Raw genomic sequence first — 56770 nt, forward strand, 5'->3', positions numbered from 1 at the left:
GGGCGGTGCAATCAGGGCAATGCCGATCAGCCGGTCGTTGACGAACAGGCCGATGGCCGGGAGTTTCTGGAAAAAATGCTGCTTGACCAGTTCGCGCACAGTGGCACGTACTCGCTGTTCATAGCCCGCCCGCTCGGCTTCGAAGATGTAGGCAAAGGTCGGCTCATGGCGATACGCCTGGTACAGCAGGGATCGCGCTTCACGGGAGTAGCCGCTATTGAGCAGGCGGATTTCGGCAGTGGCCGTCGAAGTGTCTGGCATAACAGTCAATCTCCCTGGGCGCCACTCAAACATGGCGTTCTTATGGGTACGAACCTGCACAGCTCCAGTCGTTCCCAGACATTAGCAGCGCATTCATCCTGCCGCCACGCTGGCCCCCATCCGACTTGTCGGCTAGCATCGCCCTTTTGCCAGACTGGACTGCCGACCATGAAAATCGTCTCCTTCAATATCAACGGGCTGCGTGCTCGCCCTCATCAGTTGGCGGCGCTGATTGAAAAGCATCAACCGGACGTGATCGGTTTGCAGGAAACCAAGGTCCACGATGATCAGTTCCCGTTGGCCGAAGTGCAGGCCCTGGGTTATCACGTGTACTACCACGGGCAGAAAGGCCACTACGGCGTGGCCCTGCTCTCGCGCAAAGAAGCGTTGAGCGTGCACAAAGGCTTTGCCAGCGATGAAGAAGACGCCCAGCGCCGGTTTATCTGGGGCACCTTCGCCGACGAAAACGGCCACCCAGTGACCATCATGAACGGCTACTTCCCCCAAGGCGAAAGCCGCGACCACCCAACCAAGTTCCCGGCCAAGCAGCGCTTCTATGAAGACTTGCAGCAATTGCTGGAAAGCCAGTTCAGCAATGACCAGGCGCTGGTGGTGATGGGCGACGTGAACATTTCCCCAGAGGACTGCGACATCGGCATCGGCGCCGACAACGCCAAGCGCTGGCTGAAAACCGGCAAGTGCAGCTTTCTGCCGGAAGAACGCGAGTGGATGGCACGCTTGAAGAACTGGGGCCTGGTGGACAGCTTCCGCCACCTCAACCCGGATGTGACCGACCGCTTCAGCTGGTTCGATTACCGCAGCCGTGGCTTTGAGGACGAGCCCAAGCGCGGGCTGCGCATCGACGTGATCTTGGCGTCCACCGGGTTGGTGCCTCGGGTCAAGGACGCGGGGGTGGACTATGATTTGCGTGGGCTGGAGAAACCGTCGGACCATGCGCCGATCTGGTTGGAACTGAGCTGATTGTAGGAGCGAGCTTGCTCGCGAAGAACTTGAGGGCGCCGCGTTTATTCAGGAAGCCCGCGTTATCGTTGACGTTTTTCGCGAGCAAGCTCGCTCCTACAGGAGATCAGGGGTGCCAGCCCCGTGTCGGTCATATGGCTGCAATCCGACTGACTTAATCTTCCGGCACTCCCTTTGGCCTAAGAAGGTGCCGGCATGATGCTGCGCGTTCTGTTCCTGTGTTTTGCAATCGCATTCCCCGCCGTGGCGGCCCCTCTGTCCATTCCCGACCAAGGCCCGGCCCTGCGCATCCAGGGCTCCAACACCATCGGCGCGGCACTCGGACCGGCGCTGGTCAAAGGCTTGATGGAGTATCAGGGCTTGCAGGATGTGCGTGCTGAACCGGGTGCCGGGGTGAATGAGCAGCGCGTGGTCGGCAAGACACGCCAAGGCCAGACGGTCACCATCGAGGTGGCGGCCCACGGTTCCAGCACCGGCTTTGCGGCGCTGAAAAACAATCGCGCCGACCTCTCCGCAGCGTCCCGCCCGATCAAAGACAGCGAGCTGGTGGACCTCGCCCCCCTGGGGGACTTGAAAACCCCAGGCGCCGAGCATGTGATCGCCATTGATGGCCTGGCAATCATCGTCAACCCGCGCAACCCGCTCAATAGCCTCAACACCGAGCAATTGGCGCAAATCTTCAACGGCGAGGTCAGCACCTGGGAGGCACTGGGAGGTACAGGCGGGACCATTCATTTATATGCCCGGGATGATCAATCCGGCACCTTCGACACCTTCCGGGAACTGGTGCTGAGCCGCCGCGGCCAACCGCTCGCGCCGTCGGCCAAGCGCTTTGAATCCAGCGAACAGCTTTCCGATGCGGTGAGCCAGGACCCCCAGGGCGTCGGTTTTATCGGCCTGCCCTCTGTGCGCCAGGCCAAGGCGGTGGCGATTGTCGACGGCGACTCGCAACCGATGTTGCCGCTGACCAGCCTGATCGCCACCGAGGATTACCCGCTGTCACGTCGGCTGTTCTTCTACTTGCCGCCCTCTTCCCGCAACCCATGGGCCAAGGCGTTGGTGGAGTTTTCCCAAGGCAGCAAGGGCCAGGCGATTGTGGCTGCCAATGGCTTCATCGCCCAGCAGGTGCAAGCGATCGGTGTGGCGCCGCGCCCGTCGATGCCCGACGATTACCAGGCCATCGCCCGAGACGCTCAGCGCCTGACGGTGAATTTTCGCTTCGACGAGGGCAGCGCCAGCCTCGACAATAAGGCGCGCCAGGATGTGCAGCGGGTGGTCGCCTATATCAGAAGTCACGGCAAGCTGAATAAGCAGGTGACGCTGGTGGGGTTTGGCGACACCAAGAATGATCCGCAACGTGCGGCGCTGCTATCGAAGTTGCGGGCGATGGCAGTGCGCCGAGAGCTGGTCAAGAGCGGCGTGGTGCTCAAGGATATTCGCGGGTTTGGCGCGCAGATGCCGGTGGCGGCCAATACTGCGGATGAAGGCCGGATCAAGAATCGGCGAGTGGAGGTTTGGGTGTACTGAAGATCGTTGAAGATCGTTCCCACGCTCAGCGTGGGAATGCCGCTCTGGACGCTCCGCGTCCGCTCTTGAAAGGGTGACGCAGAGCGTCACGGGAGGCGTTCCCACGCAGAGCGTGGGAACGATCGCAGAGCGTGGGAACGATCATCAGTGTTACTGCCCGCCGCGCATCAATTCCCGAGGCACATATTTGCCAATCTCGAACTTGCCAATCGCCGCACGGTGCACTTCGTCCGGGCCGTCGGCCAGGCGCAGGGTGCGTTGCATGGCGTACATATAGGCCAGCGGGAAGTCATTGGACACCCCGGCACCGCCGTGCATCTGGATCGCGCGGTCGATGACTTTCAAGGCCACATTCGGTGCCACCACCTTGATCTGGGCGATTTCGCTTTTCGCCACTTTGTTACCCACGGTGTCCATCATGTACGCCGCTTTCAAGGTCAGCAGGCGGGCCATGTCAATTTCCATGCGTGAGTCGGCGATCTTGTCGATATTGCCGCCCAACCGCGCCAAAGGCTTGCCGAAGGCAGTGCGGCTGACCGAGCGTTTGCACATCAACTCCAATGCGCGTTCGGCCATGCCGACCGAACGCATGCAGTGGTGGATACGGCCAGGGCCAAGGCGCCCCTGGGCGATCTCGAAGCCACGGCCTTCGCCCAGCAACACGTTTTCATAAGGCACACGCACATTGTCGAACAGCACTTCGGCATGGCCGTGGGGCGCATCGTCGTAGCCGAATACCGGCAGCGGCCGCAGGATTTTCACGCCTGGGGTATCGACCGGCACCAGGATCATCGAGTGCTGCTGGTGACGCGGCGCATCGGGGTTGCTCAGGCCCATGAAGATCAGGATCTTGCAGCGCGGGTCGCAGGCGCCGGAGGTCCACCACTTCTTGCCGTTGATCACCCACTCGTCGCCCTGGCGTTCGGCGCGGGCGGCCATGTTGGTGGCGTCCGAGGACGCCACATCCGGTTCGGTCATGGCAAAGGCGGAACGAATCTCGCCGCGCAGCAAGGGTTCGAGCCAGCGCTGTTTCTGTTCTTCGTTGGCGTAGCGCACCAGCACTTCCATATTGCCGGTGTCGGGAGCGGAGCAGTTGAATGGCTCCGGGCCCAGCAACGAGCGGCCCATGATTTCCGCCAAGGGTGCGTATTCAAGGTTGGTCAGGCCAGCGCCCAGTTCGGATTCCGGCAGAAACAGGTTCCACAAGCCCTCGGCCTTCGCCTTGGCCTTGAGTTCTTCCATGATCGCCGTGGGCTGCCAGCGATCACCTTCGCTGACTTGGCGTTCGAACACCGGTTCGGCCGGGTAGACATAAGCGTCCATGAACGCAGTGACGCGTTCACGCAGTTCCTGAACCTTGGGCGAATAGGCGAAATCCATGAGCAGCTCCCTTCTTTGAGAGGTTGTTTAGGTCATGCATTCGATGCTAGAACAGCGCTGATAATTTACCTAGCCTATTCTCGCCGTGTATTAACATTCATCACCGATATATGATCGGCGTATGAGCACCTCACAATAAGAGCGCAACGAAATGAATCTGAGCAAGGTCGATCTCAACCTCTTCATCGTCTTTGATGCGATCTACACCGAAGCCAACCTGACCCGCGCCGGCCAGATCGTCGGTATCACCCAGCCGGCGGTGTCCAACGCCCTGGCACGGTTGCGCGAGACCTTCAACGACCCGCTGTTCGTGCGTACCGCCCAAGGCATGGTGCCCACGCCCATGGCGCAGAACATCATCGGCCCGGTGCGCAATGCGTTGTCGTTGCTGCGCGTGTCCGTGCAGGAAAGCCGCATCTTCAACCCGCAGCAGGCGGCCAAGACCTACCGTATCAGCATGACCGACCTGACCGAGGCCGTGATCCTGCCGCTGCTGTTCCAGCGCCTGCGTCGCCTGGCGCCTACCGTGATGATCGAGAGTTTCCTGTCCAAACGTCGCGAAACCACCAAGGAACTGGCCGCCGGGCGCCTGGATTTTGCCGTGGATGCGCCGCTCAACACCGACCCGCAGGTGCGTCACGTCAAGCTGATGGAAGACCGCTACGTGTGCGCCATGCGCAAGGGCCACCCGATGGCGGGCAAGGATAAATTCACCCTGGATGATTACCTGTCGCTGACCCATATCCATATCTCCAGCCGCCGCAACGGTTTGGGCTATGTGGACCTGGCCTTGGGCAAGATGGGCATTCAACGCAAGATCGCCCTGCGTTCCCAGCACTACCTGATGGCCTATCAGGTGTTGCAACAGACCGACATGGTGATGACCGTGCCCGAGCGTTTCGCCCGTCGTCATGAACTGCACTGGTTCCAACTGCCAGTCAACAGCGTGCCGCCGCTGGAAACCCATTTGTACTGGCACGAAAGCACCGACCAGGACCCGGCGAACCGCTGGATGCGTGAACAGATGATCGAGTTGTGCCAGCAGGTGACGGCCCAGGAAAAGAAAGCCCAGCAGCCTTGACGTTTACGTCAACCTGCAATTAGCTTAGCGCCAAGACTTCCTTGAGCACCGCCATGAGCACCACCTACAGCATCTCCGACCTCGCCCGCGAGCTCGACATCACCACCCGCGCCATTCGTTTCTATGAAGAACAAGGCCTGCTGGCCCCCGAACGTCGGGGCCAGGAGCGCATTTACTCGGCGCGGGACAAGGTCAGCCTCAAGCTGATCCTGCGTGGCAAGCGCATCGGCTTCTCCCTGGCCGAATGCCGCGAACTGATCGAACTCTACGACCCCACCGGCGGCAACCAGATCCAACTCAACAGCATGCTGGCCAAGATCGCCGAACGCCGTGAACAGTTGGAACAGCAACTGCTGGATATCGAACAGATGAAGCTGGAACTGGACACCGCTGAAGAGCGTTGCACCCAGGCCCTGGCGCAGACCATCAGCCAAGCCGGCCATTGACCAGAAGGTAACTGCCATGTCCCTCCCCTCCCACGTACGCCTGGTTGAAGTCGGCCCGCGCGACGGTTTGCAGAACGAAGCCCAGCCCATCAGCGTGGCGGATAAAGTCCGATTGGTAGACGCCTTGAGCGCCGCTGGCTTGAGCTATATCGAAGTCGGTAGTTTTGTCTCGCCCAAATGGGTGCCGCAAATGGCAGGTTCAGCCGAAGTGTTTGCGCAGATCCAGCGCAAGCCCGGCGTGACCTATGGCGCACTGGCACCGAACCTGCGCGGGTTCGAGGATGCGCTGGCGGCCGGGGTCAAGGAAGTCGCGGTGTTCGCGGCGGCGTCCGAGGCGTTCTCCCAGCGCAATATCAATTGTTCCATCAGCGAGAGCCTGGAGCGCTTCGCACCGATCATGGCCGCCGCCAAGCAGCACGGCGTCAGCGTGCGCGGCTATGTGTCCTGTGTACTGGGTTGCCCCTATGAAGGCGATATCGCCCCGGAGCAAGTGGCGGCGGTCGCCCGCGAGCTGTATGCCATGGGCTGCTATGAAGTGTCCCTGGGCGACACGATCGGTACCGGCACGGCGGGCGCTACCCGGCGCCTGTTCGAAGTGGTCGGCGCGCAAGTGCCACGGGACAAGCTGGCCGGGCACTTCCACGACACCTACGGGCAGGCCATCGCCAACATCTATGCCAGCCTGCTGGAGGGCATCACGGTGTTCGACAGCTCTATCGCAGGCCTGGGCGGCTGCCCCTACGCCAAGGGCGCCAGCGGTAACGTCGCCACCGAGGACGTGCTGTACCTGCTCAACGGCCTGGGTATCGACACGGGTATCGACCTGGAACGCTTGATTGGCGCCGGCCAGCAGATCAGCCAGGTGCTGGGACGGCCTACGGGTTCCCGCGTGGCGAAGGTGCGTAACGCAGGTGAGTAGCACAGCTGTGACAATGTGTTACCGCACACCGGCATAACGTGTAACGCGGGAACAAAATCCGCCGTGCAAACTGAAAGAAAATACTGAAAAAAAACCAACTCGTTGATTTTAAAGGCTTTTAAAAAGTTGGCACGCCTTCTGCTATCTCTATGGCATAACAAGAATAAAAAGCGCCAAACCTAATAAAAATAAGACGAAACGACTCTGACATAACAAAAACAACACGGCAGAGACGCAGCTAACAGATTTTTTTGGAGAAGATGTGCTTCCCAGGGTACGGCATGCCGCAACCCGCAACCGGATAGAGAAAAATAAAACTACCTTAGGTAGCTACCCACTGGTTGGATCGTTTACGAAGAAGCAGGTCAGCGTTCAAAAAAATACGTTTGCTCTTGACCCCGGATGGGGGTCGCCAAAAAAGCGGTACGGGCCACGGCTACCAAAAACAACAACAGGCCGTCCCTCAATAATAAGAAAAGAGCACGCAACGACAAATTAAAGGGGACCTTCGGGTCCCCTTTGTGCTTTCTGGGTTTCACTATTTTGGTGGCACAGCAGGTTCGCGGGGTATCAGGTAGATGTGGGCCGGCAGCCAGGCCGCCATCGCAGGCAAGCCAGCTCCCACAGGGGTTTGACGTTGTCAGCGCGCTTGCAGCTCCTGGATGGAAATCTCGCGCATGCGAAACTTCTGGATCTTGCCCGTGACTGTCATCGGAAACTCATCCACGAATTTGAAATGCCTGGGCGTCTTGAAATGGGCGATGCGGTCCTTGCACCAGCTCAACAACTCCAGCTCGTTGGCCACTTGACCGGGATGGAACTTGATCCAGGCAACAATCTCTTCGCCATAACGTTCATCCGGGATGCCAACGATCTGCACGTCCGCCACGGCCGGATGAGTAAAGAAAAACTCTTCCAGCTCCCGCGGGTAAACGTTCTCGCCACCGCGAATGATCATGTCCTTGTTACGCCCGGCGATGCACACGTAACCCTGCTCATCCATGGTCGCCAGGTCGCCGGTGTGCATCCAGCCGGCCTCATCGATGGACTCGCGAGTGCCGTCGGGGTTGTTCCAGTAACCGAGCATCACGCTGTAGCCGCGTGTACACAGTTCACCGATCACGCCCCGGGCCACGGTGTTACCGGCCTCGTCGACAATCTTGGTTTCCAGTTGCGGTTGGGTGCGGCCCACCGTGGTAACACGCCGCTCGATATCGTCATCTGCGCCGGTCTGTAGCGACACCGGGCTGGTTTCAGTCATGCCATAGGCAATCTGCACCTCTCCCATGTGCAGCTCATGGATGACCCGACGCATCACCTCGATCGGGCATGTCGCCCCGGCCATGATCCCGGTGCGCAGGCTGGACAAGTCGAACTCGGCTCGGCGTGGGTGATCGAGCAGCGCGATAAACATGGTCGGCACGCCATATAAGCCGGTGGCTTGTTCTTCGGCGACGGCGTTCAGCGTCAGCAACGGGTCGAAGCCGTCATTGGGGTAGATCATGGTGGTGCCGTGGGTGATACAACCGAGGTTCCCCATGACCATGCCGAAGCAGTGATACAGCGGCACCGGGATCACCAGGCGGTCCCCTGCCGTCAGGCCCAGGCTTTCACCGACCATGTAACCGTTATTGAGGATGTTGTGGTGACTGAGGGTGGCGCCCTTGGGGAAGCCGGTGGTGCCGGAGGTGTACTGGATATTCACGGGTTGATCGAAATGCAGGCTGGCCTGGCGGCTGTGCAGGTGCTCGGGCGGCACGCCTGCGCCAAGCGCCGCCAACTGCGACCAGGGCATGAATTCCGGCGGCGGGCTGGGGTCAAGGCTGATGAGGCCGCGCAGCTCGGGTTTCAACGCCTGGAGCATGGCGTGGTAATCGGAGCTTTTGAAAGAACCGGCGCATACCAGCCATTGGCAGCCGGATTGTTTGAGCACGTAGTCCAATTCACTGCTGCGATAGGCCGGGTTGATATTGACCAGGATCACCCCGAGCTTGGCGCTCGCCACCTGGCAGATCAGCCACTCGGCACAGTTAGGCGCCCAGATACCCAGGCGGTCGCCGGTTTGCATGCCCAAGGCGAGGAACGCGCGGGCGTGCAGCTCAACCGTCTCGGCCAGCTGCCGCCAGGTGTAGCGCTGCTGCTGGTGGCGCACCACCAAGGCTTCGCCATCTGGATGCTGAGCGACGGTGCGATCGAATGCCTGGCCAATGGTCATGGCCAGCAAGGCCTTGTCCTGGGAGCCACGGCTGTAACTCTGGTTCGGTTGATCCATAACGACCCCTGTTATCTTTTTTGTAGGTTGACGTATACGTAAACTACGATTGACAGCGCCGCAACGCAAGCTTACGTTAACGTAAAGGTGAGCGCCCTCCTCCCGCGCCCTGCCCACACAACAACAAAGCTCACATTAAGGTGCCTGTCCATGAGTTACCCGTCCCTGAACTTCGCCCTCGGCGAGACCATCGACATGCTGCGCGACCAGGTGCAGTCCTTCGTGGCCAAGGAGATCGCACCGCGCGCGGCCCAGATCGACATCGACAACCTGTTCCCCGCCGACCTGTGGCGCAAGTTCGGCGACATGGGCCTGCTGGGCATCACCGTGCCCGAGGAATACGGCGGTGCCGGCCTCGGTTACCTGGCCCATGTGGTGAGCATGGAAGAAATCAGCCGTGGCTCGGCCTCGGTGGCGTTGTCCTACGGGGCGCACTCCAACCTGTGCGTCAACCAGATCAACCGCAACGGCAACCACGCACAAAAACTCAAGTACCTGCCCAAGCTGATCAGCGGCGAGCACATCGGCGCCCTGGCCATGAGCGAGCCGAATGCCGGTTCCGACGTGGTGTCGATGAAACTGCGCGCCGACAAGCGCGGCGACCATTACGTACTCAATGGCAGCAAGACCTGGATCACCAACGGCCCGGACGCCAACACCTATGTGATCTACGCCAAGACCGACCTGGAAAAAGGCCCTCACGGCATCACCGCCTTCATCGTCGAGCGCGACTGGAAAGGCTTCAGCCGCAGCAATAAATTCGACAAGCTGGGCATGCGCGGCTCCAACACCTGCGAGCTGTTTTTCGACGACGTCGAGGTGCCCGAAGAAAACATCCTCGGCGTGCTCAATGGCGGCGTGAAAGTGTTGATGAGCGGCCTGGACTACGAGCGCGTGGTGCTTTCCGGTGGCCCTACCGGGATCATGCAGGCATGCATGGACTTGATCGTGCCCTACATCCACGACCGCAAGCAGTTCGGCCAGAGCATCGGCGAATTCCAGTTGATCCAGGGCAAGGTCGCCGATATGTACACCCAGCTCAACGCCAGCCGCGCTTACCTCTACGCGGTGGCCCAGGCGTGTGAACGCGGCGAGACCACGCGCAAGGACGCTGCGGGCGTGATCCTCTACAGCGCCGAGCGCGCCACGCAAATGGCCCTGGATGCAATCCAGATTCTGGGCGGCAATGGCTATATCAATGAATTCCCCGCCGGGCGCCTGCTGCGTGACGCCAAGCTCTACGAAATTGGTGCGGGCACCAGTGAGATTCGGCGGATGTTGATCGGTCGCGAACTGTTCAACGAAACCCGCTGAAGGAGCACGCCCATGGCCACCTTGCACACCCAGCTCAACCCGCGCTCGGCGGAATTCGCCGCCAACCGCGCGGCGATGCTTGAACAGGTCGACGCCCTGCACAGCCTGCTCGCCCACGTCCATCAAGGTGGCGGCGCCAAGGCCCAGGAACGCCACACGTCACGCGGCAAGCTGTTGCCCCGCGAGCGTATCAACCGTCTGCTCGATCCGGGTTCGCCGTTTCTCGAGCTGAGCCAACTGGCCGCCCACCAGGTGTATGGCGAAGACGTCCCGGCTGCCGGGGTGATTGCCGGCATCGGCCGGGTGGAAGGCGTCGAATGCATGATTGTGGCCAACGATGCCACGGTCAAAGGCGGCTCCTATTACCCGCTGACCGTTAAAAAACACCTGCGCGCCCAGACCATCGCCGAGCAGAACCGCCTGCCGTGTATCTACCTGGTGGACTCCGGTGGCGCCAACCTGCCGCGCCAGGACGAGGTGTTCCCAGACCGCGAGCACTTCGGGCGAATCTTTTTCAACCAAGCCAATATGAGCGCCCAGGGCATTCCCCAGATTGCCGTGGTGATGGGCTCGTGCACCGCCGGCGGTGCCTACGTGCCGGCCATGGCTGACGAAGCGATCATGGTGCGCCAGCAAGCCACCATCTTCCTCGCCGGCCCGCCGCTGGTGAAGGCCGCCACCGGTGAAGTGGTGAGCGCCGAAGACCTGGGCGGTGCCGATGTGCATTGCAAGGTCTCGGGCGTGGCCGACCACTATGCCGACAGCGATGAGCACGCCCTGGCGCTGGCGCGGCGCAGCGTGGCCAACCTCAATTGGCGCAAGCAGGGTGAGCTGCTGCAACGCTCGCCGGTGGCGCCGCTGTACAGCAGCGAAGAGTTGTACGGCGTGATCCCGGCGGATGCCAAGCAACCCTTTGATGTGCGCGAAGTCATCGCACGGCTGGTGGACGGCTCGGTGTTCGATGAGTTCAAGGCCCTGTTCGGCACGACCCTGGTGTGCGGCTTTGCGCACTTGCATGGCTACCCGATAGCGATCCTGGCCAACAACGGCATCCTCTTCGCCGAAGCCGCGCAAAAAGGCGCGCACTTTATCGAACTGGCCTGCCAGCGCGGGATTCCACTGCTGTTCCTGCAAAACATCACCGGCTTCATGGTCGGCCAGAAGTACGAAGCCGGCGGCATTGCCAAGCACGGCGCCAAGCTGGTCACCGCCGTGGCGTGCGCCAAGGTGCCGAAATTCACCGTGATCATCGGTGGCAGCTTTGGTGCGGGTAACTATGGGATGTGTGGCCGCGCCTACGACCCGCGCTTTTTGTGGATGTGGCCCAACGCACGCATTGGCGTGATGGGGGCCGAACAGGCCGCCGGGGTGTTGGCGCAGGTCAAGCGCGAACAGGCTGAGCGCGCCGGCAACGGTTTCAGTGCCGAGGAGGAAGCCGCGATCAAGCAGCCGATCCTCGACCAGTATGAAACCCAGGGCCATCCCTACTACTCCAGCGCGCGCTTGTGGGATGACGGCGTGATCGACCCGCTGCAGACCCGTGACGTGCTGGCCCTGGCCTTGTCCGCCGCCCTGAACGCCCCCATCGAGCCGAGCCGCTTCGGCGTGTTCCGCATGTAACCTGTAGGAGCGCGCCTGTTGTGGCGAGGGAGCTTGCTCCCGCTGACTGCGCAGCAGTCCCGGCTTTTTTGGGGGCGCTGCGCACCCCAGCGCAAGCAAGCTTGCTCGCCACAACAAGCTCGCTCCTACAGGAGGCCTCTCATTATCATGGAGCTCCTTGCATGAGCGACTTCAACACCCTCGAACTGATCACTGACCGCCGTGGCTTTGCCACGCTGTGGCTCAGCCGCGAAGCCAAGAACAACGCGTTCAACGCCGAGATGATCCGCGAATTGATCCTGGCTCTTGACCGCGTACAAGGCGACCCGTCCCTGCGCTTCCTGGTACTGCGCGGGCGTGGCAAGCACTTCAGCGCCGGTGCCGACCTGGCCTGGATGCAGCAATCGGCCGAGCTGGACTACCACACCAACCTGGACGACGCCCGGGAACTGGCAGAGCTGATGTACAACCTGTCCAAACTGAAAATCCCCACGCTGGCGGTGGTGCAAGGTGCGGCCTACGGGGGCGCGCTGGGCCTGATCAGTTGCTGTGACATGGCCATCGGTGCCGACGACGCGCAGTTCTGCCTGTCGGAAGTGCGTATCGGCCTGGCGCCGGCGGTGATCAGCCCGTTCGTGGTGCAGGCCATCGGCGAACGCGCTGCCCGTCGTTATGCACTCACAGCCGAGCGGTTCGGCGGCCAACGCGCACGGGAGATCGGCTTGCTGGCGGAAAGTTATCCTGCCGAGAGCCTGGATCAACAGGTGGACCAGTGGGTCACCAACCTGCTGCAAAACAGCCCGGCGGCCATGCGTGCCAGTAAGGATTTGCTGCGCGAAGTGGGCAACGGTGCCCTCACCCCCGCGCTGCGCCGCTATTGCGAAAACGCCATTGCGCGCATCCGGGTGAGCGCCGAGGGCCAGGAAGGTTTGCGTGCATTTCTGCAAAAACGTGCGCCAAGTTGGCAAACCCAGGAGCCGCGTTCATGAGCACACTCAACACCGTTCTGGTGGCCAACCGTGGCGAAATCGCCTGCCGGGTCATGCGTACCGCCAAGGCCATGGGGTTGACCACCGTGGCTGTGCACAGCGCCATCGACCGCGATGCCCGCCATAGCCGTGAAGCCGATATCCGCGTCGACCTGGGCGGCAGCAAGGCCACCGATAGTTACCTGCAAATCGACAAGCTGATTGCCGCCGCCCACGCCAGCGGCGCCCAGGCGATTCACCCCGGCTACGGCTTCCTCTCGGAAAACGCCGGCTTCGCCCGGGCCATCGAGGCGGCAGGCTTGATCTTCCTCGGCCCGCCCGCCTCGGCCATCGACGCCATGGGCAGCAAATCCGCGGCCAAGGCCTTGATGGAAACGGCTGGCGTACCCCTTGTGCCGGGTTATCACGGCGAGGCCCAGGACCTGGAGACCTTCCGCGCCGCCTGTGAGCGTATCGGCTACCCGGTGCTGCTCAAGGCCACGGCGGGTGGCGGTGGCAAGGGCATGAAAGTGGTCGAGGACGTCAGCCAACTGGCCGAAGCCCTGGCTTCCGCCCAGCGTGAGGCGCTGTCGTCGTTCGGCAACGGGCAGATGCTGGTGGAGAAATACCTGCTCAAGCCGCGGCATGTCGAGATCCAAGTGTTTGCCGACCAGCAGGGTCATTGCTTGTACCTCAATGAACGCGACTGCTCGATCCAGCGTCGTCATCAAAAGGTCGTGGAAGAAGCCCCGGCACCCGGCTTGAGTGTCGAGCAGCGCCGGGCCATGGGCGAAGCGGCCGTGCGCGCTGCCCAGGCCATCGGGTATGTCGGCGCAGGTACGGTGGAGTTTTTGCTGGATGCCCGTGGCGAGTTTTTCTTCATGGAGATGAACACGCGGCTGCAAGTGGAGCATCCGGTGACCGAAGCGATTACCGGCCTCGACCTGGTGGCCTGGCAGATCCGGGTTGCCCAGGGCGAGGCGCTGCCGATCACGCAAGAGCAGGTCGCGTTGAACGGTCATGCAATTGAAGTGCGGCTATATGCCGAAGACCCGGCCAATGACTTTCTGCCGGCCACCGGGCACCTGGCGCTGTACCGCGAGTCCAGCCCAGGCCCTGGACGCCGGGTGGATAGCGGCGTCGAGCAAGACGACAGCGTGTCGCCCTTCTACGACCCGATGCTCGGCAAGTTGATTGCCTGGGGGGAAGACCGCGAACAGGCGCGCCTGCGCTTATTAAGCATGCTGGATGAGTTTGCGGTCGGCGGGCTCAAGACCAACCTGGGCTTTTTGCGGCGCATCATCGGACACCCTGCGTTTGCCGCGGCCGAGTTGGATACCGGGTTTATCCCGCGCTATCAGGGTGAGCTGTTGCCGACGCCAGGAGCCTTGAGCGATGAGTTCTGGCAAGCGGCGGGCTCGGCGTTTATGCAGAGCTTGCCGATGGGTGACGGGCCTTGGGCAAGTCACCAGGGCTTTCGCGTGGGCCTGCCTGTCGAGGTGTCGCTGCACCTGAGCTGCAATGGGCAGGATCGGTTGGTGACACTGACCGGGCAACCGTCTCAGTTATGCGGCGAACAGTTGCTGACTGAACATCTGGGCGTGCGCCGTGCTCATCTGGCGGTGCGCAGTGAAGGCAGCCTGTACCTGCGTTGGGAAGGCGAGATGCATGCCGTCAGCCTGTTCGACCCGATTGCGGCGGTCGAGGCCAATCAATCCCATCAGGGCGGCCTCACCGCCCCCATGAACGGCAGCATCGTGCGGGTGCTCGTGGAGGTGGGCCAAACCGTTGAGGCTGGTACTCAACTGGTGGTGCTCGAAGCCATGAAGATGGAACACAGCATCCGTGCGCCCCACGCCGGGGTGGTCAAGGCGCTGTTCTGCCAGGAAGGTGAAATGGTAGCCGAAGGCAGCGCGCTGGTGGAGCTTGAAACGGCCGGCTAGAACTTCGCCGTGGCTTGCACCACCACACCCAGGAGGCGGCAGCCGTCGGTGAGCAGTACCTTGGGGTAAGTGGGGTTGAGCGGCACCAGGTAGTGCTGGCCGCTTTCTTCCTGCAGTTGGCGAAAGGTCGCCTGGGGGTTACCGGCCCATTGAGCCACCACCAGCCTGCCGGGCTCGGGCGCGATGGCCGGGTCAACCAGGATCATCATGCCAGCCGCAATGCTCATGCCCGTGGGGGCGGTCATGGCGTCTCCCGTCACCGGCAACCAGAATGCCTCGCCTCGGGCGTGGTAATCGCTCAATTCGTAGCGCTCGGCCCTATAAGGCGCACGCTCCTCACGCAGCTCGCAGGCCTGCTTCCAGTCGCTGACCGGGTAGCGGAAATACGGGTTGTAGTGCGCTTCCCGTTCAGGCACTTGCGCGGCCCGTTCACGAATCTCCAGCGCCACCTCCAAATACCCCAACCCCAGTTCGGCGAGCACACGGTTCATGTCCGCCAGGCTCGGCACGCGGCGTTTATTGAGCCAATGGCCGATGCCGCCCTGGGACATCCCCAGGCGCTGCGCCAGTTCATCCTGCGTGACCTTGCGGTCTTTCATGTTGGCTTTGACCAACGCTATCCAGTTATCCATGGCGCATCACAATACGGGCCCCATTTTTGCGGGCAATAAACAGTTTGTAGTAATCCATAAAACGACAGGAATACGATACGTACTATCATCAAGCCCAAGGATTTCGACACCCACCGGAGTACTGCCGCTTATGACGACCCGCACACACCCAACGCCCGACACATCCGAACTGACTGAAGTAAACGACATGTGCAACAGTGGCGCAGCCCAGCGCGCACTGGACTACTACTTGAAAGAAAATCGGTCGACGCCGGATTCGGACGGGGCCATGTTCGCGATCAAACCCGAAGTCAGCCAGGAGGAGGCCCTGATACACGCCTCGGACCTGTTGCGCAGTGCAGCGGCAACCGCCTACGAGTCGGCGTGCAGCCATCAGGGCAACCAGCGCGACCTGGCGTTTTCGGTGGTGTATTTGATCGATATGGCGAAGGCGATGGTGGAGCGGTCGTTGCAAGCGCCAAAAGCGGCGGCAAACGCTTAGCAGGTATGAAAGAAAAATATTTCTATCCCACGGATAAAAACATTTGACTTGCAAATGATAATGATTATTATTGGGCTCAGCTGATCGCGAGATCAGTCGATAGACCAAGAGACCTTAGGTCGGACTCTTGGAATATCTCCTCATCAGGCTAATCACGGTTTTTGACCCGGCTCTTTGGCCGGGTCTTTTTTTTGCCAGTTTTCCTGGCATGGCTTCAGGCTAATGAAGACTGTGTGTTGCTTGATGGCGCGCATGGTAGCAAAAGACTATCGCCCAAAGAAAGTCGTCCGAGTGCTCTAGCGCGTATCTCTGCGAATTAGCGCTTGAGAATCAATCTCATAGACTCTAAGCTGCGGCGGCGTCACGGATGACGCCCCCTCCCCTTGCAACAATTTTTGCATCCAGGTTTTACCGAACGCCTGTGTAAGATGGCCGCCACATCACTCATATTCAGGCAACCAGACTATGACCGTGGCCTTGACTTCCATCAAGATCAGCACCGACTTCGACAGCGGCAACATTCAGGTCCTGGATGCCAGCGACGCTTATCAGTTGTTGCTGGCAATCAAACCCGACACCCGCAGCGATCACTACCAATGGTTCCACTTCAAGGCCGAAGGCATGCACGTGGGGCACACCCATACCTTTCGCTTGAGCAACGCAGGGCGCTCGTCCTACAAGCATGCCTGGAGCGGCTACAACGCCGTGGCGTCCTACGACCATATCAACTGGTTCCGGGTACCGACGCGCTTTGATGGCGAGATCCTGCACATCAACCTCCAGACCCGGGAAAAGCACGCCTGGTTTGCCTACTTCGAGCCCTACAGCCGTGAACGCCATGACTGGCTGATCGAGCAAGCCCTGAAGTACGCCGCGGTCACCCTGCTGGCCACCGGCAAGAGCGCTGAAGGCCGCGATATTCAACTGCTGCGCCGAGGCAAAGGAATCGAGGGCCGGCGCAAGGTGTGGATCATCGCCCAGCAGCACCCCGGGGAACACATGGCCGAATGGTTTATGGAGGGCGTGATTGAGCGCCTGCAAAAGGACGGCGACGACGAACTGAAAAAACTACTGGCCGTCGCCGATCTGTACCTGGTACCAAACATGAACCCGGATGGCGCCTTCCACGGCCACCTGCGCACCAACGCCATGGGCCAGGACCTGAACCGCGCCTGGCAGAGCGCCAGCCACGAACTCAGCCCCGAAGTCCTGTTCGTCCAGCAACAGATGGAAAAGTACGGCGTGGATATGTTCCTCGACATCCACGGCGATGAAGAAACCCCCTACGTGTTCACCGCCGGCTGCGAAGGCAACCCTGGCTACACCCCGCGTATCGAAGCCCTGGAAAAACACTTCCGCAGCCATTTGAGCCACCTGACACGAGACTTCCAGACCACCCACGGCTACACCCGCGACCTGCCCGGCCAAGCCAACATGACCCTGGCCTGCAACGCGGTAGGAGAAAAATACGACTGCCTGTCCCTGACCCTGGAAATGCCCTTCAAGGACAACGACGACGCGCCCAACCTGCGAACTGGCTGGTCAGGCGATCGTTCAAAACAGTTGGGCAAGGACGTGTTGAGCAGCGTCGCTGATATCGTCGGGCGTTTGCGCTAACCCCCGAGGCGAGCTCTTTGTGGCGAGCGAGCTTGCTCGCGCTGGGCCGCATAGCGGCCCCATGAAAATCACTGCCGGATCACCTGACACACCGAGCAGGCTGTTTTGGGGCTGCTTCGCAGCCCAGCGCGAGCAAGCTCGCTCGCCACAAGAGCGGTCAATCCTTGCTGCCGGTCATGCTTTGCAAGACACCATCGCGGCGGATCAAACCGTGGAACAACGCGGCCGCCAGATGCACCAGCACGGTGAGAAACAGCAGATAGGCCAGGTAGCCGTGGGCCTTGCGCAACAGCGCGAACAACGGCGCACTCGCCCCCACCAGTGCGGGCAGTTGCAGGTTACTGCTGAGCATCACCGGGTCGCCAGCCGCTGAAATCATCGCCCAACCCAGCAGCGGCAACACCAGCATCAACGCGTACAACAGCACATGGGAAGCCTTGGCTGCGAGCCTTTGCCACACCGGTAAATCCGCTGGCAACGGCGGTTGGCGCGTCGAGAAACGCACCGCCAGGCGCACGATCACCAGCGCCAGAATCGCAATGCCCAGCGGCTTGTGCAGGTGGATCAGCCACTCATGGCGCTCCGACACCGACGCCGCCAGACCCGCGCCGATAAACAGCATGGCGATGATCATCAACGCCATCAGCCAGTGCAGCACGCGCGCCAGGGGCGCAAAGAACCGTGGTTGAGCATTCATGGCTTCGACTCCTGAGGGGCGCTGTGCAACGGGCTGACTTCCCCGGCGCGGCGCAGGTACGAACTGGCATACGCGGCCGAACGGGCGGCCAGCAAGGGGTCGTTGGAGGCTTGGATACCACTGGGCAGAATCAGCGGGTCAAAGTTGATATCGCGGCAATCACCGTCTGCCTGGGGCTGGCTGCTTTGCAGCACCAACGTGCCGGCGTTGAGGACCTTGTGCGCGCCGGTCCAGGTCTTGCTTGCGTCGTCCAGCGGGTCGCCGGGGTTGGCCAGGGTCATGTTCAACTGCCAACGCAACGGCCCGGCGGCCAGGCGTCGCACCAAGTCCTGCTCGAGGAAGTCACTGCCAGCAGGTGCGGTATCACCCGCCGCGTCCTGGCTCTGGGGCACCACCTCCCAACGCACGGCCTGGCGCGTACCATCGGCAGCCACCAGGTAAAACGCGTTGATGCCGTTATAGGTTTCAGTCGCATAACTGGCCGATGGCTTGGCGGTCTTGACCCAGGCCAGGAATGGCGCTGTCTCGGGGTGTGCGGCAAAAAACGCCGGCATGCTTGACGGGTTCGGCTTGCCGGTGGCCGGGTCTGGCGCGCCGGCCTTGAGCAACTGGTAAAACGCCTCGGGCGTGCCCACTGGGAACACCGGCATGCTGTTCATCCCCGTCCGCCATTGCTGGCCGTTGGCCTGGCTGAACTGCACGGCGAAACTGCGAATCGGCACACTGCTGTCCGGCGCGTAGGGGTTGCCGCTGGGCAAGGCAAAGCGGCCGATGATCGGAGTCTTGGCCTCGCTGAACACCTGGGCGTTGGAATAGGCACGGGCCTCGGTACTACTCTGGAAATAACCCGCCACGCATACGCCCTTGGCATGGTTACGGCGAAAGCCCGGATGCACGCCGTTATTGGTTTCCAGAGCATTGACCAAGGTTTTTGGCCGCAGGCGTTGTGGGTCGAGCGTGCCATTGACGTAGGCAAATGCCCCGGCAACAACCGCAACCACGGCACCGATGCCGGCAAGTCGTGCGATCAGGCTCGCAGTGCTCAAGGGAGGACGGGGGGGTGATGAGTGATCTACCATGCAGGAACTCCAGGGCCAGAGGCCTCAGGCTGAAACATAAGGTCGGAGCATTAAGACGAACGCCGATTGGCTCTATTCCAAGGCCCTGGATTTATTTTGCGGGACGGGGAATAACCTTCAACGCCGGACGTCTCTCTAGTCCCAGCGTAGTGATCAGCCAGACACCCATGCATGAACTCGACGAACAGTTACGCGAACTCATCCCCAGGTTGCGGCGTTTTGCCGTGTCCCTGACGCGCAACAGCAGCAGCGCCGATGACCTGGTGCAATCGACCCTGGAACGCGCGATCGTCGCCTGGGCCGATAAACGTATCGAGGGCGATCTGCGCGCCTGGCTGTTTTCGATCCTCTACCGGCAGTTCCTCGACGCCCACCGCCGCAACCGCCGCTATGCGCGCATGCTCGAATTCTTCACCGGCCGCGATGACGTGCAACCTTCGGTGGAACGCACGGTGCTGGCCCAATCCACCCTGCAAGCCTTCGACCAACTGAACACCGAACAGCGCGCCCTGTTGCTGTGGGTGTCCGTCGAGGGCTTGAGCTACAAGGAAGTGGCCGAGATCCTCAAGGTGCCCATCGGCACAGTGATGTCACGCCTGTCCCGCGCACGCCAAGCGCTGCGTCAACTCAGCGATGGCGAAATGACCGGCCCTGCCCTGCGGAGACTCAAATGATCAGCCTGCCCCCCAGCGAACGCGATTTACATGCCTACGTCGATCACCAATTGCCGGACACTGATCGCCGTGTGCTTGAAACCTGGCTGGCCAGCCACCCCGAAGTGGCGGCCCAGGTACAGGCCTGGCAACAGGATGCGCAGTTGCTGCGTGCGTCGTTGAGCGGCGCCCTGCAACAGCCGCACAACCCGGCATTGGACCCGGCGCTGATTCGCCAGCGCATCAAGAAACAGTCCCGTCGGCACCTGGCCACGGCGGCGTTGTTGCTGATCGCCGTGAGCCTCGGCGGGGTTGGCGGTTGGCACGCCCGTGAAGCCACCCAGCCGCCGCTGTTGCCGATGACCGACGCCATGCAGGCCTATCGCCTGTTTGCCCAGGACGGCATCATGCCCGCCGACTACAACGCCCAGGACCGCGGCACCATGCAGGCCTGGCTCGACCTTTATTTCAACCAGGCCCATCGCCTGCCCGACCTGAGCCAAGCCGGCTTCAAGCCGGTCAGCGGGCGCCTGCTCACCACCGACCAAGGCGCGGCAGCCATGGTGCTATACCAGGACGCCCAAGGCCGGCGCATCAGCTTCTACATCCGCCCGCCTGGCCCGAACAACGGTTTCCTGCCTCGCGGCAGCCGCAGTGCCGATGGCTTGCAGGCCGACTACTGGTCGGGCGGCGGCTACAACTATGCGATGGTCAGCCCGGTGGATCAGGCCGCCGCGTTGCAGACGCCATTCTAGAAACCGACGTCCAGCACCACGTTATCCAGGTAGGTGCCAGCCGGTGGTGTGGGCTGGTCGGTATAGACCTTGGCGTTGTAGTTGTACACCTGGCTACCGACGCCCAAGCCGTTGCCAGGGTTGACCTCGGCCGTGGAGCTGGCCCGCCGCGCCGCGCCGACACTGCCCCAGCGCGTGGTGCCGGCACTTTTGAAAATGTCATAGGCCAGGTAATTGCCGCCGGAAACCATACGTCGCCGGCCGCCGACACTCACCGGGTTCTGGCCATCGCTCAAGCCCACGGTATAGGCGCTGCCCTTGGTGCAGGCGATGTTGATGGTCTGCCCGCTCACCGCGGTAAACCCACTGACCACCGGCGCGCTGCCGAAGCTGATATTCGGGGCGGTGATCTGGCAGTCGTTGGTCACGGTCATGCTGACGGTCAGGGACGCCGTGCCACTGCCAGTGTCACGTCCCAGGCAAATGCCGCCAAGGCCGATCCCCGAGCAATAGTTCCACACCCAGGCGATGCTCAATGTCTCGGTGTACACCCCGGCGGCGACGTTGCTGCCGGTGATGCTGCTCAGGTACAGCGGTACGGTTTTCGCGCCGGGCCCTGCGATCAGGCCAATGCTCTGGGCGATGCCGCCAGCGCCGCCGAAATCGAATTGGCTGCCACGGGTGATGGGATAGCTGGTGCTGTTGTTGCCATAAATCGTATAGCCGATCACATCACCGGTCGGCCCGACCATGCCACTTTGCGACGATGTGATCGTGGCGTAAAAGTGGTCGGTGGACACCAGCAGCGATATCAGCGCCGAGGTGCAACTCAACCCTGAATTAGTCGTAGAGCTGGTTTGCGCAGCGGTGCGCACCGTCATCGAGCTGATCGAGCCGAAACTGGCCGGCACGGTGGACACCACCGAACACGCCGCCATCGCCTGCCCGCAAAACAACAAACCTACGCCATATAACCCTACGCTGCCCCTCACCTGAACACTCCCTGTTCGATCCCTCATTGGCACACTAATGGCCCGATCAAGGGCACGTCCTGTTGCTGCTCATCAATATCGAATGTCGCCTGGCAGGTGCGGCCCTCACCGAGGGTGACCTGCAAGGTGTTGTGGGCGCTGAGGTTTTCCAGATACACCAGGCCATCCCAGCCGACCACTGCTTGGGTGTTGCTTTGCTCGTGCACTACCAGGCTGCCCAGCGGCAACTCCTGATGCTGGCGGTCCACCAGAGTGATGCTTGCAGCGAGCACCCGGCGCAGGGGGAATTCCAGCAAGTAACCGCTGCCACGGCGTACCGATACGCGCTGCTCGACATTAGGGCTTTGCACATTCGCCGGCAGGTTCAAGGGGTCGATCTCGTATTTGCCGCGGTAATAGGCACTGCTCCACGGCACCAGCAAATGGCCGTTGCGGTCGGTCTGGCCCACCAGCTGGTTTTCGTAGCGCACCGGAATCCCGGCAAAACCCTGGGTGCTCACTACCACAAAGGCGTCATTGATGCGGTTGGCGGCAAAGGTTTCGCCGCCCATCCACACCAGCGAGCCGCTGGCATCGGCCCAGCGCGTCATGGCCTCACTGCTGCCGTACACGCCGGCCTGCAACTGCACCGACTGCAAGCGCCAGGTCAGGTCGGCCTGTCGATAGCTGGGGGCATCACCCTGGGCATAGCCGAGGTTGTAGCCCACCCCGCCTTCGCTGGGCACCGCGCGGCTGTAGTTGATGCGCTGGCGACTGGCGCCATCCTTGCTGCGCTCGGTGCTCAAGGCCAGGCTGCCGTTGAGGTCGAACGGGATGACCAGTTGCGCCTGCATGGCCCAGTTGCTGTCACCGATTTCGCGGTTGGCTGACAGATAAAAGCTGGTGTTGCGCCACAACGGTTTGCTCCAGCTCAGGTTGAGCAGGCGCGTGCGCGAGTCGTCCGCCGCCTGCACGTCGAAATAACCCAGGCCCAGGCTGCCGAAACGTTGAAGGTTGAGGCTCAAGGTCACCTGCTCGCTGCGCTTGCTGAGGCTGGCGTATGGGATGTCGACCAGGGTCAGGTCGGCGTAGTCGTCGCGACGTTCCACCCGTTGGTACATAAAGCTGTAGCGCGTGCTGTTGTACTGGTAACCGAGGCTCAGTTGCTGGCCCGTGCGGCTGTCGAACTGGCTCTGGCTGAGGGCGGTATTGAGCACGCCGAAGTTGCCCAGGCGCAGGTTGCCGCCGAGCCCGCCGAGGCTCAGGTCGCTGGAGGCTTCGGCGTGGCTCTCCAGGGTCAGGTTATCGGAATAGCCATAGCGGAACGTGCCACTGGCCACGCCCGGTCCGTAGCCGAAGTCCCGTAGAGTGTAGTCACGGCGCAAAGTACCGGCGGCCAGCGAAAAGTCCGTCAAGCCTGGTTGCAGCAAAGTGCTGGTGACGTAGAACGGTACCGTGGTCGACACTTGGCGGCCCAAGGCATCGGTGGTAACCACCACGGCCTCGCCGGCACCGTTGATGAATGGGATGTTGGTCAGGGTGTAGGGGCCGGGTTGCAGTCGCGCGCTGTCGGATTTGTAGCCGTTGATAAACAGGTCCACCGACGAGGGCACCGCCGCCTCACCGGCAAACTGCGGCAAGGGGTACGTGACCAGGTCGGGGCGCACGGCAAAATCCCGGGACAGTTGCACCCCGCCCAGGCGCACCGAGCTACTCCAGGGCAGCGCGCCACTGATCACGTCGCCGGCCTCGTAGGTCAGCAGGCGCTCATCGTCGGAAAAACGCCAGGTGGTGTCGTAACGTCGGTAACCATTGTCGAGGGTGCCGCTGCTGATTCCATCGGACAGGGTCTGGCGCAGTTGCCCGGTGTTGGACAAGGTGCCCCAGGTGTCGAACAGCCGTACTTCGTTCCAGGCCGCGAGATAACTGCCGCCATCGTCGGTGTCATTGAAATACACGTCATAGTTGAGCAAGGCGCCGAAGCTGCTCATGGCCTGGGTACGCGGATAGGTATTGCGGTTGCCGATGAACTGTTCCTGCAGCCAGGAGGGCGGCACATCCAGCAGCAGGCGCTGGCCGTTGCTGTCGTAGTCGCTGTGCAGGCCCGGCACTTGTTCCAGGGCCACACTGCCGACGGGCTCACCGGGCAGTTTCATGCCCACTTCCTGCAACGCGCTGGCCGGCACAAACAGCTGGCCGGCGCGCTGCTCGACCGCGATGACGCGGCCGGTGTCCATCTGGTTGACCACCAGTTCCAGAAACAGCTGTGCATCGGCAACTGCCTCCATGCTGCCGGGCGGCGGCGGCAGGTCGCCCGCCATCGCTGCGCCCCACAGCCCGCTTGCCACTGCCACCGACGGCCATAAAACCCGAGCCCAACCACGACTCACCATGGCGTTGTGTCCTTCAATGGACATCTCCATCCTGTTAAAACCCGGGCGTGTGCCCGTTGCGCTACATCACGGCTATCGCTTGGGCGCCAGGCTCTCCAGTTGCGGCGCGCCGTTGACCCGGACCTGCAACGGCTGGTCGGCCGATACGGCATCCGGCACCGGCCAGCGCATGCTCGCGCCCGGCAGCACATAGCCGAGCAAGCCGTCCACCAACGGCCGGGTCTGCCCGCCCTGTTTGAATGACGCATCGGTAAGCCGCGCATGCACGGCGCCCTGGTTGCGCACCTCGATGTAGTTGCGCCCTGCCACGTTGACCTTTTGCCAGCTCAACTGCGGCTTGCCCGCGCCCTTGGGGTCACGTTGGCGGGTGGCGTCGTCCTTGCTCCACAGGCCAGCGCCGTAGGCAAACAATGGCACCGAATAGCGCATCTGAAAGCGAATCGCCGCTGCCGTGTTCTTGCCCTCCGGCGGTGCTGGCACCTGCAGCGCCGAGGGGATTTCGTCAATGATGATGCGATAGGCCAACTCCTGCCCCGGCGGTACCTCCCGGGTGCGGGTCAGGCGCACCAGTTGCTTCTGGCCCGGCTCAATCTTGGCCACCGGCGGGCTGCCGATCACATCGCGCTGGTTCTGGTACTGCTCGTCGAAACCGTTCTGGCTCCAGGCAAACACGCGGATCTGCAGGTTGGCGGTCTCGGTGCCACGGTTCTCCAGCCACAGCGCGCTGGCCTGTTGGTCAGCCTCCAGCACCGGGTCGATGGGCCAGATCAGCACCGAACTGGCCGCCTGTACAAACCCCGCCGAGCACAACGCCCCCAAGGCGAAACCCGCGGTCCATAACCGTCGCAAAGCACAACCCATGACACCCCTCCTTAAACCGTTAGCCCTACCACGTCAGCTGCACCTGCAGCGTGTCGCTGTACGTCCCCCCAGGCTGATTGCCCGGTAAAACCACCCGCCCGTAAATCGGCAGGCTGATGTTGCTCGCATCGCTGTAGGTCACGCTGACGCTCTGGTTGATGCCCAGGTTCTGGCTGAACGCCGCATCGCGAAACAATTGGTAAGCCACTCGCGCGCTGCCACTGTTGAGCTGCAAATTGCGTCCGGTGCTGCTGTACAGGCCGCCATCCACGCTCATGCTCAGGGCCACGCCCGGCGTGCATTGCAGGGTTACGCCGCCAGTGAGAGCCGCTGTGACCGTGCTGGTGGCCAGGGCCGAATAGCTGCCGTAGGCCAAGGTGCCGTAGTTGGCGCCGCCGCCCACAATCAGACAGCCCGGCGTGATGGTCGCACTCACCTGGAAGCTCTGGTTGACCACCGCCGACAGCGGCAACGGTATCGCCAGGCCGATGGCGAGCAACACCCTGGGCCACATCGTTAGAACGTCAGTTCCACGGCCACGGTGTCGGTGTAGGTGCCCGCCGGCAGGCCCGCTTTGCCCACCGCCCGGCCGTAAAGGTTGACGGTCTGCGCCACGCCGGTACTGGTGGCGAGGGTCACCACGCCGTCAATCGCCAACAGCGCTGAACGCCCGCTGTCAGTGTAGAAATCGTAAGGCACGAAGTTACCCACGCCATCGGCCAGCGCACGAGTACCACCGGGGGAAGCACCATCGTGGGCGCCGGCACGCACCTTGATCGTTGGCGCGGTGCCAGCCGAACACAGGATCGACAACGCGCCGCCGGTACCGGTGCCGCCGAGCAACTGGGCGTCGGCATTGGTAAACAGGCTGTTGGTGGTACCGAAGTTCAAGCTACCGAAATTCAGCCCGGTGGCCGCCCCGGAGCCGTTGACCTGGCAACTGGCGATCAAGGTCAGGCTGGAACTGATCTGCCCGGTTACCGTGGTCGCCGCGTTCAGGCTGGACGCCAGCCCCAGGCCCAGGGCACAGAGGCCGATTCGCGATACAAGTACATGCATGATATCCATCCTCATGGTTTACCAATCCAGAGTCACCGTCAGGGTGTCTGTGTAGATGCCGGCCGGTAGGGCCCTGGTATTCGCCACCACGGAACCGAATACCGGGATCGGTACCTGGGTGCCCTGGGTCACGACGAAATTGCGTTGCTGGCCGATCCTGTAGGCACTGCGCCCCTGAGCATCAGCCGACAGTCGATAAGGAATGGTCTGGCGGCCATTGCTCAGGCGCCGCGTGGTGCCGTCGCCATTAGCGCCGCCGTCGATGGTCACCGTGAAACTGCTGACCACCGAGGGGTTGCAGGACACCGACAGCGGCGCCTTGTCGGCATCGGAAATCGACGCGCCCAGCGTGTTGCTCCAGGTCGGCCCCTGGCTGCCGAAATCCATTAGCGCCGTGCCGCCCTCAGGCGTGACCGGCGCGGTTTCCACGTCTTTGCTCACTTCGCAACTGGCGGTGATCACCAAACGCGCGTGGACCTGGCCGTTGACCACCGCCGCCTGCGCGTCATCCGCCAGCAACAGCAGACCGCCCAGGGCCGTCACCGCCAGGTAGCGGCTTACCATGTGACCGTGACCTTGAGCAGGTCGGAATAACGGCCGACGGCGGGAATGCTTTTGAGCGGTTCGATGCGGCCATACAGCGGCAGGTCGACAGAGCCGATGTCCGGTACGCGGCCGCTGATCGGCACGTCCACCGGCAAGGGGATCAGTCGCGCGGCGTCGGCATAGATTCGATAGGGGATGGGCCGACTGGAGGCCGCCGGATTGGCGAGATAACGCACTTCGCCGACACCGCCATGCAGGCCGCCGTCAACGCGCACTTGGTAAGGCGTGTCGGGGTTACATTCCAGGCGCGGCTGGCGTTGGCTGATCAGGGCCGCACTCAGGGGGCCGGCCGGGTCATCCAGACGCGGGCCGCTGCCGAAATCCAATACGCCAAGTTGCTCGATACCTGCACTACGGGTGGTGCCCACCAACTGGCAACCCCGTTGCACGTCGATGCGCACCTGCACCTGGAGCTGCGCAGCAAACACCGTGTTGCAGAGCATCGTGCCCATGACAGCCAATACCACCGGTCCCTTCACAGCCCCAATTCCTTATACAGGGGTGACAACTGTGTATGAGGTTAGCCAGTTAACGCGAAAGTGCCAGTTTGCATGGCTTGGGGCCCTTCCCTATTGGTCAAATGGCATCGAGCGTCCTACAGTGAACGACCACCGCAATACAGAGTGATTATTCTTGGCCGTGCTTGCCCTGCTCCAGCGCCTGCTGGGTAAAAAAACCGACGCCTCGGACGCCTCGCCTATCCCGGCGTATTTTCAAAAAAAAGCCGTAGAACAGGGCTATACCCTCAGTGATGGGCAAATCCGGGCGATTACCGCCCTGAATCGCGAGGCCCAGCACCTGCTCAACGGCCAGGCCACGCGCAGCCTGTACCTGCACGGCCCGGTGGGGCGCGGCAAAAGCTGGCTGTTGGACGGATTTTTCCAGGCACTGCCCATCGCCGAGAAGCAGCGTGTGCATTTCCACACCTTCTTCGCCCGGCTGCATCAGGGCATGTTCCTGCACCGCGAGCATGACGATGCCTTGGGCGTCACTCTGGACGAGCTGCTGGCCGGCTGCCGGGTGCTGTGTTTCGACGAATTCCATGTGCACGATATCGGCGATGCGATGCTCATCAGCCGCCTGTTCAAGGCCCTGTTCCAGCGCAGCGTGCTGGTGCTGGTGACCTCCAACTACCCACCCGAAGGCTTGCTGCCCAACCCGCTTTACCACGAACGCTTCAAGCCGGTGATCGAGCTGATCGCCTCGCGCATGGAGGTGCTGGAAGTCAGTGCGCCTCAGGACTTTCGCAGCCTGGCCCAGGCCCACGCCCAACAACGCTTCACGGGCGGCCAGTATGTATGGCCAGGTACAACAGGCCAGCGTGAAAGCCTGGGCCTGCCTGCCACAGATTGCCCGGTGCAAACCCTGAAGGTCGGCACTCGGCAGTTACAGTGCCGAGGCCATCAGGCACGAACCATCGCATTTACCTTCAACGACCTGTGCGAACAGCTCACGGCGGTCATGGATTACCTGTTGTTGTGCCAGGACTTCGACCACTGGATCATCGACGGCCTACCGCAGTTGGCCGAATGCCCCATCGCCGTGCAACAGCGCTTTATCAACCTGGTAGACGTGCTCTACGACCAGGACAAGCAACTGACACTTATCGGTCACCAGCCCCTGGATAAATGCCTGGAAGGCCAGGCCATCGACCTCGCCCGCACCGCCAGCCGCCTGCGCCAATTGCACACGCTGTGCCCGCAACCCGCGCCCGAGCCGCTATCATGAGCGCCTTTTACGCCCCCTTCCGAGCACCGCGCCCTGCATGAATACCCTCGCCCAACTCAAGGCTGGCCAATTGGCCGGCGCTACACGCCTGGACCTGGCCTGCGGGCTGACCGAGTTTCCCCGGGAAATCTTCGAACTGGCCGACTCGCTGGAAATCCTCAACCTCACCGGCAACGCCCTGAGCAGCCTGCCCGACGACCTGCACCGCCTGACGAACCTGCGCGTGCTGTTCTGTTCGGACAACGCCTTTACCGAACTGCCGCAATGCCTGGGCCAGTGCGCAAAACTGAGCATGATCGGCTTCAAGGCCAACCAGATCAGCCAGGTAGCCGCTGCCGCCCTGCCGCCACAGTTGCGCTGGCTAATCCTCACCGACAACTGCATCAGCCAATTGCCCGATGAACTGGGTCAGCGCCCGTTACTGCAAAAGTTGATGTTGGCCGGTAACCAGTTGACCGACCTGCCGCCAAGCCTGGCCCAGTGCCAAAACCTGGAGTTGATCCGTATCGCCTCCAACCGCCTCACCCAGCTACCGCAGTGGCTGCTGACCCTGCCGAGCCTGACCTGGCTGGCCTACGCCGGCAACCCGGTGGAAATGGCCGTGCAGGTGAGCAGTGATGAGGCGACGCCGAACATCGCCTGGCAGGAACTGGACATGGGCGAAGTCCTTGGCGAAGGCGCTTCGGGGATTATTCGCAAGGCGCTGTGGAAACCCCGGGCGTTGCCGGTCGCGGTCAAGCTGTACAAGGGCACCATCACCAGCGACGGTTCACCGCTGCATGAAATGCAAGCCTGCATCGCTGCCGGCCTGCATCCCAGCCTGATCAAGGTTGAAGGACGCGTCGTCGGCCATCCCGATAACCAGGCCGCCCTGGTGATGGAGCTGATCGACCCGAGTTACCGCAACCTCGCAGCCCTGCCGAGCCTGGCGTCGTGCACGCGGGATGTCTACGCACCCACCACCCGTTTCAGCCTGGACGTGGCACTGCGCATGGCGCGGGGCATTGCTTCGGTGGCGGCGCACCTGCATCGGCACGGCATTACCCATGGTGACCTGTATGGTCACAATATTTTGTGGAACGCAGAAGGTGATTGCTTGCTGGGAGACTTTGGCGCGGCCTCCTTCCATGCCACGGCGGACACGTTGGAAACCCGTGCGCTGCAGCGTATTGAAGTGCGCGCGTTCGGAGTGTTGCTGGGGGAATTGTTGGAGCGGGTTGAGGCCAGTGACGAAGGCTTGCAGGCACTGCAACAACGCTGCTGCCAGCCGGATGTGCTGGCGCGGCCGGGCTTTGAAGAAATTGAGGTCTTGCTCGAATCTATGCAACACCACTAAACCAATGTGGGAGCGGGCTTGCTCGCGAATGCGGTGGAACAGCCAATACATCTGTTGACTGTCACACCGCATTCGCGAGCAAGCCCGCTCCCACAGGTTGACCGCGTGTACTCAGATAAACATCAGCCCGCCAGGCCGACAAACATATCCTGCACATCATCATGGTTGTCCAGGCCTTCCAGGAACGCCTCGACTTCAGCCATCTGCTCATCGGTCAAACCGCTGACCGGGTTCTTGGAGATATAGCCCAGCTTGGCCGACAGCACGGTAAAGCCCTGCTCCGGCAAGGCTTTCTGCACGGCATCCAGGTCGGTGGTTTCGGTAATGAACAAGGTGGCGCCTTCTTCACCCTCTTCAAAGTCCTGGGCGCCGGCTTCGATGGCGGCCATTTCTGGATCGGCGTCTGGCGTGTCCGGTGATGCTTCGATCAGGCCCACATGGTTGAAATCCCAGGCCACCGAACCGGAAGCGCCCAGTTGGCCCTTGCGGAAGGCCACGCGGATTTCCGCCACGGTGCGGTTGATGTTGTCGGTCACGCACTCGACGATCAAAGGCACCTGGTGCGGCGCGAAACCTTCGTAGGTCACGCGGTGGTATTGCACGGTCTCACCGAGCAGACCGGCGCCCTTTTTGATCGCGCGGTCCAGGGTTTCCTTGGGCATCGAGGCTTTTTTGGCCTGTTCCACCACCAGGCGCAGGTGCGCGTTGGTCGCGGTATCGGCGCCGTTGCGGGCGGCGATGGTGATTTCTTTCACCAGCTTGCCGAAAATCTTGCCCTTGGCATTGGCTGCCGCTTCTTTATGTTTGACTTTCCACTGTGCGCCCATGACTCACTCTCTTATTTCCATCGCGCCGAAACGTCTACTGGCCGGCGCTTTGGGGGCAGAGTTTATAGCGCGAGAACGCTTCGTTCCACCAAAAAACCGGCCAGGGTACTCAGGTGCGCAAGGGTTTGATCACCGCATTGCGGTCCGGCACAAAATCCCCGGCCTGGGCCAGTACGGCGGGCCTGGCATTCCAGTAGGGCATCAGCACCAGCGACGAAAACAGTGCCGCACCGGCAAACACAATAAATACCGTAACGGTATCGAAATAGCCTGGCAGCAAACCACCCAGGATCGCTCCCACCGAACCGCAGCCGTTGACAAAGCCCGCAGCGGTAGCGCCGGCCTTGGCGGTGCCGAAGTCGATGGCCGCCGTGCTGCTGATCATCGAGTCCGGCCCATACAGCGTCAGCCCCATGACAAACAGCAACGTCATCACCAGCACCACACTGCCGGTGTGCAGCGCGCCCATAAACAACGCCAGGGCAACCGTCAGCGCCAACAGGCTGAGCACGCAGGCGGGCATGCGCCGAGCACCGAACAGTTTGTCGGAGGCCAGGCCGATCAACACCGGCCCCAATAAACCGGCCAGCTCAAACGCGGTGGGCACGATGGCGGCGCCGACCTTGCCCACCGACGGCATCTGCTCGTAGACGATCACCGGCCCCCACAACAGAATCGCGTAGCGCGCCGGTTTGAGCAGGAAGTACGCCAGCCCCAGGGTCAACACCGTACGGTTGCGCAGGATCGCGCGCAGGGGTTCGAGTACGCTCACGCGCTGTTCGGCGGCCAACTGCTCGGCGCTCAGCACCGGCTCGGGCTCGACTGCCGGCAAGCCCACATCCTGCGGGGTATTGCGCTGGAACATAAAGAACAGCACGGCCACCACCGCGACCACTGCGGCGCTGGAAATAAACGCCGCATGCCAGCTACCGATCAGCGTATAAGCCCACCAACCGGCAAACGGTGACGCGACCAACCCGCCAAATGCATAACACGAACTCCACAGCCCCAACACCCGCCCCCGCTGCTGGGCCGGGAAGAAACTACCGAGGTTCTTGCACAACCCCGACCAGCCAGTGGACTGGGCCAAGCCCTGTACCAACATGCAGGTGACAAAAATCGGCAAGGTGGCAAAGGTGCCCATCACCAGCGCCGCGCCTGCGGAAATCAACAAGCCACCGAGCACCACTACCCGTGGCCCGAAGCGGTCTGCAAGCATGCCCCAGGTGAACTGGCCCACCGCATACGCTGCGAGATAGAGGCCATCCAGGTTAGCCATCGTCATTTTGTCGAGGGGGAAACTCGGGTCGTCGCCAATCCCCAGCTTTGCCACCGAAAAGGCTTTGCGGGTGAAATAGAACGCGGCGTACGCCAGCCAGGTAATGGCGAAAATCTGCACGCGCCAACGCTTGATACTACCCATAGGGATATTCATGGTGGTTCTGACCTCAGATGTGAGTGTGCCGGCAGAATCGAAAGAAAACGCCTGTTGTTCTTATGGTTGAGCACTGCAATGCCGGGCCTTGGATAGCGCGGTATTGGTCAGATGGGTGCGATGTGCCTGCGCCCATGGCCGCCGTGGTTGTAGGACTCAACCTACGGCGGCTGAGGTGCATCAAAACAATGGCTGACTCATAGGTAAAATCGATTTATCGTATTTCAAATATAAGCTCAGGTTTTAAGAGGACGTACCATGTCGGTTTCCCATGCCCAGCTCAAAGCCTTCCATGCGGTGGCCATTCACGGCAGTTTTACCGGGGCTGCAGAACGGCTGTTCCTGACCCAGCCTGCGATTTCCGACCAGGTGCGCAAACTTGAAGAGCGCTTCGGCGTATTGCTGTTTCACCGCAACAAGCGTTCGGTGCGCCTGACCGATCTGGGTGAACGCCTGCTGGGTATCACCCAGCGCCTGTTTGTGATCGAGGCCGAAGCCGAAGAGTTGCTGCAGGATTCGCGCGCTCTGCTCACCGGTACTCTCACCTTGGCAGTGGATGCGCCCGTGCACGTCCTGCCGCAGATTGCGCGCTTCTGCCAGCGCTACCCTGGGATCAGCGTAAAAATCGAAACCGGCAATACCGATGAGTCGCTGTCGCGCCTCTACAACTACCAGGCCGACCTGGCGCTGTTGGGGCGCGATGTCGATGATGTGCGCCTGTTGTCAGTGCCGCTGCCCGACGACCAACTGCTGGCTTTTGTCGCACGGGACCATGCCTGGGCCGGGCGCGAGTCGATCTGCCTGGCCGACCTCGATGACACCCCGCTGGTACTGCGGGAAACCGGCTCGGTCACCCGTCAGACCCTGGAGCAGGAAATGCGCCAGGCCGGCCTGCGCATTCGTCCGGCGATCCAGGTGGAAGGCCGCGAGGCCGCCCGTGAAGCCGTGGTGGTAGGGATTGGCGTGGGCGTGGTGTCGGCGGCAGAGTTCGGTGCCGATGCACGGGTGTACGCCATGCCGATCCGCGATTGCACCCAACGCATGAAAGAAACCCTGGTGTGCCTGAAAGAGCAGAGTTCACGCCGTGTGGTCGCGACCTTTCTGGAGATTGTGCGTGAGAGCCTTCACGCCAACTCGAAAAACGCCTGAATCAAGCGCAGCGAGCGACGGCGCTCCATGCAGCCGAGCATATGCCGATTCAGCAGGCCATCGCCGAGGATCGGCACTGCCTGCACACGCGGGTCCGGGCTGACCTCCATCGACGACACCACGCCCACGCCCAACTCTGCCGCCACCGCCTCGGCCACAGCTTCCCGACTGTCCAGTTCCAGCAGCACTTTGGGCTGCACATTCGCCGCCAGGCAGGCGTCGTCAAAGGTGCGGCGGGTGGTGGAACTGGGCTCGCGCAGCACCATGATCACCTCATGCAACTGCGCCAGTTCAATACCGTCGGGCTGCTTGGCCCACGGGTGTGCGGCCGGCACCAAGGCGCAAATCCGTGACTGGTCCAGGGGTTGCAAGTGCAGGCCATTGCGCGGTTCCACCTCGGTGAGCACCGCCACATCCGCATGTTCGGACAGCAACGCCGCCAGGGTTTCCTGGGCATTGCCCAAACGCAGGTTCACGGTAATGCCGGGGTAGCGCGCACGCAGGCTGGCGATCATCGGCATCACCAGGTGGGGGCCATCCGCCGCCACTTCCAGGCGCCCGGTGAGCAACTGGCGGTTGGCCTCCAGCAGGGTTTGCGCCTCGTCGACCAACCCGAAGATAGCCCGCGTGATGGCCGCCAGGCGTGCGCCCTCCTCGGTCAATTCCACCCGACGTGCGGTGCGGCGCAACAGCGGGATCTGGTAGTGCTCCTCAAGCGCCTTGATATGCCCGGTCACCGCCGGCTGGCTGATAAACAGCCGAGCCGCCGCGCGGGTAAAACTGCCCTCACGGGCCACGGCATCGAATGCACGCAGTTGGAACAGATTCATAGCTATCGGCCTCACTGATAGCTCGCATAACAACAAACAATTTGATTGATGACAAGCCAAACTGCAATTTAGGCGCCGTAGCTTGAACCCCAACACCTTGCGAGGATTTGACATGCCCACTGCCGCGCCGATCCTGTTGACCCCCGGCCCCCTGACCACCTCGAACCGCACCCGCCAGGCGATGATGACGGACTGGGGCTCGTGGGACGACCGCTTCAACCAGCTCACAGCCAGTGTGTGCAGCCAGTTGCTGGCGATCCTCAACGGCGCCGACAGCCACCACTGCGTGCCGTTGCAAGGCAGCGGCACCTTCGCCGTCGAAGCTGCAATCGGCACCCTGGTCCCCCGCAAGGGCAAGGTGCTGGTGCTCATCAACGGCGCCTACGGCAAGCGCCTGGCGAAAATCTGCGAGGTGCTTGGCCGCGAATTCAGCACCTTTGAAACCGCCGAAGACGAGCCCACCACTGCCGCCGATGTGGATCGTCTGTTGCACGCCGACAGCGCCATCACCCATGTCGCACTGATCCATTGCGAAACCAGTACCGGCATTCTCAACCCGTTGCCGCAGATCGCCGAGGTGGTCAAACGCCACGGCAAGCGCCTGATCATCGACGCCATGAGTTCCTTCGGCGCGCTACCGATTGATGCCCGCGAAATCCCCTTCGACGCGCTGATCGCCGCCTCGGGCAAATGCCTGGAAGGCGTACCGGGCATGGGCTTTGTCTTTGCGGAAAAACACGCACTGGCCGCGGCACAGGGCAACTGCCATTCCCTGGCGATGGACCTGTTCGACCAGCACAGCTACATGACCAAAACCGGCCAGTGGCGCTTCACCCCGCCGACCCACGTTGTCGCCGCCCTGCATGAAGCGCTGTTGCAGTACGCCGAGGAAGGCGGCCTGCCCGCCCGTCACCAGCGCTATGCAAATAACTGCCAGGCCTTGCTGGACGGCATGGCCGAACTAGGCGTGCGCAGTTTTCTACCGGCGGCTATCCAGGCGCCGATCATTGCCACCTTCCACGCCCCCGACGATCCTCGCTATCAGTTCAAAGCGTTCTACGAACGGGTCAAGGCCAAGGGTTTCATTCTGTACCCGGGCAAATTGACCCAGGTGGAAACCTTTCGCGTGGGCTGCATCGGTCATGTCGACGCGGCCGACATGCGCGCAGCCGTCAAGGCCATCGCCGAGGTACTGCAAGAAATGTGCAGGAGCGAGCTTGCTCGCGAAGAGTGTTAACGAAAACGCGGGCATCCTGAGTTAACGCGGCGCCTGGATGTTTTTCGCGAGCAAGCTCCTACATAGATGAATGTTATTACCCCACAGGATCTGAACCATGAACTATCAAAACCCCAACACCCTCCAGGCCGTTATCCTCGACTGGGCTGGCACCGTGGTCGATTTCGGCTCCTTCGCCCCCACGCAGATTTTTGTCGAGGCCTTCGCCGAGTTCGACGTGCAGGTGTCGATCGAGGAAGCCCGTGGCCCGATGGGCATGGGCAAGTGGGACCATATCCGTACGCTCTGCGACCAGCCGCAGGTTGCCGAACGCTACCGCAAGGCGTTCGGCCGCACGCCCACCGACGACGACGTGACCGCCATCTACCAGCGCTTCATGCCGCTGCAGATCGAGAAGATCGCCGAACACTCGGCCCTGATCCCCGGCGCCCTCGACACCATTGCAGCACTGCGCGGCCAAGGCATCAAGATCGGCTCCTGCTCTGGCTACCCCAAGCAGGTGATGGACAAGGTCGTGGCCCTGGCCGCCACCAACGGCTACGTCGCCGACCACGTCGTGGCCACTGACGAAGTGCCCAACGGCCGACCATGGCCGGCCCAGGCGTTGGCCAACGTGATCGCCCTGGGCATTGATGATGTGGCGGCCTGCGTGAAGGTCGACGACACCGTGCCGGGCATTCTCGAAGGCCGACGTGCCGGCATGTGGACCGTGGCCCTGACCTGCTCGGGCAACGCGCTGGGCCTGACCTACGAGCAGTTCCGCGCCCTGGACACCGACACACTGGCCAGCGAACGCCAGCGCATCGAAGCGATGTTCGAAGCTTCACGCCCACACTACCTGATTGACACCATCACCGATCTGCCACAGGTCATCAGTGACATCAACCAGCGCCTGGCCCGCGGGGAAATGCCGCAGGCCTACTGACCGAGGTCAAGACAACGGCATTGGCAACAAGCGCAGCGCTCAAAACAGGCATAGAGTTAATGCACTCCATCGCTAAAGAATGGAGGTATGCCCTGATGAGTGAGGAACACAGCGATGCCGTGGAAAAATTCCGATACACGCTACAGCACCATGTCGATTGCGTTGCACTGGTTGATGGTGGTGCTGCTGGCGGTGGTCTACGCCTGCATTGAACTGCGCGGCCAATTCCCCAAAGGCAGCGGTGCGCGCACCTTGATTGTTGAAATGCACTTCATGCTCGGCCTTACCGTGTTTGTACTGGTATGGCTACGCCTGTTTGCACGCAGCCTGGGGGTGGCACCGAAGATCGTGCCGGCGCCGCCGCAATGGCAGAATCTGCTGGCGGCACTGATGCACGCTGCGTTGTACGCGTTGATGATCGGCATGCCGATTGCCGGTTGGTTGATCGTCAGTGCCAAAGGGCATTCGGTGATGTTCTATGGAATGGAATTGCCGCCGCTGATCGCGCAAAACAAGACGCTGGCCGAGGAGATTGAAGGCTGGCATGTGCTGTTTGGCCAGATCGGGTACTGGCTGATCGGGCTGCACGCGTTGGCGGGGATCTTTCATCATTACGTGATGCGCGATAACACGGCGCTGCGCATGATGCCGGGTGGGAGGAGGCTTTAACCCAGCCAATTAGCTCCCCTGTGGGAGCGGGCTTGCCCGCGAAGGCGGTGTGTCAGTCACAGTGCCTCTTACTGCACTACCGCTTTCGCAGGCAAGCCAGCTCCCACAACGGGTTTGCGCCAGTCGCTGAAGCCTCGGCGGCCTTGCAGGCCGCCGGTATGGATGAAGATCAGGCGCATGCCGGGGGCAAAGCGTCCGGCCTCGATCTGCTGTTTCAACGCCAGCAGCGCCTTGCCGGTGTAAAGCGGTTCCAGCGGTAGACCGCACGCTTGTTCGGTGCGCTGAATGAAGTCGAGCAAGCGTGGATCGGCTTTGGCAAAGCCGCCGCGACTGGCGTCCAGCAATGTATAACCGTCCTGCACGATGGCACTCACGTTCTGCGCCACACCGTGGTCATCCGGCACCGCCAGGACGCCATATACCGGATGCGCGCCCGCCTCCGCCAGTGCCAGCCCGGCCAGTGTCGTGCCGGTACCCGCCGCCAACCACCAGGCGTCGTAATCGCTCCAACCGAGGCTGTCCAGTTGCGCCCGCGCCTGCTCGACCAACACGCCACAGCCCTGCGCACCGGCCAGCCCACCGCCGCCTTCGGGTATCGGATGAAAGCCAGGATACTGCTCGCGCCAAGGCAACCAGAAACCCGCTTCATGCCGCGCCCTATAACCGCCATAACCGAGCCAATGCAGTTGCATGCCAAACGCTTTGAGGTCGAGAACCGTGGGGGTGTCTTGAGGATGGCCCCGCAGCAGGCCGACCGTGGGAAAACCAAAGCGCTTGCCCGCCGCCGCCAGCGCATGCAAATGGTTGGAGTACGCACCGCCGAGACTCATCACCCCGGTGGCCCCAGCGTGTCGGGCCTGGGCCAGGTGCTCGGTGAGCTTGAACCACTTGTTGCCACTGATCAGCGGGTCGATACAGTCCAGGCGCAGCACGGCCAACTCGACTCCGCTCAGCCAGTCCAGTTGCAAAGGTTCAAGGGGCGCATGAGGAAGCCAGTCGAAAGGGCCCATCGGCAGGTATCTGAATGAAAAGAGGGCGGTAGTCTACCACCGCCCCTCTTGGCGTATTACAGCTCTGCAGCCAGGCGCGAGCCCTGGTTGATGGCGCGCTTGGCGTCCAGTTCGGCCGCCACATCGGCGCCACCGATCAGGTGCACGTTCTGGCCGGCGGCGACCAGGCCGTCGTGCAATTCGCGCAGCGGGTCCTGGCCGGCGCAGATGACGATAGTGTCTACCGCCAGGACTTGCGCTTCGCCCTCGGCGCCGATGCGGATATGCAAGCCTTCATCGTCGATCTTCAAGTACTCGACACTGTTGAGCATCTGCACCTGCTTGTTCTTCAAGCCCGTGCGGTGGATCCAGCCGGTGGTCTTGCCCAGGCCGTCGCCCACCTTGGAAGCCTTGCGTTGCAGCAGGAACACTTCACGGGCCGGTGCATGGCGCTCGGGTTTGATCCCGGCCACGCCACCACGGGCTTGCAGTTGGGTGTCGATGCCCCATTCTTTCCAGAACGCCTCACGATCCAGGCTGGTGGATACGCCTTGGTGGACGAGAAATTCAGACACGTCAAAACCGATGCCGCCGGCGCCGATCACCGCCACGCGCTTGCCCACCGGCTTGCGCTCGAGGATCACGTCCAGGTAACTCAGGACCTTGGCGTTGTCGACACCGGGAATCGCCGGGGTACGCGGTGCGATGCCGGTGGCCAGGATCACTTCGTCATAACCGCCCGCTACCAGTTGCGCAACGTCGACACGGGTGTTGAGGCACAGCTCGACGTGGGTGGTCTGCAATTTGCGTTTGAAATAACGCAGGGTCTCGAAGAACTCTTCCTTGCCCGGCACGCGCTTGGCGATATTGAACTGGCCGCCGATCTCGCTGGCGGAGTCGAACAAGGTCACCTGATGCCCGCGCTCTGCGGCCACGGTAGCCGCGGCCAAACCCGCAGGGCCTGCGCCGACGACCGCGACCTTTTTGATCTGCTTGACCGGCAAGTAATTGAGCTCGGTTTCGTAGCACGCCCGCGGGTTGACCAGGCAGGTGGTGAGCTTGCCGCCAAAGGTATGGTCCAGGCATGCCTGGTTGCAGCCGATACAGGTATTGATCTCATCGGCGCGCCCGGCGGCGACCTTGTTGACGAACTCGGGGTCGGCGAGAAACGGCCGCGCCATCGAGACCATATCGGCGTCGCCTTCGGCCAGGATCTGCTCAGCAATTTCCGGGGTGTTGATGCGGTTGGTGGTGATCAGCGGAATCTGTACCGAACCGCGCAATTTGGCCGTGACTTTACTGAACGCACCACGGGGTACCTTGGTGGCGATGGTCGGGATACGTGCTTCGTGCCAGCCGATACCGGTGTTGATGATCGTCGCGCCGGCCTGTTCGATGGCCTTGGCCAACTGCACGATCTCTTCCCAGACACTGCCGCCTTCCACCAGGTCGAGCATCGACAGGCGGAAAATGATAATGAAGTTCGGGCCTACGGCTTCGCGTACACGGCGCACGATTTCCACCGCCAGGCGCATGCGATTTTCAAAGCTGCCGCCCCAACGGTCGGTGCGATGGTTGGTATGGGCAGCGAGGAACTGGTTAATGAAGTAGCCTTCGGAACCCATGATTTCGACGCCGTCATACTCGGCGACCTGGGCCAGCAGCGAGCAGGTGACAAAATCCTGGATCTGCTTTTCGATGCCCTCTTCATCCAGTTCCTTGGGCTTGAACGGGTTGATCGGCGCCTGGATAGCGCTCGGAGCCACCTGCTTGGGGCTGTAGGCGTAACGCCCGGCGTGGAGGATCTGCATGCAGATCTTGCCACCCGCGTCGTGCACGGCTTGGGTAACGATCTTGTGCTTGCTCGCCTCTTCTTCGGTGGTCAGCTTGGCTGCACCGGCGTACACGCCGCCTTCATCATTGGGGCCAATGCCGCCAGTGACCATCAGGCCTACGCCGCCACGGGCGCGCTCGGCAAAATAGGCCGCCATACGCTCGAAACCGCCGGGCTTTTCTTCCAGGCCGGTGTGCATCGAACCCATCAGGGTACGGTTGCGCAAGGTGGTGAAACCCAGGTCCAACGGGGCCAGCAGGTGCGGGTAGGCAGCAGCGGTCATGGTACAGCTCCACAACGGATCATCACGGGACGTGGCGCACTCTAACGGCGTGCCATCGGTTTATGTCCCACAGACTAAGAGGCGGTGGACCACGGCTCAATGACTGAAACTGACAAGTTATTGATCCAAATGCACAGCGCCCCTTGGCAAGCCACGCCATGGGCCCTACCCTAGTCGCGAACCCTGCACCTGGTCTGTTGTCTGTTGCCCCATGCGTAAACTTCTAGCGTTCACCGTCATCATGGCCCTGGTTGCCTCACTCGCCGCGTATCTGGTCTGGACCCAGGAGCGCCCCGTGGCGCATTACCTGTCCGACCTGCGCATCACCCTCGCCGTCAACGAGGGCGAACCAGCCGACCGGGGCAACCTGCTGGGTATCCAGCCGGAACTGTTCCCTGCCGATTACCAGAGCCTGGAACGCCTGCATCTGAAGCTGTCCGCCTACCTGCAAAATGCCCGGGACCTTGGGCTGATCAATGCCAAGACCGTTGTGGTGCTGCCGGAACATATCGGCACTTGGCTGATGCTCGGCGGAGAAAAGAATGAGCTGTACCAGGCCGCTCACCTCAAGGACGCCATGAACTGGCTGTCGATCAGCAACCCGCTGCAATTTGCCAAAGCCTGGATCAGCGCCACTGGCGACAACCGCATGGACGATGCGTACCTGCGCATGAAAGCCCCCGCCATGGCCCGCGACTATCAAGTGTTGTTTGGCGGCCTCGCCAAAGAATTTGGCGTGACCCTGGTGGCCGGTTCCATCGCCCTGCCCAACCCGAGCGTGATCCAGGGGCAACTGGAGATCGGCCACGGCGCGCTGTACAACGCCAGCGTGGTGTTCGCCGCCGACGGCTTGCCGCTGGGCCAGCCGCAGCGCCAGCTTTACCCGATCTACGATGAACGTGGCTTTATAGAACCTGGCGATGAGCATGTCGTCAACGTTGTCGATACCCCCGCCGGGCGCCTGGGCATTCTGGTCGGCAGCGACAGCTGGTACCCGGACAACTACCGCAAGCTCAACGAGCAAGGCGCGCAATTGATCGCGGTACCCGCTTTTGTCACCGGCCGCGATACCTGGGACCGTCCGTGGCGCGGTTTCAAGAGTGTGTCTACGCCCTCAGAAGTGAGCCTCAAGCCTGAAGAAACCAGTGAGGGCGCGGCCTGGCGTCGCCTTACCCTGATCAGCCAGCCGCCTGTCAGCGAAGCCACCGCGGGAATGAGCGTCTTTCTGCGCGGACAATTCTGGGACCTGGGCAGCGCCGGCCAAAGTTTTCTCAGTCGCAATGGGCAAGTCTTCGCCGATGGCGACGCCCATGGTGCGCGCCTGCTGAATATCTGGCTGTAGCGCCGTGAAGCCGGTGCGCCTGGGGGATCTGTCGGTGGGCTTCGTGCACACCCTGGCCGACGCCATCCACAGCCACGGCCTGGACCCACAGCCCCTGCTGCTGCAATACGGCCTCGATCCAGCTCGCCTGGCTGAGGCCGGCGCACGCTTGTCGATCCCGCGCTACATGCGCCTGGGCCACGCGGCCATCCAACTGACCGGCAACCCCGGCCTGGGTCTGCGTATGGGCCAGCTCAGCCGCTTGAGCCAGGCTGGTCTTGCCGGCGTTACTGCCGCCCAAGCGCCCACCGTGCGCGAAGCGGCACGCACGCTCACACGCTTTGAAGCACTGTACGGCTCCAACTATCGCGGGCAATCAAGCTTTCATGAAGACGCCGAAGGCGCGTGGCTGAGGTTTTATTCCATCAGCCCCTACAACACCTATAACCGCTTTGTGGTGGATTCGATCATCGCCGGCTGGCTGCAGCAATTGTCTGGCCTGGCCCAACAGCCGGTGCAGGCCCAGCGCATTGAAATCGAATTCGACGCGCCGGACTACCACGACCACTACAGGGTGCTGGGAGAGGGCGTGGTCCACTTCGGCGCCGAGGTCAATCAACTGCGCCTCAGCCAACCCACCCTGGCGCTGCGCAACCCGCAGCATTGCCCAAGCACCTGGCACCTGTTGCTACAGCTGTGTGAAAGGGAATTAGAGCAGTTGACCCGCACCCGCAGCCTGCGCGAGCGCATTACCCGGTTGCTCGGGCCGATGCTCAATGGCGGCCGGGAACCCGACCTGGAGGAAGTGGCGGCACGCTTGAAGCTGCCAACCTGGACATTGCGGCGCAAACTGGCCGAGGAAGGCACGCAGTTTCGCGCGATCCTCAATGACACCCGTCGCGACCTGGCCATGACCTACATTCGCGATACGGAACTGGCGTTCGGCGAGATCGCCTACTTGCTCGGTTTTGCTTCGGCCCAAGCCTTCCAAAGGGCCTTCAGGCGTTGGAACAACCAGACCCCAGGGGAATTTCGCCGCAGTCAGCGCCACTCCGCCTGAAGTCGGTGTTACAGCTCGGTGGCATCGTCGGCAGGATCCAGTGGGTCTAGCTCGAATGCCTGATACTCCAGCAGCTCTTCCTGGTAATCGTCCATGGTGGACTCCTTTTCGTGTTGAAAGCGGTTGCAGATTAATGACCTGCGAACCCAGCCTAAAGTGCCGTCATGACGAAAAAATGTCGACGCCGTGACATTCCTGCTCTTCAGGATTAAACGTAGCGGCGATCACTGGATTTAACTCAACCGCAACCTCGATCAAAATGTGGGAGCGGGTTTGCTCGCGAAAGCGGTGGGTCATTGAACACACTTGGCGACTGTTACACCGTATTCGCGAGCAAGCCCGCTCCCACATCAGAACAGCATTGCGTTACTGCGCAGGCATCGGAAGCGGTGGAATCGCTTCCGTCGGCGCCGGCAGGGACGGATCAGTCGGCGCCGGTGCAACCGGAGCAGGCTCTGTCACCGGGGCAATCGGTGCAGCCTCAGGTGGCGGCGCAAGCGGCTCTGCAGCGGCAGGCGCTACAGGCACATCCTTCGGCGCTTCGACCTTCTCGGCTGCCGGAGCGGTCTTGGGCTCGGGCACGCCGAGGTCGGCCTTGGGCTGCTCGGGGATATGCTCGGCCTGCTTTACTTCCTGCGGCAGGAACACGTCCACCAACGCGAAGTAACGCTCGTAGAACTTCGGTGCAGAGACGGTCTCGCTCGCCACCTTCACCATCGAGTCGTCGGTGGAGCCAATCGGCATCGACACCGAGCCCAGCACGCCCACACCGAGGCTCGCGGAGTTGTTGACCTTCTTCAGCGCATAGCGGTCCTGCAAGGCGTTGGCAAACATCGTCGAGTGATTGCTGCCCTTGCCATCAGCAGCGCACACCACATTGAAACTGATCTGCAGGTGGGTCTCGCCGGTCTGCTGGAAGCTCTTGTTGCCGGCCACCAACTTCGGATCGCTGCTGGTGATGATGTAGCCCTGGCTCAGCAGGGCACGGCGCGCAGCTTCACAGGCCGCCACATCGCTGACCGGGTAATCGCGGGAAAACGTACCGGAATCGTCGAAATTCTCATGTTCATAGATAGCGGTCTTGGGTGACGAGCAGCCCGCGGCGCCCGCCAGCACCAGCGCCAACCCGAGATTGCGCAAGTGAAATGATGTCGACATTGAAAATCCTGAAGAAAACGGTCCGGACGGTATTGTGCAACAGAACGCGACATTGAAGCGCGATTCCTGTCGGTAAAACATCTCAAGCTCAGACAGCGGCGTCAGTAGGAAAAAGCCCGGCGCACATATGATCGATAAAGGCCCGCAGCTTGGCCGAAGCATGGCGACTGGCCGGCCACAGCAACCAGAAACTGCCGCGATGTTCGAGGTGCTCATCCAGCACCCGTCGCAAACGCCCATGCTGTACGGCCTGGTTGACCATGTAGTCCGGCAGGCACGCAATGCCCAGTCCTTCTTGCACCACATGATTGAGGGACTCGATGGTGGTGCTGACCAGCGGTGCGCGCAGGTTCAGTTCGGAAGCCCCCGGGACATGACGCAGCGGCCAAGGCTCCAGCTTGCCGGTGGCGCAGAATTTGTGCCGCAGGCAGGCGTGATGATTCAGGTCCTGTGGCCGATGGGGGGTGCCGTGCTGGTCGAAGTAGCCGGGCGTACCGACGAGGACCAACTGGTAATGCCCTAGATGGCGCATCATCAAGCGCGAATCTTCTGGCTTACCGGTGCGAATCACCGCGTCGAAGCCCTCCTCTATCACATCCACCATGCGATCGGAAAAATCCACATCCAACTCGATGTCCGGGTAGGCACGCATAAAATCGCTGATCACCGGCATCAACAAACCACGCACTTGGGGCACACTGATCCGCAGCTTGCCGCGAGGCTTGGCAGTGACCTCAGTCAATTCCTGTTCGGCCGCTTCCAGCTCCGCCAGGATGCGCCGCGAACGTTCCAGGAACAGCGCGCCCTCGCTGGTCAGAGTGATGCTGCGGGTGCTGCGATGAAACAACCTGACGCCCAGGCGCTCTTCCATCCGCGCAATGCTTTTACCCACCGCCGACGATGACACGCCCAGTGCGCGGCCCGCAGCGGTGAAGCTAAGCGTTTGCGCGACCTGCACAAAAACCGAGAGGCTGCCCAGATTGTCCATGGTGATGCCTTTGCCGATTGCGGACATCAACGTCCGATAAGTTCGGAACCTTAGCCTGTTTTTCAGCGCCTCGCAGCCCCCTACCCTTGGCTCCTTGACCCTTTCAAGGAGAGCCCCGATGAACGACAGCCCCCAATTGATCGATACAGCCCCCCACGCTGAACCGCTGCCACTGGCCGGTTTGCTGGCGTTGGCCTGCGCCGGCTTTATCACCATCCTCACCGAGGCAATGCCCGCCGGTTTGTTACCGCAAATCGGTGCTGGGCTCGGGGTCTCCCAGGCTCTGGTCGGGCAACTGGTAACGCTCTATGCGCTCGGCTCGTTGCTCGCCGCTATCCCGCTGACATTGCTGACCCGGGGTTGGCGCCGGCGGCCGTTGCTGTTGATCGCCATCGGCGGCTTTGCATTGGTTAACAGTGTCACCGCCTTTTCCAGCCACTATGGCTTGACCTTGGCTGCACGATTTTTCGCCGGTGTGTTCGCCGGCTTGCTGTGGGCCTTGCTGGCGGGTTACGCCAGTCGTATGGTCGCACCTCATCTGCAGGGCCGGGCGATTGCCGTGGCCATGCTGGGTGCGCCGCTGGCCTTGTCCCTCGGCGTGCCCGCCGGCACCCTGCTGGGTACGCTGGTCGGATGGCGCGCCAGTTTTGCCATCATGACTGGCCTGACCCTGTTACTGCTGGTATGGGCGCGTTGGCAACTGCCGGATTTTGCCGGTGAACCGCCAAGTAAACGCCTCGGCTTACGTCAGGTACTGGCGTTGCCAGGCATACGGCCGGTGCTCTGGGTGACCTTTACCTACGTGCTCGCGCATAACATTCTCTATACCTACATCGCCCCTTTGCTGGTGCCCGCCGGTATCGGCCGCGAGATTGATCGCGTGCTGCTGGTGTTCGGCCTGATGGCCCTGCTGAGTATCTGGCTGGTAGGCGTCTGGATTGACCGGCACCTGAGGCTACTGACCCTCATCAGTTGCGCGATGTTCGCCGTTGCGGCCCTGCTGCTCGGACTATGGTTCAACTGCGTAGTCGCCATTTACGTCAGCGTGGCGTTGTGGGGGCTCGCCTTCGGTGGCCTCCCCGCACTCTTGCAAACCGCGCTGGCCAAGTCGGCCGGCAACTCGGCCGATGCCGCCCAATCGATGTTGGTCACGGTATGGAACCTGGGCATCGCCGGAGGTGGATTAGTGGGCGGGCTCTTGCTCGAACGTTGGGGCGTCGTGGCATTTCCATGGGCAGTTCTAGGATTGATCGTGTTGGCGCTGGGCGCAATCCGGGGTAAAGCGCTGCCCGCGCGATGACAAGTTTGTTTACAACTTATTCCTCACCTTCCTATCATCGCCCCTGGGTGCGTTGTTGCATAAAGCACGGCGCAGGTTAAAAGCCAAGCATTGGTCGGGCCGCCAATGGAGATTTGTCGTGCCTGATAAACACCCCGCCATCCCCCGCCCCCAGCGTTTGACTGAGGGCGCGCTGTCCGCCCTTGAGCGCTTTTCACACATCGAAGCCGTCAGCGGTATCGTGCTGCTGCTGGCCGCCATCGTCGCGCTGGTGTGGGCCAACAGCCCCGCCGCCGCGACCTACGAGCATTTCTGGAACACGCCCATCACCCTCGGGCTGGGCGATTACAGCGTGTCGCGCTCCCTGCATTTTCTGGTGAATGACGGGCTGATGACCATTTTCTTTCTGGTGGTCGGTGCCGAGATTCGCCAGGAAATCAAAGACGGCGCCCTCGCCAACCTGAAGCTGGCCACGCTGCCGTTGGGCGCGGCGTTGGGCGGTGTGCTGATGCCCGCACTCATCTACACCCTGCTCAACCACGGCACCGCCGCCGCGAGTGGCTGGGCGGTCCCCACCGCGACCGACATCGCCTTTGCCGTGGGTGTGCTTGCGCTGCTGGGCAAATCGATTCCCAGTGGCGTACGCATCCTGCTGCTGGCCTTGGCGATCATCGATGACATCGTGGCGATTCTGATCATCGCGATCTTTTTCACCGCCAGCCTCGACTACATGGGCTTGGTGATTGCTGCCGGCGGGCTGGCCCTGGTGTTGGTGTTCCAACGCATGGGCATCAGCAAGGCGGCGATCTACCTGCTGCCAGGCGCTATCGTGTGGTTTGGCCTACTCAAGACCGGCGTGCACCCAACGCTCGCCGGGGTGATCCTTGGCTTGATGACCCCCGTCAATTCCAAGCCCACCCGGGAACGCCCGCTGGAAACCATCGAACGCACCTTCAACGAGCTGATGGACCGGTTCTCGCAGCCAGCCGAAGGAGCCCAGCAAGTCGCCACGCCCCTCAAGCAATTGCGCGAAGCTCAACGGGAAATACTGCCGCCGGTGCAGCGTGTTCAATCGGCGCTGCACCCGTGGGTAGCGTTCGGCGTGATGCCGCTGTTTGCATTGGCCAACGCCGGTGTGAGCCTGGACGGTTTCAATCTGGATGACCCGCTGGCCCACGGTGTGTTCATGGGCGTCATCTTCGCCCTGGTGCTCGGCAAGCCTCTGGGCGTGATGCTGGCGAGCCTGGCGCTGGTCAAGCTCAACATCTGCAAGCTGCCGGACGGTGTGACCTGGACGGGCGTTGGCCTCGTCGGCCTGCTGGCGGGGATCGGTTTCACCATGTCGATCTTTATCTCGTCCCTGGCATTTTCCGACCCGGCCCTGCTGTCGGCTGCGAAGCTGAGCGTACTGGCGGCTTCAACCCTGGCGGCGGTGATCGGGTTGACGTGGGGCAAGCTCAAGTTTGCTGCCAAGCCTATCTGAGGCAGAGCACCAACCTGTGGCGAGGGAGCTTGCTCCCGCTGGGTCGCGAAGCGGCCCTAAAAAGCCGGGACTGCTGCGCAGTCAACGGGAGCAAGCTCCCTCGCCACAGTGACAGTCCCATTTAACTGAGTAGCCGCTTTATCAAGGGCAAAAAAAGACCCCGGCCTTTTCAGGTCGGGGTCTTTTTATTCAGGCCGGCATCAATACTTCTTGATGTCTGCCTGGGTTTCCAGCTGCTTGCGGTAGGCCGCGAAGTCCTGCTGGCCAATACGGGAAGCGAGGACGCGGCGGTATTGCGCTTTTTCTTCGTCCGTAGGGGCCGCAGCTTCGTTCACACCGTTCAAGCGCACGATCACCAGGCTGCCATCGCGCAGGGTCACGGTGGTGAAGGTCGGCTTGTCCTTGGCCACAGGCTTGGGCATGCGGAACAAGGCTTGCAGCACGGCCGGGTCGATGGAGTCCTGACCACGGGTAGCTGCCTCAGTCACCTTCCAGGCCTGGCCGTCAACCGGCTGGTCCAGCGCGGTCTTGCCATCACGCAGGCTGGCGATCAACTCGTCGGCATGGGCTTTGGCGGCAGCGCTCGCGCGCTCCTTGGTCATCTGGGTGCGAATGGCCGCAGCGACGTTCTCCAGCGGCAACTGGGCCGGCTTGAGATGCTCTTTGGCACGCAGCACGATGATGGTTTCCGGGTCCAGCTCGATAGCGCTGCTGTTGGCACCTTCATCCAGCACTTCCGGGCTGAAGGCTGCAGTGACCACGGCACGGTTGGCCGCAACACCTTCGCCACCTTCACGGCCAAACGGCGCGGAAGTGTGGACGGTCAGCTTCAGGTCAGACGCCGGCTGGGCCAGGTCAGAGGCTTCGAATGCCGCATCTTCCAATTGCTTGGTCGCTTCGACAAAACGTTGTTCAACCTGCTGTGCCTTGAGCTCGCGGGTCAGCTTGTCTTTCAGGCTGGCGAACGATGGCACCTCAGGCGCTTCAACGCCCAGCAACTTGATCAGATGCCAACCGAAGGTAGTGCGCACTGGCGCCGACACCTGGTCTTGCTTCAAGCCGTACAGCGCGGTTTCAAAGTCCGGGTCATAAACGCCAGGGCCCGCAAAGCCGAGGTCACCGCCATTGTTGGCCGAACCTGGGTCCTGGGAGAACTCCTTGGCCAGGGCTTCGAACTTCTCACCCTTGGCCAGGCGCGCCTGGATGTCTTCGATCTTGGCCTTGGCTTGCGCCTCGGTGACCTTGTCGTTGACTTCAATCAGGATGTGCGCGGCACGACGCTGTTCAGCGAGGTTGGCGGTTTCCTTCTCGTAGGCAGCCTGCAGCTCATCGTCCTTGACAGTAACCTGGTCGAAGAAGGACGACTTCTTCAATTCCAGATAGTCGATGACCACTTGGTCCGGGGTCATGAACTCTTTGGCGTGCTGGTCGTAATAGGCTTTGACCTCATCGTCGGTGAGTTTCACCGCCGCGGGGTCAGCCTTGATGTTGACGGTGGCGAAATCGCGGGTCTGTTTTTCCAGACGGGCAAATGCCAGCACCTCGGCGTCGGTAACAAACCCGCTGCCGGCGATGCCTGCGCGAACCTGGCCGATCAGCATTTCCTGGGTCAGCATCTGACGGAATTGCATGCGGCTATAGCCCAACTGGCGGATCACCTGGTCAAAGCGTTCGGCGTTGAACTTGCCGTCCACCTGGAATTCCGGCGTCTGCAGGATCACCTGGTCCAGCGCCGCTTCCGAGAAGCCGAACTTGGAATCGGCAGCGCCTTGCAGCAGCAGCTTGCGGTCGATCAGGCCCTTGAGGGCAGCATCGCGCAGCAGTTTTTCGTCCAGCAGGGAAGCATCGAAATCCTTGCCCAACTGTTGCATCAGCTGGCGCCGTTGCATATCGACGGCTTGGCTCAGTTCGGTCTGGGTGATTTCTTCACCATTGACCTTGGCCACGTCCTGCTTGTTATTACCCGAAGCCTGGAAAATGGCTTCGATACCGGTGAACGCCATCAAAGCGACGATGATCCCGATAATGGTCTTGGCAATCCAGCCTTGTGAATTGTCCCTGATATTTTGCAGCATGCGTCCCCCAGAAACGGTTGAACTTCAAAAATTAGGCAACCGTGGAGCGTGGGTAGAGTCCGGATAGAAGAAAGGCGCATCCGAGGATGCGCCTTCTCGTAACTGGCGGAGCGGACGGGGGTTCGAATCTGCACCCCCGGCGTGGCGACCCGATACGTGGGTCAGCTACCGCTCCGCTGCCAGGCCAGACCTGCGTCCGACCCGGGTAAGCAAAGGCTTGAACGAAGCTTAGTTAACGGCTTCTTTCAGGGCTTTACCGGCTTTGAAACCTGGTTTCTTGGCAGCAGCGATTTGCAGTGCTTTGCCGGTCTGTGGGTTACGGCCAGTGCGAGCTGGGCGGTCAGTCACAGAGAAAGTACCGAAGCCTACCAGTACCACGGAGTCGCCGGCCTTCAGAGCGCCAGTGACGGATTCGATTACTGCGTCCAGCGCACGGCCAGCAGCAGCTTTCGGGATATCAGCGGATGCAGCGATAGCATCAATCAGTTCCGACTTGTTCACTCTAAGTCCCCTTATATATCTATTGAGTATGATTCTAAGTTTTTTGGTAAAAAGCAAAACCAGTGCTGAATGGCCTACAGACACTTAAGAGCCGCTTTATAACAAGGGCTCTAAAAAGCTGTCAAGGAAGCCCCCCAGGCTCCAACACATTAATGCGTGCTAATTCTTTCCTTGGAATCGGACTCGCGTTTTTCGTCCTTCGCGACGATCTCCGGGGCCACATCCGGCAAGGGCTCCGGCGCGTATTGCAGCGCAATTTGCAGGACCTCGTCAATCCATTTAACCGGTTTAATCTGAAGATCCTGCTTGATATTGTCAGGAATTTCCTTCAAGTCGCGAACATTCTCTTCAGGAATGATCACGGTCTTGATTCCACCCCGGTGCGCAGCGAGTAATTTCTCTTTCAGACCACCGATCGCCAATACCTGACCACGCAGGGTAATTTCCCCGGTCATCGCCACATCGGCGCGCACAGGAATGCCGGTCAACGCTGATACCAGCGCCGTGCACATGCCTACGCCAGCGCTAGGGCCGTCTTTAGGGGTCGCCCCTTCCGGCATGTGGATATGGGTGTCGTGCTTCTCGTGGAAGTCCAGCGGGATGCCCAGGCTGCGGGCGCGGCTGCGCACCACGGTCTGCGCGGCGGTAATGGATTCGACCATCACGTCCCCCAGGGAACCGGTCTTGATCAATTGGCCTTTGCCCGGAATCACCGCAGCTTCGATGGTGAGCAATTCGCCACCTACCTGAGTCCACGCCAAACCAGTCACCTGGCCGACCTGATCCTGTTGCTCGGCCAGGCCGTAGCGGAATTTCTTCACGCCCAGGAAGTGTTCCAGGGAATCGGCAACTACCTTCACAGAGAAGCGTTTTTCCAGCGCGTGCTCCTTCACCGCCTTGCGGCAGATCTTCGCGATCTGGCGCTCAAGGCCCCGTACACCGGCCTCGCGGGTGTAGTAGCGCACGATGTCACGGATCGCCTCGACCTCGAATTCGATCTCGCCCTTCTTCAGGCCGTTGGCCGAAATCTGCTTGGGCGCCAGGTACTTGACTGCGATGTTGATCTTCTCGTCTTCGGTGTAGCCCGGCAGACGAATCACCTCCATCCGATCCAGCAAGGCTGGCGGAATGTTCATGGAGTTGGAGGTGCACAAGAACATTACGTCAGACAAGTCGTAGTCGACTTCCAGGTAATGGTCGTTGAAATTATGGTTCTGCTCGGGATCAAGCACTTCGAGCAAGGCCGACGCCGGGTCGCCACGCATGTCGCTGCCCATTTTGTCGATTTCATCGAGCAGGAACAGCGGGTTGCGTACACCCACCTTTGTCATCTTTTGAATCAATCTTCCTGGCATCGAACCGATGTAGGTACGGCGATGACCACGGATTTCCGCTTCGTCACGCACGCCACCCAAGGCCATGCGCACGAACTTGCGGTTAGTCGCGCTGGCAATCGATTCCGCCAGGGATGTTTTACCCACACCTGGAGGCCCGACCAGGCACAACACCGGCCCGCGGATTTTTTTCACGCGCTTTTGCACGGCGAGGTACTCAAGGATGCGCTCCTTGACCTCTTCCAGGCCGTAATGGTCAGCGTCGAGGATCTCTTCAGCACGGGCCAGGTCCAGGCGCACCTTGGTCTGGGCCTTCCACGGCACTTGCACCAACCAGTCGATATACGAGCGCACCACGGTGGCTTCGGCCGACATCGGCGACATCTGCTTGAGCTTGTTCAGCTCCGCGGTGGCCTTGGTCAGGGCGTCTTTGGGCAGGCCAGCGGCATCGATACGCTTCTTCAGCTCTTCGATTTCGTTGTGGCCCTCCTCGCCGTCACCGAGCTCTTTCTGAATGGCCTTCATCTGCTCATTCAGATAGTACTCGCGCTGGCTACGCTCCATCTGCTTCTTCACACGGCCACGGATGCGTTTCTCAACCTGCAGCAGGTCGATTTCGCCATCCAGCAACGCCAGCACGTGTTCGACACGGGCCGACAGGTCGATGATTTCGAGGATGTCTTGCTTCTGCTCGATCTTCAGCGCCATGTGGGCGGCCATGGTGTCGACCAGGCGGCTTGGCTCATCAATGCTGTTGAGGGACGACAGGACTTCAGCCGGAACTTTCTTGCCCAACTGCACATACTGCTCGAACTGCGAGAGCAGGCTGCGCACGAACACCTCGGACTCACGCTCCGGGGCTTCGACTTCGTCGATCAGCGCCACTTCTGCACGCAGGTGGCCATCCACCTCCATGAAACGCTCTACGGCGCCGCGCTGCTCACCTTCGACTAACACCTTGACGGTGCCATCGGGCAGTTTGAGCAATTGCAGGACAGTGGCAATGGTGCCGACGCGATACAGGGCATCTTCACCTGGATCATCATCAGCAGGATTCTTCTGGGCCAACAGCAGGATTTGCTTGTCGCCCGTCATCGCGGCCTCGAGGGCTTCGATAGACTTCTCGCGCCCCACGAACAGCGGGATAACCATGTGCGGATAGACGACGACATCACGCAACGGCAGGAGAGGCAATTCGATGGTTGTCTTCATGATTTCGCCTCTATGACAGTTCAAAAATAAGCTTGAAACCAAGATGGGGGTTACATGCAAAAAAAACAAGCTCAATGCCAGTAGTTAAACGCATGAATACACGCGAATTTAACCACCGCTCCGAGAAAAGCCCCCAAAAAACAAGGGGCCCCTAGAGGCCCCTTGCTTGTACCGCAACTGCTGAACGCTTACGCGTCGGGTGCAGCCTTGGCAGCCGGCTCACTGTTTTCGTAGATATACAGTGGCTTGGATTTGCCTTCGATCACGCTTTCGTCGATCACCACTTTACTCACCTCGGACTGCGAGGGGATTTCGTACATGGTGTCGAGCAACACGCCTTCGAGAATAGAACGCAGGCCACGTGCACCGGTCTTGCGCTCCAGTGCCCGCTTGGCCACCGATTTCAGCGCATCGGTACGGAACTCGAGGTCTACACCTTCCATCTCGAACAATTTGCCGTATTGCTTGGTCAGGGCGTTTTTCGGCTCAGTGAGGATCTGGATCAAAGCCGCCTCATCCAACTCGTCCAACGTCGCCAGGACGGGCAGACGGCCAACGAATTCCGGGATCAGACCGAACTTGACCAGATCGTCAGGCTCGACTTCACGCAGGGACTCGCCCACCTTCTTGCCTTCTTCCTTGCTACGCACTTCCGCACTGAAACCAATGCCGCCACGGGTGGAACGCTGCTGAATCACCTTCTCCAGACCGGAAAACGCACCGCCACAAATGAACAGGATGTTGCGCGTATCAACCTGAAGAAATTCCTGCTGCGGGTGCTTGCGGCCCCCTTGTGGCGGAACGGAAGCAACCGTGCCTTCGATCAGTTTCAACAGGGCCTGCTGCACGCCTTCACCGGAAACGTCCCGGGTGATCGACGGGTTGTCCGACTTGCGCGAGATCTTGTCGATCTCGTCGATGTAGACAATACCCATCTGGGCCTTCTCTACGTCGTAGTCGCACTTCTGCAGCAGTTTCTGAATGATGTTCTCGACATCTTCACCCACGTAGCCAGCCTCGGTGAGGGTGGTGGCGTCGGCGATGGTGAACGGAACGTTCAACAGGCGAGCGAGGGTTTCTGCAAGCAGGGTTTTACCCGAGCCTGTAGGACCGATCAGCAAGATGTTGCTCTTGCCAAGTTCAACCTCGTCACCTTTCTTGTCACGCTGGTTCAAGCGCTTGTAGTGGTTGTACACCGCTACGGCCAGAACCTTCTTTGCACGCTCTTGACCAATGACGTACTGGTCAAGGATGCCGCTGATTTCTTTAGGCGAAGGTAATTTATGCGCACTGCTCTCGGCCTGGGCTTCCTGCACCTCCTCACGGATGATGTCATTGCACAGGTCGACGCATTCGTCGCAGATAAACACCGAGGGGCCGGCAATCAATTTGCGTACTTCATGCTGGCTTTTGCCACAGAAGGAGCAATAGAGCAGCTTGCCGTTGTCCTCGCCGTTGCGGGTGTCAGTCATTCGTTCGATCCAAATCCGATAGGCTTGCAACACAAGATGAAGGCTTATGCGGGCTTTTTCAAGCCCGCCAGTGGTCGGACATGCCGACCAGCCCTATTTTGAGCGGCTTATATTAAGCGGGGCGCTTGTCGATCACTGCGTCGATCAACCCGTATTCCTTGGCGGCTTCAGCGCTCATGAAATTGTCACGGTTGGTATCGCGCTCGATTTCTTCCAGGGTGCGCCCGCTGTGCTTGGCCATCAGCGTGTTGAGACGCTCACGAATGAAGAGGATTTCCTTGGCGTGGATTTCGATGTCCGACGCCTGGCCCTGGAAACCGCCCAGTGGCTGGTGAATCATCACACGCGAGTTCGGCAGGCAGAAACGCTTGCCTTCGGCACCCGCGGTCAGCAGGAAGGCGCCCATGCTGCACGCCTGGCCAATACAGGTGGTCGACACGTTTGGCTTGATGAACTGCATGGTGTCGTAGATCGACATGCCCGCAGTCACCGAACCGCCCGGTGAGTTGATGTAGAGATGGATGTCCTTGTCCGGGTTTTCCGCTTCAAGGAACAGCAATTGCGCACAAATCAGGTTGGCCATGTAGTCCTCTACCGGGCCAACCAGAAAGATCACTCGCTCCTTGAGCAGGCGCGAGTAGATGTCGTAGGCGCGTTCGCCACGAGCGGACTGCTCGACAACCATCGGGACCAGGCCGCCTGCGGCCTGGATATCAGAGTTCTGCTGAATATAGGAATTACGGAACATGCTCTGCAGTTACTCCCAAATAGTCATGTCTTGAAAACGCATAAGCCAGCGCGAGGCTGGCTTATGGTTGAATTTCCAACGAGTTGGACAATCAGTCGGCTTGTGCTGCTTCCGCCGGTTTGACTGCTTCTTCGTAAGAGACCGCTTTATCGGTCACCTTAGCCTTCTGCAGAACAGTATCCACAACTTGTTCTTCCAGCACAACCGAACGTACTTCGTTCATCTGCTGCTCGTTCTTGTAGTACCAAGCCACGACCTGCTCAGGCTCCTGGTAGGCCGAAGCCATTTCCTGGATCATTTCGCGAACGCGGTCTTCGTCTGGCTTGAGGTCGAACTGCTTGACCACTTCGGCCACGATCAGGCCCAGCACAACGCGGCGCTTGGCTTGCTCTTCGAACAGCTCGGCCGGCAGTTGGTCAGGCTTGATGTTGCCACCAAACTGCTGAACCGCTTGAACGCGCAGGCGATCCACTTCGTTGGACAGCAGGGCCTTAGGCACTTCGATCGGGTTGGCGGCCAGCAGACCGTCCATGACCTGGTTCTTGACCTTGGACTTGATAGCCTGGCGCAGCTCACGCTCCATGTTCTTGCGAACTTCGGTGCGGAAGCCTTCGATGCCGGTTTCCTTGATGCCGAACTGGGCGAAGAACTCTTCGTTCAGCTCTGGCAGCTTAGGCTCGGAAACGCTGTTGACGGTAACGGTGAACTCGGCGGCTTTGCCAGCCAGGTCCAGGTTCTGGTAGTCAGCAGGGAAAGTCAGGTTCAGAACGCGCTCTTCGCCGGCTTTGGCGCCAACCAGGCCGTCTTCGAAACCAGGGATCATGCGGTTGGAACCCAGCACCAGCTGAGTGCCCTTGGAAGAGCCGCCAGCGAAGACTTCGCCGTCAACCTTGCCAACGAAATCGATGTTCAGTTGGTCTTCGTTCTGGGCGGCACGGTCGGCCACTTCAAAACGAGTGTTCTGCTTGCGCAGGATTTCCAGCATGTTGTCCAGGTCCGAATCAGCCACTTCGGCGCTCAGACGCTCGATTTCGATACCTTCGAAACCGGCCACTTCAAATTCCGGGAACACTTCGAATACGGCAACGTATTCCAGGTCCTTGCCCGCTTCCAGGGACTTGGGCTCGATCGAAGGCGAGCCTGCCGGGTTCAGCTTTTGCTCGACAACGGCTTCGTAGAAGGAAGCCTGGATCACGTCACCTACAGCTTCCTGGCGCGCATCGGCACCAAAACGACGCTTGATTTCGCTCATAGGCACTTTGCCTGGACGGAAACCAGCGATCTTGGCCTTTTGGGCAGTCTGCTGCAGACGCTTGTTGACCGCAGTCTCGATACGCTCTGCCGGCACGGTGATGCTCAGGCGGCGCTCGAGAGCAGTAGTATTTTCAACAGAAACTTGCATGGATATTCCTCGTTGCACAGACATTAGCCGGCCATTTCCGACCCCAATCAAGGGCATGCATTCTAGTGGGTCAAACTCAAGAAGTCACCCTACTGAAAACACCGCGAAAAACAGCCGGCAATTTATCGGTACGAAAGCACTGAAGTACCTCGCCCCGGTGACAAATACAGCCAAATTGCGCCAGGGCTCTGCGCCGCCCCTCTCTATATATAGAAGGAACAACCATTCATCTCCCTGACGGCCCGCCCTGCGAACAAGGCGAGCAAGCAACGCGGCATCATCGAGATACATAAATACGACGACACGCCCTGCCGGGGCAGCCCAGCACCTGCAACCACCCAATATCAAACCGCCAAAACCAAAAAAGGCGCCAGACTGTTAAATCTGGCGCCTTTCGAATATGGGGTGGACGAAGGGGATCGAACCCTCGACAACGGGAGTCACAATCCCGTGCTCTACCAACTGAGCTACGCCCACCATATTGCGTTAACAAAGAAACCAAACCACTTCTTTGTTGAGCCCTGCCCCGCCTGACGACCGGGAAAAGCTTTAATTGGTGCGGATGAAGAGACTCGAACTCTTACGCCTCGCGGCGCTGGAACCTAAATCCAGTGTGTCTACCAATTCCACCACATCCGCGCTTGAAGCTCTTAAAGCAAAGGCGCCAGACTGTTAAATCTGGCGCCTTTCAGAATATGGGGTGGACGAAGGGGATCGAACCCTCGACAACGGGAGTCACAATCCCGTGCTCTACCAACTGAGCTACGCCCACCATATAGCGCTACTTGTGCCAAAGCTGCCTAATGGCGCACCCGGCAGGACTCGAACCTGCGACCATCCGCTTAGAAGGCGGATGCTCTATCCAGCTGAGCTACGGGCGCCTTATTAATCTGTACTCTTGGAGGATTACAAACTAAGTGCTTCCAGCCTTGCAGTACAACTATTCTGCTCGACCTTCTTAACCAGTGCTAGGCTGTGCCCGACAAGTGCGACGAATAGTATAGATGCCCTGGAAACCCGT

Annotated in this window: 49 protein-coding genes and 4 tRNA genes (1 of these 53 running past the window's edge); 23 read left to right on the top strand and 30 right to left on the bottom strand. The window is 61.0% G+C overall.

The genetic code is table 11. From position 1 onward, the window contains the following. On the bottom strand, window positions 1-261 hold the start of the coding sequence (locus GIV26_RS03205) for a GNAT family N-acetyltransferase (protein ID WP_034127911.1). The gene continues 390 nt to the left of window position 1, outside the view; the window shows 261 of its 651 coding nt (coding positions 1-261); it begins with the start codon at window positions 259-261; the stop codon falls past the left edge of the window. Window positions 262-429: 168 nt separating this feature from the next. Between GIV26_RS03205 and xthA the strand changes: the two genes are divergently transcribed. Both xthA and GIV26_RS03220 read left to right on the top strand, forming a co-directional pair. Then, window positions 430-1242, top strand: coding sequence for an exodeoxyribonuclease III (gene xthA, locus GIV26_RS03210; protein ID WP_034127912.1), 813 nt, complete (start codon window positions 430-432; stop codon window positions 1240-1242). Window positions 1243-1437: 195 nt separating this feature from the next. Beyond that, the gene (locus GIV26_RS03220) at window positions 1438-2769 is read left to right on the top strand and encodes a substrate-binding domain-containing protein (RefSeq protein ID WP_236279486.1); all 1332 of its coding nucleotides are present in this window, start codon (window positions 1438-1440) and stop codon (window positions 2767-2769) included. A gap of 150 nt (window positions 2770-2919) precedes the next feature. On the opposite strand, the gene GIV26_RS03225 is transcribed toward GIV26_RS03220, so the two are convergent. Then, a complete protein-coding gene (locus GIV26_RS03225; RefSeq protein WP_034127914.1) occupies window positions 2920-4149 on the bottom strand; it encodes an acyl-CoA dehydrogenase in 1230 nt (409 codons plus the stop codon). 151 nt (window positions 4150-4300) lie between these two features. Between GIV26_RS03225 and GIV26_RS03230 the strand changes: the two genes are divergently transcribed. The 3 genes from GIV26_RS03230 to GIV26_RS03240 are packed head-to-tail and all read left to right on the top strand — an operon-like array spanning window position 4301 to window position 6595. Further along, on the top strand, window positions 4301-5230 hold the full coding sequence (locus GIV26_RS03230) for a LysR family transcriptional regulator (protein ID WP_034127915.1): 930 nt from the start codon (window positions 4301-4303) through the stop codon (window positions 5228-5230). 53 nt (window positions 5231-5283) lie between these two features. After that, entirely contained in the window at window positions 5284-5676 is a 393-nt protein-coding gene (locus tag GIV26_RS03235) for a MerR family transcriptional regulator (RefSeq protein WP_003192195.1), read from the top strand. 16 nt (window positions 5677-5692) lie between these two features. Beyond that, window positions 5693-6595, top strand: a complete 903-nt coding sequence (locus GIV26_RS03240) for a hydroxymethylglutaryl-CoA lyase (RefSeq protein WP_034127916.1) — start codon at window positions 5693-5695, stop codon at window positions 6593-6595. 640 nt (window positions 6596-7235) lie between these two features. On the opposite strand, the gene GIV26_RS03245 is transcribed toward GIV26_RS03240, so the two are convergent. Continuing rightward, window positions 7236-8867: an AMP-binding protein gene (locus GIV26_RS03245; RefSeq protein ID WP_236279487.1), complete on the bottom strand. Its 1632-nt coding sequence runs from the start codon at window positions 8865-8867 to the stop codon at window positions 7236-7238. A gap of 150 nt (window positions 8868-9017) precedes the next feature. Here GIV26_RS03245 and GIV26_RS03250 point away from each other — a divergent pair, with 150 nt between their 5' ends. The 4 genes from GIV26_RS03250 (at window position 9018) to GIV26_RS03265 (ending at window position 14691) form a co-directional block, all read left to right on the top strand. After that, window positions 9018-10181 (top strand): isovaleryl-CoA dehydrogenase, encoded by a 1164-nt coding sequence (locus GIV26_RS03250; RefSeq protein ID WP_032896578.1) that lies wholly within the window; start codon window positions 9018-9020, stop codon window positions 10179-10181. 12 nt (window positions 10182-10193) lie between these two features. Then, the gene (locus GIV26_RS03255; RefSeq protein WP_127880722.1) at window positions 10194-11801 is read left to right on the top strand and encodes a carboxyl transferase domain-containing protein; all 1608 of its coding nucleotides are present in this window, start codon (window positions 10194-10196) and stop codon (window positions 11799-11801) included. A gap of 161 nt (window positions 11802-11962) precedes the next feature. Beyond that, on the top strand, window positions 11963-12769 hold the full coding sequence (locus GIV26_RS03260; protein ID WP_034127920.1) for a gamma-carboxygeranoyl-CoA hydratase: 807 nt from the start codon (window positions 11963-11965) through the stop codon (window positions 12767-12769). After that, complete coding sequence (locus GIV26_RS03265) at window positions 12766-14691, top strand: acetyl/propionyl/methylcrotonyl-CoA carboxylase subunit alpha (RefSeq protein ID WP_236279488.1); 1926 nt, start codon at window positions 12766-12768, stop codon at window positions 14689-14691. Before GIV26_RS03260 ends, GIV26_RS03265 begins: the two co-directional genes overlap by 4 nt. Here GIV26_RS03265 and GIV26_RS03270 read toward each other — a convergent pair. Beyond that, entirely contained in the window at window positions 14688-15323 is a 636-nt protein-coding gene (locus tag GIV26_RS03270; protein WP_236279489.1) for a LexA family protein, read from the bottom strand. The two genes, GIV26_RS03265 and GIV26_RS03270, sit on opposite strands and share 4 nt — an antisense overlap. A gap of 187 nt (window positions 15324-15510) precedes the next feature. Between GIV26_RS03270 and GIV26_RS03275 the strand changes: the two genes are divergently transcribed. After that, entirely contained in the window at window positions 15511-15804 is a 294-nt protein-coding gene (locus GIV26_RS03275) for a DUF6124 family protein (RefSeq protein WP_034128149.1), read from the top strand. Window positions 15805-16269: 465 nt separating this feature from the next. Further along, entirely contained in the window at window positions 16270-17421 is a 1152-nt protein-coding gene (locus GIV26_RS03280; RefSeq protein ID WP_236279491.1) for a M14 family metallopeptidase, read from the top strand. 157 nt (window positions 17422-17578) lie between these two features. Here GIV26_RS03280 and GIV26_RS03285 read toward each other — a convergent pair whose 3' ends face one another. Beyond that, entirely contained in the window at window positions 17579-18118 is a 540-nt protein-coding gene (locus tag GIV26_RS03285) for a cytochrome b (protein WP_236279492.1), read from the bottom strand. Next, complete coding sequence (locus tag GIV26_RS03290) at window positions 18115-19197, bottom strand: catalase family peroxidase (RefSeq protein ID WP_034127924.1); 1083 nt, start codon at window positions 19195-19197, stop codon at window positions 18115-18117. The genes GIV26_RS03285 and GIV26_RS03290 overlap by 4 nt, the downstream gene beginning before the upstream one ends. Before the next feature lie 167 nt (window positions 19198-19364). Between GIV26_RS03290 and GIV26_RS03295 the strand changes: the two genes are divergently transcribed. Both GIV26_RS03295 and GIV26_RS03300 read left to right on the top strand, forming a co-directional pair. Further along, window positions 19365-19871 (top strand): sigma-70 family RNA polymerase sigma factor, encoded by a 507-nt coding sequence (locus tag GIV26_RS03295; RefSeq protein ID WP_034127925.1) that lies wholly within the window; start codon window positions 19365-19367, stop codon window positions 19869-19871. Continuing rightward, window positions 19868-20605 (top strand): anti-sigma factor family protein, encoded by a 738-nt coding sequence (locus tag GIV26_RS03300; RefSeq protein WP_236279493.1) that lies wholly within the window; start codon window positions 19868-19870, stop codon window positions 20603-20605. Before GIV26_RS03295 ends, GIV26_RS03300 begins: the two co-directional genes overlap by 4 nt. Here GIV26_RS03300 and GIV26_RS03305 read toward each other — a convergent pair. The 7 genes from GIV26_RS03305 to GIV26_RS03335 all read right to left on the bottom strand — a co-directional run bounded on the left by GIV26_RS03305 (window position 20602) and on the right by GIV26_RS03335 (window position 26926). Further along, entirely contained in the window at window positions 20602-21603 is a 1002-nt protein-coding gene (locus GIV26_RS03305) for a Csu type fimbrial protein (RefSeq protein ID WP_236279494.1), read from the bottom strand. The two genes, GIV26_RS03300 and GIV26_RS03305, sit on opposite strands and share 4 nt — an antisense overlap. Further along, window positions 21600-23948 (bottom strand): fimbria/pilus outer membrane usher protein, encoded by a 2349-nt coding sequence (locus tag GIV26_RS03310; RefSeq protein WP_236279505.1) that lies wholly within the window; start codon window positions 23946-23948, stop codon window positions 21600-21602. The genes GIV26_RS03305 and GIV26_RS03310 overlap by 4 nt, the downstream gene beginning before the upstream one ends. 72 nt (window positions 23949-24020) lie before the next feature. After that, a complete protein-coding gene (locus GIV26_RS03315; protein WP_014718967.1) occupies window positions 24021-24809 on the bottom strand; it encodes a fimbrial biogenesis chaperone in 789 nt (262 codons plus the stop codon). Between the two features lie 25 nt (window positions 24810-24834). Next, on the bottom strand, window positions 24835-25323 hold the full coding sequence (locus GIV26_RS03320) for a Csu type fimbrial protein (RefSeq protein WP_034127929.1): 489 nt from the start codon (window positions 25321-25323) through the stop codon (window positions 24835-24837). Between the two features lie 2 nt (window positions 25324-25325). Further along, complete coding sequence (locus GIV26_RS03325) at window positions 25326-25868, bottom strand: Csu type fimbrial protein (protein WP_003192220.1); 543 nt, start codon at window positions 25866-25868, stop codon at window positions 25326-25328. 18 nt (window positions 25869-25886) lie between these two features. After that, window positions 25887-26432, bottom strand: coding sequence for a spore coat protein U domain-containing protein (locus GIV26_RS03330; RefSeq protein WP_054917341.1), 546 nt, complete (start codon window positions 26430-26432; stop codon window positions 25887-25889). Beyond that, a complete protein-coding gene (locus GIV26_RS03335) occupies window positions 26426-26926 on the bottom strand; it encodes a Csu type fimbrial protein (protein WP_442962896.1) in 501 nt (166 codons plus the stop codon). Before GIV26_RS03335 ends, GIV26_RS03330 begins: the two co-directional genes overlap by 7 nt. A 181-nt stretch (window positions 26927-27107) precedes the next feature. Here GIV26_RS03335 and zapE point away from each other — a divergent pair, with 181 nt between their 5' ends. Both zapE and GIV26_RS03345 read left to right on the top strand, forming a co-directional pair. Further along, window positions 27108-28202 carry a cell division protein ZapE gene (gene zapE, locus GIV26_RS03340; RefSeq protein ID WP_236279495.1) on the top strand — a complete coding sequence of 365 codons (1095 nt, stop codon included), beginning with the start codon at window positions 27108-27110 and terminating at the stop codon, window positions 28200-28202. A 37-nt stretch (window positions 28203-28239) separates the two neighbouring features. Continuing rightward, window positions 28240-29538 (top strand): protein kinase, encoded by a 1299-nt coding sequence (locus GIV26_RS03345; protein ID WP_236279496.1) that lies wholly within the window; start codon window positions 28240-28242, stop codon window positions 29536-29538. A 122-nt stretch (window positions 29539-29660) separates the two neighbouring features. On the opposite strand, the gene GIV26_RS03350 is transcribed toward GIV26_RS03345, so the two are convergent. Next, window positions 29661-30365: a YebC/PmpR family DNA-binding transcriptional regulator gene (locus GIV26_RS03350; protein ID WP_003192227.1), complete on the bottom strand. Its 705-nt coding sequence runs from the start codon at window positions 30363-30365 to the stop codon at window positions 29661-29663. 109 nt (window positions 30366-30474) lie between these two features. Further along, window positions 30475-31800 carry an MFS transporter gene (locus tag GIV26_RS03355; protein WP_054897266.1) on the bottom strand — a complete coding sequence of 442 codons (1326 nt, stop codon included), beginning with the start codon at window positions 31798-31800 and terminating at the stop codon, window positions 30475-30477. 258 nt (window positions 31801-32058) lie between these two features. Here GIV26_RS03355 and GIV26_RS03360 point away from each other — a divergent pair, with 258 nt between their 5' ends. Next, window positions 32059-32949: a LysR substrate-binding domain-containing protein gene (locus GIV26_RS03360; protein WP_034127935.1), complete on the top strand. Its 891-nt coding sequence runs from the start codon at window positions 32059-32061 to the stop codon at window positions 32947-32949. Here the strand turns inward: GIV26_RS03360 and GIV26_RS03365 are convergent. Then, entirely contained in the window at window positions 32925-33779 is an 855-nt protein-coding gene (locus tag GIV26_RS03365; protein WP_034127936.1) for a LysR substrate-binding domain-containing protein, read from the bottom strand. The genes GIV26_RS03360 and GIV26_RS03365 overlap by 25 nt on opposite strands. Window positions 33780-33891: 112 nt before the next feature. Between GIV26_RS03365 and GIV26_RS03370 the strand changes: the two genes are divergently transcribed. The 3 genes from GIV26_RS03370 to GIV26_RS03380 all read left to right on the top strand — a co-directional run bounded on the left by GIV26_RS03370 (window position 33892) and on the right by GIV26_RS03380 (window position 36610). Next, entirely contained in the window at window positions 33892-35016 is a 1125-nt protein-coding gene (locus tag GIV26_RS03370) for a 2-aminoethylphosphonate--pyruvate transaminase (RefSeq protein WP_034127937.1), read from the top strand. Window positions 35017-35113: 97 nt separating this feature from the next. After that, window positions 35114-35941, top strand: a complete 828-nt coding sequence (phnX, locus tag GIV26_RS03375; RefSeq protein ID WP_054917363.1) for a phosphonoacetaldehyde hydrolase — start codon at window positions 35114-35116, stop codon at window positions 35939-35941. A 114-nt stretch (window positions 35942-36055) separates the two neighbouring features. After that, complete coding sequence (locus tag GIV26_RS03380) at window positions 36056-36610, top strand: cytochrome b (RefSeq protein ID WP_236279497.1); 555 nt, start codon at window positions 36056-36058, stop codon at window positions 36608-36610. 68 nt (window positions 36611-36678) lie between these two features. Here GIV26_RS03380 and GIV26_RS03385 read toward each other — a convergent pair whose 3' ends face one another. Next, window positions 36679-37620, bottom strand: coding sequence for a 1-aminocyclopropane-1-carboxylate deaminase/D-cysteine desulfhydrase (locus tag GIV26_RS03385; RefSeq protein ID WP_236279498.1), 942 nt, complete (start codon window positions 37618-37620; stop codon window positions 36679-36681). A 56-nt stretch (window positions 37621-37676) separates the two neighbouring features. Further along, window positions 37677-39716 carry an NADPH-dependent 2,4-dienoyl-CoA reductase gene (locus GIV26_RS03390; RefSeq protein WP_236279499.1) on the bottom strand — a complete coding sequence of 680 codons (2040 nt, stop codon included), beginning with the start codon at window positions 39714-39716 and terminating at the stop codon, window positions 37677-37679. A gap of 211 nt (window positions 39717-39927) precedes the next feature. Between GIV26_RS03390 and GIV26_RS03395 the strand changes: the two genes are divergently transcribed. After that, complete coding sequence (locus GIV26_RS03395; protein ID WP_034127941.1) at window positions 39928-41058, top strand: carbon-nitrogen hydrolase family protein; 1131 nt, start codon at window positions 39928-39930, stop codon at window positions 41056-41058. A gap of 4 nt (window positions 41059-41062) precedes the next feature. Further along, complete coding sequence (locus GIV26_RS03400) at window positions 41063-42097, top strand: AraC family transcriptional regulator (protein ID WP_034127942.1); 1035 nt, start codon at window positions 41063-41065, stop codon at window positions 42095-42097. A gap of 366 nt (window positions 42098-42463) precedes the next feature. Here GIV26_RS03400 and GIV26_RS03405 read toward each other — a convergent pair whose 3' ends face one another. Then, window positions 42464-43255, bottom strand: a complete 792-nt coding sequence (locus GIV26_RS03405) for a DUF2242 domain-containing protein (protein ID WP_034127943.1) — start codon at window positions 43253-43255, stop codon at window positions 42464-42466. An 88-nt stretch (window positions 43256-43343) separates the two neighbouring features. Then, window positions 43344-44243 carry a LysR family transcriptional regulator gene (locus tag GIV26_RS03410; RefSeq protein ID WP_173647455.1) on the bottom strand — a complete coding sequence of 300 codons (900 nt, stop codon included), beginning with the start codon at window positions 44241-44243 and terminating at the stop codon, window positions 43344-43346. Window positions 44244-44361: 118 nt separating this feature from the next. Here GIV26_RS03410 and GIV26_RS03415 point away from each other — a divergent pair, with 118 nt between their 5' ends. After that, window positions 44362-45543, top strand: coding sequence for an MFS transporter (locus GIV26_RS03415; RefSeq protein WP_127880739.1), 1182 nt, complete (start codon window positions 44362-44364; stop codon window positions 45541-45543). A gap of 118 nt (window positions 45544-45661) precedes the next feature. Next, the gene (nhaA, locus tag GIV26_RS03420) at window positions 45662-47005 is read left to right on the top strand and encodes a Na+/H+ antiporter NhaA (RefSeq protein WP_127880740.1); all 1344 of its coding nucleotides are present in this window, start codon (window positions 45662-45664) and stop codon (window positions 47003-47005) included. Between the two features lie 200 nt (window positions 47006-47205). Here the strand turns inward: nhaA and GIV26_RS03425 are convergent, their stop codons facing one another. The 10 genes from GIV26_RS03425 to GIV26_RS03470 all read right to left on the bottom strand — a co-directional run bounded on the left by GIV26_RS03425 (window position 47206) and on the right by GIV26_RS03470 (window position 56630). Then, on the bottom strand, window positions 47206-49080 hold the full coding sequence (locus tag GIV26_RS03425; protein WP_236279500.1) for a SurA N-terminal domain-containing protein: 1875 nt from the start codon (window positions 49078-49080) through the stop codon (window positions 47206-47208). A 228-nt stretch (window positions 49081-49308) separates the two neighbouring features. After that, on the bottom strand, window positions 49309-49581 hold the full coding sequence (locus GIV26_RS03430; RefSeq protein WP_003174819.1) for an HU family DNA-binding protein: 273 nt from the start codon (window positions 49579-49581) through the stop codon (window positions 49309-49311). Window positions 49582-49730: 149 nt separating this feature from the next. Next, on the bottom strand, window positions 49731-52127 hold the full coding sequence (gene lon / locus GIV26_RS03435) for an endopeptidase La (protein WP_105227219.1): 2397 nt from the start codon (window positions 52125-52127) through the stop codon (window positions 49731-49733). A 188-nt stretch (window positions 52128-52315) separates the two neighbouring features. Then, complete coding sequence (clpX, locus tag GIV26_RS03440) at window positions 52316-53599, bottom strand: ATP-dependent Clp protease ATP-binding subunit ClpX (protein ID WP_003192254.1); 1284 nt, start codon at window positions 53597-53599, stop codon at window positions 52316-52318. A gap of 112 nt (window positions 53600-53711) precedes the next feature. Next, window positions 53712-54347, bottom strand: coding sequence for an ATP-dependent Clp endopeptidase proteolytic subunit ClpP (gene clpP, locus GIV26_RS03445; RefSeq protein WP_003192255.1), 636 nt, complete (start codon window positions 54345-54347; stop codon window positions 53712-53714). A gap of 91 nt (window positions 54348-54438) precedes the next feature. Next, window positions 54439-55749, bottom strand: a complete 1311-nt coding sequence (gene tig / locus GIV26_RS03450) for a trigger factor (RefSeq protein ID WP_034127949.1) — start codon at window positions 55747-55749, stop codon at window positions 54439-54441. Between the two features lie 401 nt (window positions 55750-56150). Further along, window positions 56151-56226 (bottom strand) — tRNA-His (locus tag GIV26_RS03455). Window positions 56227-56303: 77 nt separating this feature from the next. Continuing rightward, window positions 56304-56388 (bottom strand) — tRNA-Leu (locus GIV26_RS03460). Window positions 56389-56445: 57 nt separating this feature from the next. Further along, window positions 56446-56521 (bottom strand) — tRNA-His (locus GIV26_RS03465). Window positions 56522-56553: 32 nt separating this feature from the next. Further along, window positions 56554-56630, bottom strand: a tRNA-Arg gene (locus tag GIV26_RS03470). Window positions 56631-56770: the final 140 nt, after the last annotated feature.

Source organism: Pseudomonas sp. PA-1-3F (genome assembly GCF_021609665.1).
Lineage (GTDB): Bacteria > Pseudomonadota > Gammaproteobacteria > Pseudomonadales > Pseudomonadaceae > Aquipseudomonas > Aquipseudomonas paracarnis.

What these genes read in the sequence shown, in the direction of transcription:
- xthA (WP_034127912.1), top strand. Translation starts at nt 430, where the DNA reads ATGAAAATCGTCTCCTTCAATATCAACGGGCTGCGTGCTCGCCCTCAT.
- GIV26_RS03220 (WP_236279486.1), top strand. Translation starts at nt 1,438, where the DNA reads ATGATGCTGCGCGTTCTGTTCCTGTGTTTTGCAATCGCATTCCCCGCC.
- GIV26_RS03225 (WP_034127914.1), bottom strand. Translation starts at nt 4,149, where the DNA reads ATGGATTTCGCCTATTCGCCCAAGGTTCAGGAACTGCGTGAACGCGTC.
- GIV26_RS03230 (WP_034127915.1), top strand. Translation starts at nt 4,301, where the DNA reads ATGAATCTGAGCAAGGTCGATCTCAACCTCTTCATCGTCTTTGATGCG.
- GIV26_RS03235 (WP_003192195.1), top strand. Translation starts at nt 5,284, where the DNA reads ATGAGCACCACCTACAGCATCTCCGACCTCGCCCGCGAGCTCGACATC.
- GIV26_RS03240 (WP_034127916.1), top strand. Translation starts at nt 5,693, where the DNA reads ATGTCCCTCCCCTCCCACGTACGCCTGGTTGAAGTCGGCCCGCGCGAC.
- GIV26_RS03245 (WP_236279487.1), bottom strand. Translation starts at nt 8,867, where the DNA reads ATGGATCAACCGAACCAGAGTTACAGCCGTGGCTCCCAGGACAAGGCC.
- GIV26_RS03250 (WP_032896578.1), top strand. Translation starts at nt 9,018, where the DNA reads ATGAGTTACCCGTCCCTGAACTTCGCCCTCGGCGAGACCATCGACATG.
- GIV26_RS03255 (WP_127880722.1), top strand. Translation starts at nt 10,194, where the DNA reads ATGGCCACCTTGCACACCCAGCTCAACCCGCGCTCGGCGGAATTCGCC.
- GIV26_RS03260 (WP_034127920.1), top strand. Translation starts at nt 11,963, where the DNA reads ATGAGCGACTTCAACACCCTCGAACTGATCACTGACCGCCGTGGCTTT.
- GIV26_RS03265 (WP_236279488.1), top strand. Translation starts at nt 12,766, where the DNA reads ATGAGCACACTCAACACCGTTCTGGTGGCCAACCGTGGCGAAATCGCC.
- GIV26_RS03270 (WP_236279489.1), bottom strand. Translation starts at nt 15,323, where the DNA reads ATGGATAACTGGATAGCGTTGGTCAAAGCCAACATGAAAGACCGCAAG.
- GIV26_RS03275 (WP_034128149.1), top strand. Translation starts at nt 15,511, where the DNA reads ATGTGCAACAGTGGCGCAGCCCAGCGCGCACTGGACTACTACTTGAAA.
- GIV26_RS03280 (WP_236279491.1), top strand. Translation starts at nt 16,270, where the DNA reads ATGACCGTGGCCTTGACTTCCATCAAGATCAGCACCGACTTCGACAGC.
- GIV26_RS03285 (WP_236279492.1), bottom strand. Translation starts at nt 18,118, where the DNA reads ATGAATGCTCAACCACGGTTCTTTGCGCCCCTGGCGCGCGTGCTGCAC.
- GIV26_RS03290 (WP_034127924.1), bottom strand. Translation starts at nt 19,197, where the DNA reads ATGGTAGATCACTCATCACCCCCCCGTCCTCCCTTGAGCACTGCGAGC.
- GIV26_RS03295 (WP_034127925.1), top strand. Translation starts at nt 19,365, where the DNA reads ATGCATGAACTCGACGAACAGTTACGCGAACTCATCCCCAGGTTGCGG.
- GIV26_RS03300 (WP_236279493.1), top strand. Translation starts at nt 19,868, where the DNA reads ATGATCAGCCTGCCCCCCAGCGAACGCGATTTACATGCCTACGTCGAT.
- GIV26_RS03305 (WP_236279494.1), bottom strand. Translation starts at nt 21,603, where the DNA reads ATGAGGGATCGAACAGGGAGTGTTCAGGTGAGGGGCAGCGTAGGGTTA.
- GIV26_RS03310 (WP_236279505.1), bottom strand. Translation starts at nt 23,948, where the DNA reads ATGGTGAGTCGTGGTTGGGCTCGGGTTTTATGGCCGTCGGTGGCAGTG.
- GIV26_RS03315 (WP_014718967.1), bottom strand. Translation starts at nt 24,809, where the DNA reads ATGGGTTGTGCTTTGCGACGGTTATGGACCGCGGGTTTCGCCTTGGGG.
- GIV26_RS03320 (WP_034127929.1), bottom strand. Translation starts at nt 25,323, where the DNA reads ATGTGGCCCAGGGTGTTGCTCGCCATCGGCCTGGCGATACCGTTGCCG.
- GIV26_RS03325 (WP_003192220.1), bottom strand. Translation starts at nt 25,868, where the DNA reads ATGCATGTACTTGTATCGCGAATCGGCCTCTGTGCCCTGGGCCTGGGG.
- GIV26_RS03330 (WP_054917341.1), bottom strand. Translation starts at nt 26,432, where the DNA reads ATGGTAAGCCGCTACCTGGCGGTGACGGCCCTGGGCGGTCTGCTGTTG.
- GIV26_RS03335 (WP_442962896.1), bottom strand. Translation starts at nt 26,926, where the DNA reads ATGGGCACGATGCTCTGCAACACGGTGTTTGCTGCGCAGCTCCAGGTG.
- GIV26_RS03345 (WP_236279496.1), top strand. Translation starts at nt 28,240, where the DNA reads ATGAATACCCTCGCCCAACTCAAGGCTGGCCAATTGGCCGGCGCTACA.
- GIV26_RS03350 (WP_003192227.1), bottom strand. Translation starts at nt 30,365, where the DNA reads ATGGGCGCACAGTGGAAAGTCAAACATAAAGAAGCGGCAGCCAATGCC.
- GIV26_RS03355 (WP_054897266.1), bottom strand. Translation starts at nt 31,800, where the DNA reads ATGAATATCCCTATGGGTAGTATCAAGCGTTGGCGCGTGCAGATTTTC.
- GIV26_RS03360 (WP_034127935.1), top strand. Translation starts at nt 32,059, where the DNA reads ATGTCGGTTTCCCATGCCCAGCTCAAAGCCTTCCATGCGGTGGCCATT.
- GIV26_RS03365 (WP_034127936.1), bottom strand. Translation starts at nt 33,779, where the DNA reads ATGAATCTGTTCCAACTGCGTGCATTCGATGCCGTGGCCCGTGAGGGC.
- GIV26_RS03370 (WP_034127937.1), top strand. Translation starts at nt 33,892, where the DNA reads ATGCCCACTGCCGCGCCGATCCTGTTGACCCCCGGCCCCCTGACCACC.
- phnX (WP_054917363.1), top strand. Translation starts at nt 35,114, where the DNA reads ATGAACTATCAAAACCCCAACACCCTCCAGGCCGTTATCCTCGACTGG.
- GIV26_RS03380 (WP_236279497.1), top strand. Translation starts at nt 36,056, where the DNA reads ATGCCGTGGAAAAATTCCGATACACGCTACAGCACCATGTCGATTGCG.
- GIV26_RS03385 (WP_236279498.1), bottom strand. Translation starts at nt 37,620, where the DNA reads ATGGGCCCTTTCGACTGGCTTCCTCATGCGCCCCTTGAACCTTTGCAA.
- GIV26_RS03390 (WP_236279499.1), bottom strand. Translation starts at nt 39,716, where the DNA reads ATGACCGCTGCTGCCTACCCGCACCTGCTGGCCCCGTTGGACCTGGGT.
- GIV26_RS03395 (WP_034127941.1), top strand. Translation starts at nt 39,928, where the DNA reads ATGCGTAAACTTCTAGCGTTCACCGTCATCATGGCCCTGGTTGCCTCA.
- GIV26_RS03405 (WP_034127943.1), bottom strand. Translation starts at nt 43,255, where the DNA reads ATGTCGACATCATTTCACTTGCGCAATCTCGGGTTGGCGCTGGTGCTG.
- GIV26_RS03410 (WP_173647455.1), bottom strand. Translation starts at nt 44,243, where the DNA reads ATGGACAATCTGGGCAGCCTCTCGGTTTTTGTGCAGGTCGCGCAAACG.
- GIV26_RS03415 (WP_127880739.1), top strand. Translation starts at nt 44,362, where the DNA reads ATGAACGACAGCCCCCAATTGATCGATACAGCCCCCCACGCTGAACCG.
- GIV26_RS03425 (WP_236279500.1), bottom strand. Translation starts at nt 49,080, where the DNA reads ATGCTGCAAAATATCAGGGACAATTCACAAGGCTGGATTGCCAAGACC.
- lon (WP_105227219.1), bottom strand. Translation starts at nt 52,127, where the DNA reads ATGAAGACAACCATCGAATTGCCTCTCCTGCCGTTGCGTGATGTCGTC.
- clpX (WP_003192254.1), bottom strand. Translation starts at nt 53,599, where the DNA reads ATGACTGACACCCGCAACGGCGAGGACAACGGCAAGCTGCTCTATTGC.
- clpP (WP_003192255.1), bottom strand. Translation starts at nt 54,347, where the DNA reads ATGTTCCGTAATTCCTATATTCAGCAGAACTCTGATATCCAGGCCGCA.
- tig (WP_034127949.1), bottom strand. Translation starts at nt 55,749, where the DNA reads ATGCAAGTTTCTGTTGAAAATACTACTGCTCTCGAGCGCCGCCTGAGC.